This window comes from Bradyrhizobium sp. 138 (assembly GCF_023074075.1).
Taxonomy (GTDB): Bacteria; Pseudomonadota; Alphaproteobacteria; order Rhizobiales; family Xanthobacteraceae; genus Bradyrhizobium.
This window is the reverse complement of record NZ_JADPKT010000016.1, coordinates 165,881-219,198: the sequence shown is the minus strand read 5'-3', so window position 1 is coordinate 219,198 and position 53,318 is coordinate 165,881. Positions and strand designations below refer to the sequence as shown.

General features: G+C 64.9%; 60 protein-coding genes and 1 riboswitch (2 of these 61 running past the window's edge). Of the genes, 32 read left to right on the top strand and 28 right to left on the bottom strand.

Features of this window, described 5'->3' with window-relative positions:
* The 3 genes from IVA79_RS09980 to IVA79_RS09970 form a co-directional block, all read left to right on the top strand.
* Window positions 1-644 carry the 3' portion of a tetratricopeptide repeat protein gene (locus tag IVA79_RS09980; protein WP_247552372.1) on the top strand. Its footprint begins 217 nt before the window's first position, so only the last 644 of its 861 coding nucleotides appear in the window; the start codon falls outside the window, past its left edge; it ends in the stop codon at window positions 642-644.
* 225 nt (window positions 645-869) lie between these two features.
* The gene (locus IVA79_RS09975) at window positions 870-4,580 is read left to right on the top strand and encodes a tetratricopeptide repeat protein (protein ID WP_247552370.1); all 3,711 of its coding nucleotides are present in this window, start codon (window positions 870-872) and stop codon (window positions 4,578-4,580) included.
* Between the two features lie 420 nt (window positions 4,581-5,000).
* Window positions 5,001-5,288, top strand: a complete 288-nt coding sequence (locus IVA79_RS09970; protein ID WP_247552368.1) for a GIY-YIG nuclease family protein — start codon at window positions 5,001-5,003, stop codon at window positions 5,286-5,288.
* A gap of 232 nt (window positions 5,289-5,520) precedes the next feature.
* On the opposite strand, the gene fliP is transcribed toward IVA79_RS09970, so the two are convergent.
* Together fliP and IVA79_RS09960 are read right to left on the bottom strand one after the other, a co-directional pair.
* A complete protein-coding gene (fliP, locus tag IVA79_RS09965; RefSeq protein ID WP_247552366.1) occupies window positions 5,521-6,279 on the bottom strand; it encodes a flagellar type III secretion system pore protein FliP in 759 nt (252 codons plus the stop codon).
* The gene (locus IVA79_RS09960; RefSeq protein WP_247552364.1) at window positions 6,276-7,250 is read right to left on the bottom strand and encodes a flagellar biosynthetic protein FliO; all 975 of its coding nucleotides are present in this window, start codon (window positions 7,248-7,250) and stop codon (window positions 6,276-6,278) included. Before IVA79_RS09960 ends, fliP begins: the two co-directional genes overlap by 4 nt.
* Before the next feature lie 352 nt (window positions 7,251-7,602).
* On the opposite strand from IVA79_RS09960, the gene flgB reads away from it, so the two are divergent.
* The 10 genes from flgB to IVA79_RS09910 all read left to right on the top strand — a co-directional run bounded on the left by flgB (window position 7,603) and on the right by IVA79_RS09910 (window position 16,973).
* Entirely contained in the window at window positions 7,603-8,007 is a 405-nt protein-coding gene (gene flgB, locus IVA79_RS09955) for a flagellar basal body rod protein FlgB (RefSeq protein ID WP_247552362.1), read from the top strand.
* Window positions 8,008-8,046: 39 nt separating this feature from the next.
* Window positions 8,047-8,472, top strand: a complete 426-nt coding sequence (gene flgC / locus IVA79_RS09950) for a flagellar basal body rod protein FlgC (RefSeq protein ID WP_063195430.1) — start codon at window positions 8,047-8,049, stop codon at window positions 8,470-8,472.
* 16 nt (window positions 8,473-8,488) lie between these two features.
* Window positions 8,489-8,803: a flagellar hook-basal body complex protein FliE gene (gene fliE, locus IVA79_RS09945; RefSeq protein WP_247552360.1), complete on the top strand. Its 315-nt coding sequence runs from the start codon at window positions 8,489-8,491 to the stop codon at window positions 8,801-8,803.
* 168 nt (window positions 8,804-8,971) lie between these two features.
* Window positions 8,972-9,235 (top strand): flagellar biosynthesis protein FliQ, encoded by a 264-nt coding sequence (gene fliQ, locus IVA79_RS09940; protein ID WP_015684971.1) that lies wholly within the window; start codon window positions 8,972-8,974, stop codon window positions 9,233-9,235.
* Window positions 9,236-9,252: 17 nt separating this feature from the next.
* Window positions 9,253-10,029, top strand: a complete 777-nt coding sequence (gene fliR, locus IVA79_RS09935) for a flagellar biosynthetic protein FliR (protein ID WP_247552358.1) — start codon at window positions 9,253-9,255, stop codon at window positions 10,027-10,029.
* A 4-nt stretch (window positions 10,030-10,033) separates the two neighbouring features.
* Window positions 10,034-11,113, top strand: coding sequence for a flagellar biosynthesis protein FlhB (gene flhB, locus IVA79_RS09930; protein WP_247552356.1), 1,080 nt, complete (start codon window positions 10,034-10,036; stop codon window positions 11,111-11,113).
* A gap of 154 nt (window positions 11,114-11,267) precedes the next feature.
* The gene (locus IVA79_RS09925; RefSeq protein WP_247552354.1) at window positions 11,268-13,844 is read left to right on the top strand and encodes a PAS domain-containing protein; all 2,577 of its coding nucleotides are present in this window, start codon (window positions 11,268-11,270) and stop codon (window positions 13,842-13,844) included.
* Window positions 13,845-14,163: 319 nt separating this feature from the next.
* Window positions 14,164-15,171, top strand: coding sequence for a Tim44 domain-containing protein (locus IVA79_RS09920; RefSeq protein ID WP_247552352.1), 1,008 nt, complete (start codon window positions 14,164-14,166; stop codon window positions 15,169-15,171).
* Between the two features lie 144 nt (window positions 15,172-15,315).
* Window positions 15,316-16,011, top strand: a complete 696-nt coding sequence (locus IVA79_RS09915) for a lectin (RefSeq protein WP_247552350.1) — start codon at window positions 15,316-15,318, stop codon at window positions 16,009-16,011.
* Between the two features lie 254 nt (window positions 16,012-16,265).
* Window positions 16,266-16,973, top strand: coding sequence for a glutathione S-transferase (locus tag IVA79_RS09910; protein WP_247552348.1), 708 nt, complete (start codon window positions 16,266-16,268; stop codon window positions 16,971-16,973).
* A gap of 26 nt (window positions 16,974-16,999) precedes the next feature.
* Here IVA79_RS09910 and IVA79_RS09905 read toward each other — a convergent pair whose 3' ends face one another.
* The 3 genes from IVA79_RS09905 to IVA79_RS09895 form a co-directional block, all read right to left on the bottom strand.
* Complete coding sequence (locus tag IVA79_RS09905; RefSeq protein WP_247552346.1) at window positions 17,000-17,674, bottom strand: isoprenylcysteine carboxylmethyltransferase family protein; 675 nt, start codon at window positions 17,672-17,674, stop codon at window positions 17,000-17,002.
* Between the two features lie 118 nt (window positions 17,675-17,792).
* Window positions 17,793-17,966 carry a hypothetical protein gene (locus IVA79_RS09900; RefSeq protein WP_247552344.1) on the bottom strand — a complete coding sequence of 58 codons (174 nt, stop codon included), beginning with the start codon at window positions 17,964-17,966 and terminating at the stop codon, window positions 17,793-17,795.
* Window positions 17,967-18,295: 329 nt separating this feature from the next.
* Complete coding sequence (locus tag IVA79_RS09895) at window positions 18,296-18,769, bottom strand: hypothetical protein (RefSeq protein ID WP_247552342.1); 474 nt, start codon at window positions 18,767-18,769, stop codon at window positions 18,296-18,298.
* Between the two features lie 212 nt (window positions 18,770-18,981).
* Between IVA79_RS09895 and IVA79_RS09890 the strand changes: the two genes are divergently transcribed.
* Window positions 18,982-20,637 carry a fumarate hydratase gene (locus IVA79_RS09890; protein ID WP_247552340.1) on the top strand — a complete coding sequence of 552 codons (1,656 nt, stop codon included), beginning with the start codon at window positions 18,982-18,984 and terminating at the stop codon, window positions 20,635-20,637.
* A gap of 61 nt (window positions 20,638-20,698) precedes the next feature.
* Here IVA79_RS09890 and IVA79_RS09885 read toward each other — a convergent pair whose 3' ends face one another.
* The 6 genes from IVA79_RS09885 to IVA79_RS09860 form a co-directional block, all read right to left on the bottom strand.
* Entirely contained in the window at window positions 20,699-21,619 is a 921-nt protein-coding gene (locus tag IVA79_RS09885; RefSeq protein WP_247552338.1) for an SH3 domain-containing protein, read from the bottom strand.
* Between the two features lie 15 nt (window positions 21,620-21,634).
* A complete protein-coding gene (locus IVA79_RS09880; protein WP_247552336.1) occupies window positions 21,635-21,931 on the bottom strand; it encodes a hypothetical protein in 297 nt (98 codons plus the stop codon).
* Window positions 21,932-22,035: 104 nt separating this feature from the next.
* Window positions 22,036-22,590 carry a septation protein IspZ gene (locus IVA79_RS09875; RefSeq protein WP_247552334.1) on the bottom strand — a complete coding sequence of 185 codons (555 nt, stop codon included), beginning with the start codon at window positions 22,588-22,590 and terminating at the stop codon, window positions 22,036-22,038.
* A 12-nt stretch (window positions 22,591-22,602) separates the two neighbouring features.
* Window positions 22,603-23,178, bottom strand: a complete 576-nt coding sequence (locus IVA79_RS09870; RefSeq protein WP_247552332.1) for a hypothetical protein — start codon at window positions 23,176-23,178, stop codon at window positions 22,603-22,605.
* 76 nt (window positions 23,179-23,254) lie between these two features.
* On the bottom strand, window positions 23,255-23,515 hold the full coding sequence (locus IVA79_RS09865) for a hypothetical protein (protein WP_247552330.1): 261 nt from the start codon (window positions 23,513-23,515) through the stop codon (window positions 23,255-23,257).
* A 43-nt stretch (window positions 23,516-23,558) separates the two neighbouring features.
* Window positions 23,559-24,956 (bottom strand): carotenoid oxygenase family protein, encoded by a 1,398-nt coding sequence (locus IVA79_RS09860; RefSeq protein WP_247552328.1) that lies wholly within the window; start codon window positions 24,954-24,956, stop codon window positions 23,559-23,561.
* A 105-nt stretch (window positions 24,957-25,061) separates the two neighbouring features.
* Here IVA79_RS09860 and IVA79_RS09855 point away from each other — a divergent pair, with 105 nt between their 5' ends.
* The gene (locus IVA79_RS09855) at window positions 25,062-25,793 is read left to right on the top strand and encodes a TetR-like C-terminal domain-containing protein (protein WP_247552326.1); all 732 of its coding nucleotides are present in this window, start codon (window positions 25,062-25,064) and stop codon (window positions 25,791-25,793) included.
* A 15-nt stretch (window positions 25,794-25,808) separates the two neighbouring features.
* Here the strand turns inward: IVA79_RS09855 and IVA79_RS09850 are convergent, their stop codons facing one another.
* Window positions 25,809-26,450, bottom strand: coding sequence for a hypothetical protein (locus tag IVA79_RS09850; RefSeq protein WP_247552324.1), 642 nt, complete (start codon window positions 26,448-26,450; stop codon window positions 25,809-25,811).
* Between the two features lie 128 nt (window positions 26,451-26,578).
* Here IVA79_RS09850 and IVA79_RS09845 point away from each other — a divergent pair, with 128 nt between their 5' ends.
* The gene (locus tag IVA79_RS09845) at window positions 26,579-27,136 is read left to right on the top strand and encodes an SET domain-containing protein (protein WP_247552322.1); all 558 of its coding nucleotides are present in this window, start codon (window positions 26,579-26,581) and stop codon (window positions 27,134-27,136) included.
* A gap of 1,178 nt (window positions 27,137-28,314) precedes the next feature.
* Here IVA79_RS09845 and IVA79_RS09840 read toward each other — a convergent pair.
* Both IVA79_RS09840 and IVA79_RS09835 read right to left on the bottom strand, forming a co-directional pair.
* On the bottom strand, window positions 28,315-28,713 hold the full coding sequence (locus IVA79_RS09840) for a hypothetical protein (protein WP_247552320.1): 399 nt from the start codon (window positions 28,711-28,713) through the stop codon (window positions 28,315-28,317).
* A 32-nt stretch (window positions 28,714-28,745) separates the two neighbouring features.
* Window positions 28,746-28,976, bottom strand: a complete 231-nt coding sequence (locus IVA79_RS09835; RefSeq protein ID WP_247552318.1) for a hypothetical protein — start codon at window positions 28,974-28,976, stop codon at window positions 28,746-28,748.
* Window positions 28,977-29,077: 101 nt separating this feature from the next.
* Here IVA79_RS09835 and IVA79_RS09830 point away from each other — a divergent pair, with 101 nt between their 5' ends.
* Window positions 29,078-29,899, top strand: a complete 822-nt coding sequence (locus IVA79_RS09830) for a helix-turn-helix transcriptional regulator (RefSeq protein ID WP_247552316.1) — start codon at window positions 29,078-29,080, stop codon at window positions 29,897-29,899.
* 40 nt (window positions 29,900-29,939) lie between these two features.
* Window positions 29,940-30,764: a helix-turn-helix transcriptional regulator gene (locus tag IVA79_RS09825; RefSeq protein WP_247552314.1), complete on the top strand. Its 825-nt coding sequence runs from the start codon at window positions 29,940-29,942 to the stop codon at window positions 30,762-30,764.
* On the opposite strand, the gene IVA79_RS09820 is transcribed toward IVA79_RS09825, so the two are convergent.
* Entirely contained in the window at window positions 30,752-31,552 is an 801-nt protein-coding gene (locus tag IVA79_RS09820) for a thioesterase family protein (RefSeq protein ID WP_247552312.1), read from the bottom strand. The genes IVA79_RS09825 and IVA79_RS09820 overlap by 13 nt on opposite strands.
* A gap of 180 nt (window positions 31,553-31,732) precedes the next feature.
* On the opposite strand from IVA79_RS09820, the gene IVA79_RS09815 reads away from it, so the two are divergent.
* The 3 genes from IVA79_RS09815 to IVA79_RS09805 are packed head-to-tail and all read left to right on the top strand — an operon-like array spanning window position 31,733 to window position 32,862.
* Window positions 31,733-32,398 carry a DsbA family oxidoreductase gene (locus tag IVA79_RS09815; RefSeq protein ID WP_247552309.1) on the top strand — a complete coding sequence of 222 codons (666 nt, stop codon included), beginning with the start codon at window positions 31,733-31,735 and terminating at the stop codon, window positions 32,396-32,398.
* 57 nt (window positions 32,399-32,455) lie between these two features.
* Window positions 32,456-32,659, top strand: coding sequence for a type II toxin-antitoxin system HicB family antitoxin (locus tag IVA79_RS09810; RefSeq protein ID WP_247552307.1), 204 nt, complete (start codon window positions 32,456-32,458; stop codon window positions 32,657-32,659).
* Entirely contained in the window at window positions 32,656-32,862 is a 207-nt protein-coding gene (locus IVA79_RS09805; RefSeq protein ID WP_247552305.1) for a type II toxin-antitoxin system HicA family toxin, read from the top strand. The genes IVA79_RS09810 and IVA79_RS09805 overlap by 4 nt, the downstream gene beginning before the upstream one ends.
* Here IVA79_RS09805 and IVA79_RS09800 read toward each other — a convergent pair.
* A complete protein-coding gene (locus tag IVA79_RS09800; RefSeq protein WP_247552303.1) occupies window positions 32,828-34,036 on the bottom strand; it encodes a GNAT family N-acetyltransferase in 1,209 nt (402 codons plus the stop codon). The genes IVA79_RS09805 and IVA79_RS09800 overlap by 35 nt on opposite strands.
* Before the next feature lie 190 nt (window positions 34,037-34,226).
* On the opposite strand from IVA79_RS09800, the gene IVA79_RS09795 reads away from it, so the two are divergent.
* Both IVA79_RS09795 and IVA79_RS09790 read left to right on the top strand, forming a co-directional pair.
* On the top strand, window positions 34,227-34,655 hold the full coding sequence (locus IVA79_RS09795) for a YeeE/YedE family protein (protein ID WP_247552301.1): 429 nt from the start codon (window positions 34,227-34,229) through the stop codon (window positions 34,653-34,655).
* 5 nt (window positions 34,656-34,660) lie between these two features.
* Window positions 34,661-35,128, top strand: coding sequence for a DUF6691 family protein (locus IVA79_RS09790; protein ID WP_247552299.1), 468 nt, complete (start codon window positions 34,661-34,663; stop codon window positions 35,126-35,128).
* 135 nt (window positions 35,129-35,263) lie between these two features.
* On the opposite strand, the gene IVA79_RS09785 is transcribed toward IVA79_RS09790, so the two are convergent.
* Window positions 35,264-35,593, bottom strand: a complete 330-nt coding sequence (locus IVA79_RS09785; protein WP_247552297.1) for a hypothetical protein — start codon at window positions 35,591-35,593, stop codon at window positions 35,264-35,266.
* Window positions 35,594-35,700: 107 nt separating this feature from the next.
* A complete protein-coding gene (locus IVA79_RS09780; protein ID WP_247552295.1) occupies window positions 35,701-36,105 on the bottom strand; it encodes a hypothetical protein in 405 nt (134 codons plus the stop codon).
* 152 nt (window positions 36,106-36,257) lie between these two features.
* On the opposite strand from IVA79_RS09780, the gene IVA79_RS09775 reads away from it, so the two are divergent.
* On the top strand, window positions 36,258-36,482 hold the full coding sequence (locus tag IVA79_RS09775) for a hypothetical protein (RefSeq protein WP_247552293.1): 225 nt from the start codon (window positions 36,258-36,260) through the stop codon (window positions 36,480-36,482).
* 199 nt (window positions 36,483-36,681) lie between these two features.
* On the opposite strand, the gene IVA79_RS09770 is transcribed toward IVA79_RS09775, so the two are convergent.
* Window positions 36,682-36,924: a PilZ domain-containing protein gene (locus IVA79_RS09770; RefSeq protein WP_247552291.1), complete on the bottom strand. Its 243-nt coding sequence runs from the start codon at window positions 36,922-36,924 to the stop codon at window positions 36,682-36,684.
* Window positions 36,925-37,105: 181 nt separating this feature from the next.
* Here IVA79_RS09770 and IVA79_RS09765 point away from each other — a divergent pair, with 181 nt between their 5' ends.
* A complete protein-coding gene (locus IVA79_RS09765) occupies window positions 37,106-37,399 on the top strand; it encodes an HdeA family protein (protein WP_247552289.1) in 294 nt (97 codons plus the stop codon).
* Window positions 37,400-37,464: 65 nt separating this feature from the next.
* On the opposite strand, the gene IVA79_RS09760 is transcribed toward IVA79_RS09765, so the two are convergent.
* On the bottom strand, window positions 37,465-37,929 hold the full coding sequence (locus IVA79_RS09760; protein ID WP_247552287.1) for a PaaI family thioesterase: 465 nt from the start codon (window positions 37,927-37,929) through the stop codon (window positions 37,465-37,467).
* Between the two features lie 374 nt (window positions 37,930-38,303).
* Here IVA79_RS09760 and IVA79_RS09755 point away from each other — a divergent pair, with 374 nt between their 5' ends.
* A complete protein-coding gene (locus tag IVA79_RS09755) occupies window positions 38,304-38,600 on the top strand; it encodes a hypothetical protein (RefSeq protein WP_247552285.1) in 297 nt (98 codons plus the stop codon).
* Between the two features lie 104 nt (window positions 38,601-38,704).
* Window positions 38,705-38,947, top strand: coding sequence for a hypothetical protein (locus IVA79_RS09750; protein ID WP_247552283.1), 243 nt, complete (start codon window positions 38,705-38,707; stop codon window positions 38,945-38,947).
* A gap of 24 nt (window positions 38,948-38,971) precedes the next feature.
* Here the strand turns inward: IVA79_RS09750 and IVA79_RS09745 are convergent, their stop codons facing one another.
* Both IVA79_RS09745 and IVA79_RS09740 read right to left on the bottom strand, forming a co-directional pair.
* Window positions 38,972-39,205 (bottom strand): hypothetical protein, encoded by a 234-nt coding sequence (locus IVA79_RS09745; RefSeq protein WP_247552281.1) that lies wholly within the window; start codon window positions 39,203-39,205, stop codon window positions 38,972-38,974.
* Window positions 39,206-39,377: 172 nt separating this feature from the next.
* Window positions 39,378-39,578: a hypothetical protein gene (locus tag IVA79_RS09740; RefSeq protein ID WP_247552456.1), complete on the bottom strand. Its 201-nt coding sequence runs from the start codon at window positions 39,576-39,578 to the stop codon at window positions 39,378-39,380.
* 341 nt (window positions 39,579-39,919) lie between these two features.
* On the opposite strand from IVA79_RS09740, the gene IVA79_RS09735 reads away from it, so the two are divergent.
* Window positions 39,920-40,177 (top strand): DUF2798 domain-containing protein, encoded by a 258-nt coding sequence (locus IVA79_RS09735; protein WP_247552279.1) that lies wholly within the window; start codon window positions 39,920-39,922, stop codon window positions 40,175-40,177.
* A gap of 602 nt (window positions 40,178-40,779) precedes the next feature.
* Here IVA79_RS09735 and IVA79_RS09730 read toward each other — a convergent pair.
* Window positions 40,780-40,947, bottom strand: a complete 168-nt coding sequence (locus IVA79_RS09730) for a hypothetical protein (RefSeq protein WP_247552277.1) — start codon at window positions 40,945-40,947, stop codon at window positions 40,780-40,782.
* Between the two features lie 278 nt (window positions 40,948-41,225).
* Here IVA79_RS09730 and recA point away from each other — a divergent pair, with 278 nt between their 5' ends.
* The 3 genes from recA (at window position 41,226) to IVA79_RS09715 (ending at window position 44,439) form a co-directional block, all read left to right on the top strand.
* Complete coding sequence (recA, locus tag IVA79_RS09725; RefSeq protein ID WP_100176636.1) at window positions 41,226-42,314, top strand: recombinase RecA; 1,089 nt, start codon at window positions 41,226-41,228, stop codon at window positions 42,312-42,314.
* Between the two features lie 104 nt (window positions 42,315-42,418).
* Window positions 42,419-43,402 carry a hypothetical protein gene (locus IVA79_RS09720; RefSeq protein WP_247552275.1) on the top strand — a complete coding sequence of 328 codons (984 nt, stop codon included), beginning with the start codon at window positions 42,419-42,421 and terminating at the stop codon, window positions 43,400-43,402.
* A gap of 266 nt (window positions 43,403-43,668) precedes the next feature.
* Entirely contained in the window at window positions 43,669-44,439 is a 771-nt protein-coding gene (locus tag IVA79_RS09715) for a hypothetical protein (RefSeq protein WP_247552273.1), read from the top strand.
* A gap of 115 nt (window positions 44,440-44,554) precedes the next feature.
* Here the strand turns inward: IVA79_RS09715 and gcvP are convergent, their stop codons facing one another.
* Genes gcvP through gcvT form a run of 3 tightly spaced genes read right to left on the bottom strand, consistent with a single transcriptional unit; the run spans window position 44,555 to window position 48,963 of the window.
* Window positions 44,555-47,422 (bottom strand): aminomethyl-transferring glycine dehydrogenase, encoded by a 2,868-nt coding sequence (gcvP, locus tag IVA79_RS09710; protein ID WP_247552271.1) that lies wholly within the window; start codon window positions 47,420-47,422, stop codon window positions 44,555-44,557.
* A gap of 17 nt (window positions 47,423-47,439) precedes the next feature.
* Window positions 47,440-47,808 carry a glycine cleavage system protein GcvH gene (gene gcvH / locus IVA79_RS09705; protein ID WP_247552269.1) on the bottom strand — a complete coding sequence of 123 codons (369 nt, stop codon included), beginning with the start codon at window positions 47,806-47,808 and terminating at the stop codon, window positions 47,440-47,442.
* A 9-nt stretch (window positions 47,809-47,817) separates the two neighbouring features.
* Window positions 47,818-48,963 (bottom strand): glycine cleavage system aminomethyltransferase GcvT, encoded by a 1,146-nt coding sequence (gene gcvT, locus IVA79_RS09700; protein ID WP_247552267.1) that lies wholly within the window; start codon window positions 48,961-48,963, stop codon window positions 47,818-47,820.
* 144 nt (window positions 48,964-49,107) lie between these two features.
* Window positions 49,108-49,198, bottom strand: a riboswitch (glycine riboswitch).
* Window positions 49,199-49,419: 221 nt separating this feature from the next.
* Between gcvT and alaS the strand changes: the two genes are divergently transcribed.
* Window positions 49,420-52,101: an alanine--tRNA ligase gene (gene alaS / locus IVA79_RS09695; protein WP_247552265.1), complete on the top strand. Its 2,682-nt coding sequence runs from the start codon at window positions 49,420-49,422 to the stop codon at window positions 52,099-52,101.
* A 97-nt stretch (window positions 52,102-52,198) separates the two neighbouring features.
* Here alaS and IVA79_RS09690 read toward each other — a convergent pair whose 3' ends face one another.
* Together IVA79_RS09690 and IVA79_RS09685 are read right to left on the bottom strand one after the other, a co-directional pair.
* Entirely contained in the window at window positions 52,199-52,693 is a 495-nt protein-coding gene (locus IVA79_RS09690) for a DUF3455 domain-containing protein (protein WP_247552263.1), read from the bottom strand.
* Between the two features lie 98 nt (window positions 52,694-52,791).
* Window positions 52,792-53,318, bottom strand: the 3' portion of a protein-coding gene (locus IVA79_RS09685; RefSeq protein WP_247552261.1) for an NADP-dependent isocitrate dehydrogenase. Its footprint extends 688 nt past the window's final position; the window shows 527 of its 1,215 coding nt (coding positions 689-1,215); the start codon falls outside the window, past its right edge; it ends in the stop codon at window positions 52,792-52,794.

Here is a 53,318-nt window from a genome sequence, read left to right as displayed (position 1 = left end):
ACAACAACAGGGGCAACGCCTATAGCGCCAAAAGCGACTACGAACGCGCGGTCGAGGACTTCGCTGAAGCGACCAGGCTCAATCCAAATTATGCCAAGGCTTTCAACAATCTTGGCGTGGCTTATCTGAGGACAGGCGCGCACGATTTGGCCCTTGGCGCTTTTGGGGAGGCGCTCAAGCTGAATCCAAATTATGGCGCTGCTTTTGCCAACCGTGCGGCAGCCTATCTGAAGAGGAATGCGTACGAGCGTGCAGCTCAGGACTATGATGAGGCAATTCGTCTTGATCCAAATCTGGAGGCGGTGTGGAGCGGACGCTGTTGGGCCCGAGCCGTCCTCGGCGCTTTGCAGGCTGCGCTGGACGACTGCGACAGGGCGCTTCGATCGGAAGCAAACAAGGCCGCAACATATGATTCGCGAGCTCTGATAAATCTGAAAATGGGGCAACTTTCCGCGGCCATCGACGACTACAACTCAGCGCTGCGATACGCCCCCAAGCTTGCGAGCGCGCTCTACGGTCGCGGGGTTGCCAGACTTAAGCTCGGCGACAAAGGTGGCGGCGATAGCGATATTTCGGCTGCAAGAAGAATCGACGCTGGAATTCGCGAGGACTTTGCTCGCTATGGAGTTCCGTCGAACGATTGATCAATCGCGACAGCGCTGTCGTGCAGGTGTTAACAACTTCTTAACCGCCTGCCTCTCAAATCCAAACTTGACGGATCCGCCCACGCTCGATGCGGCCCGGCGTGCTGTCCCCAGAGCAAATCAAGATATAGCATTAACAAGTCCTTAATTGGCGAGTCCTACAGTCGACGGCACCGGCCGGCGCCATTGCCGGCGAGGACCGTCGAACCGGAAGACATGCCGCCAATGGCGCGAGAGGCTGCCGATGGATTGTGGTCGCGAGCCCGCGCTTTGGCGCCGGGGCTGTCGCGTCATGTCCGAAAAGCGAGCGTGTTGGCGGTCTGCCTGCTGATCGGCCTCGGTGCGCCCGCCCGGGCGGGCGATCCCGTCAGGGGCGAGGCGAGCTTTTCGGCCGGCGGCGGCTTTGCCCGTCTCGTCATCAAGCTCGGTGAGGACATTCCCTCCGAGGTGACGACTGCGGGCTCCATCCTCATCATCCGCTTCGACCGGCCCGTCGATGTCCCCGTCGACCGCGTGCCGGAAGGCGCCCCCGATTACGTCAACTCCGCGCGCCGCGACCCTGACGGCGGCGCCATCCGCCTGTCGCTGGCGCGGCGCGTCACCATCAACACCATGAACGCCGGCGAGCGCACCTTCGTCGATCTGTTGCCCGAGGGCTGGAAGGGACCGCCGCCGAGCCTGCCCATGGACGTGGTCAAGGAACTCGCCGAGCGGGCCCGCGTGGCCGAGCGCGCGCTGCGCGCCCAGCGCGCCGCGGCCGAGGCGAAGAAGCGTCCGCAGATCCGCGTGCGTGCCTCGGTGCAGCCGACCTTCGTGCGCTTCGTGTTCGAGATGCCCGACGGTGTCGGCGTCTCCTCCGTGCTCAACGAGCAGAAGTTCACGCTCGCTTTCAACGCCAACCTCAATTTCGATCTGGCGGACGCGGTCGTCGCAGCGCCGCCGAACGTCGCCTCGATCAAGCAGAAGGCCGATATCGACCAGACCAATGTCGAAATCGCGCTGATCGGCGATTCCGACGTGCATTCGTTCCGCGACGATAAGAACTACGTCGTCGACATCTCCTTCCAGCCCGACAAGGGCAAGATGGCCGCGACGCCCGAGGCGGCGATCGCGCAGATGAAGCCTTCCGGTCACGCACCGGCGGCGGCGCCCGACAAGCCTGCGGTCGAGAAGCCGAAGGATGCCCATCGCGAGATCGCCCCGCCGACGTCGGAGACGATCGCGCGCGAAGCCAAGATCGACGTCAAGCCCGAGGTGAAGCCGGAAGCGCCGGCCGCGATGCCGCCCGCCGAAGCGCCGAAACCGGCGCCTGAGGCAGCGCACGCGCCGGACGCGCCCAAGGAAACGGCGAAGGAAGCTTCGAAGGAAGCCTCGAAGCCGATGCCGCCTGTTGTCGAAGCTGCGGCTCCGCCAGCCAAACCTGCGCCCGAAGCACCGAAAGAGGCCGCGCAAGAGCCGGTCAAGGAAGCCACCAAGGCCGCGCCTCAGCCGGCTGTCGCCGGCGTCGATGCGCGCCGCGACAGCGACGGCCTGCGCGTGACGTTCCCGATTCCCGTCGCAACGCCAGCGGCGGCGTTCCGCCGTGGCGATACGGTGTGGCTGGTGTTCGACACACCGAAGCCGATCGATATCGAGGCGATCCGCACCAAGGGCGGGGTGATGATCGGCGAGGTCGGCCGCGTCCCGCTCGACAAGGGGCAGGCGCTGCGCATCCGTCTCACCCGCCCGCTGGTCTACTCGCTGGCCAGCGAAGAGGTCGGCAAGGAGACCAATTGGCTTTTGATCCTGGCCGACAAGATCCCGTCGACGCCGCTGCCGCTGATGATGTCGCGCAACATCACCGACCCCGCGCTCGCCAACATTGCGATCCCCTTCGCCAATCCGGGCGTCTTGCACAAGCTCACCGATCCCGATGCCGGCGACACGCTCTATGTCATCACCGCGCAGCGGCCGGTGCGCGGCTTCATCAAACGTCAGGACCTCGTCGATCTCTCGCTGCTGGAATCCGCGCACGGCATCGCGGTCCGGCCCAACTCCGACGAGGTCGGCGTCGAGGTCGGCTCCGACAAGGTGATCCTCGGCAAGAAGGGCGGATTGACGCTGTCGCCGGTCGACATCTCGGCCGAGCGGGCGCCGACCGCGGTGCGCCCGGTGTTCAGCCCCGAAGGCTGGCGCAAGGGCCAGTCGGAAAACTTCATGGCGCGCCAGAGCGAGCTGATGACGGCGATCTCGGCGGTCGAGCCGGCGCTGCGCTCACTGCCGCGGCTCGACCTTGCGCAGTTCTACATGTCGCGCGCGATGTATCACGAGGCCAAGGCCGTGACCGAACTGATGTTGAGCGATCCGCTCAACAAGGAGGAGAGCGCCGCGCTGATCATGCATGCGATCGCCAGCATCCTGATCGGCCGGCCGGCGCAGGGCCTGAAGGACCTCGCCAATCCCGTGATCGGCAACAGCCACGACTCCCAGCTCTGGAAGGCGCTCGCCTATGCGCGCCAAGGCAAATGGGCGGACGCGCGCGAGAAATTCAAGAACGTCGAATTCGCCATCGCCTCGCTGCCGCTCGACATCCAGCGCATCGTGACGATGGACGCGATGCGCGCCTCGCTCGAGGTCAAGGACTATGCCGGCGCCTCCAAGCGCCGCAGCGAGCTCGAAGTGGTCGGCGTTCCGCCCGAGGCGGCGCCCGGCTTCGCGGTGCTGCGCGGCCGGCTCGCCGAGGCGCTCGGCCACGACAAGGACGCGCTCGACGACTACAAGCTCGCGGCCGCCTCGGGCGATCGACCGGCTGCGGCCGAGGCCAAGCAGCTCGAGGTCGCGCTGCGGCAGAAGCGCGACGAGATCGGCAAGGAAGACGCGCTGCGCGAGCTCGAGACCCTGTCGATGACCTGGCGCGGTGACGCGATCGAAGTCAAGACGCTGCAGATGCTGTCGCGGCTATATGCCGAGAACGGACGCTACCGGGACGCGCTCACGGCCGCGCGCACCGCGACGAAACTGCAGCCGAACGCGGAAGCCTCGCGCCAGGCGCAGGATCTCGCCTCCGAGCTGTTCACGCAGATCTTCCTGGGACCGAAGGGTGACGAACTGCCGCCGGTCGAGGCGCTCGGGATGTTCTACGAGTTCCGCGAGCTGACGCCGATCGGCCGCCGCGGCGACGAGCTGATCCGCCGACTCGCCGACCGTCTCGCCTCGATCGATCTGCTCGACCAGGCCGCCGAGCTGTTGCAATACCAGGTCGATCACCGCCTCGAAGGCGCCGCGCGCGCCCAGGTCGCCGCGCGCCTTGCCATGATCTATCTCGCCAACCGCAAGCCCGACATGGCGATCACGGCGCTACGCGCGAGCCGCATCAGCGATCTCTCCGGCGAGCTCAGGCAGCAGCGCCTGCTCTTGGAAGCGCGCGCGCAGAGCGACGTCGGCCGTCACGATCTCGCGCTCGACATCGTCTCCAACGTCTCGGGGCGCGAAGTGCTGCGCCTGCGCTCCGACATCTTCTGGGCGGGACGGCGCTGGCGCGAATCCGCCGAGCAGATCGAGCTCTATTACGGCGAGCGTTTTCGCGATTTCAAGCCGCTCAACGCGGTGGAGAAGAGCGACATCATCCGCGCCGCCGTCGGCTATGCGCTCGCCGACGACTCGATCGGCCTGTCGCGCTTCCGCGAGAAATACGCGCCGCTGATGAGCGAGAGCGCCGACCGTCTCGCCTTCGACATCGCCAGCAAGCCGGCCGCCGCCTCCAGCGCCGAATTCGCCGAGATCGCCAAGCTCGCCGCCAGCGTCGATACCCTCGACGGCTTCCTGCGCGAGATGAAGCAGCGTTTCCCCGACGCCACCGCCCGCGGACCAGCCGCACCCCACGCCAAGGACGAAGCCGAGCACACCGGCTCGCTGCCGACGATCCCTGTGGTGCGGCAGATCAAGATGACACGGTAGGGCCGGCTGCCGCGCCAAGCGGCCCGGGACGGCGCCACATCTTCCGTCATTGCGAGCGCCGCGACTTGTCCGCCGAAGCCTTGGCGAAGGCGGAAGCAATCCAGGAATGTTTCTGCTGAGGCAGCCTGGATTGCTTCGTCGCAAGAGCTCCTCGCAATGACGGGGAGAGAGCGGAGGCCCGCTTGCGCTGTGGCCGCGGACGACCGCGTCGCTGAGTCCGCCGTTCCATCCGCCGTCATTGCGAGCGCAGCGAAGCAATCCAGGAATGTTTCGGCTGAGGCAGTCTGGATTGCTTCGTCGCAAGGGCTCCTCGCAATGACAAGGTGAGAGTTGCGCGAAAATTCCAGTGCGTCGTTGCTGCGCTGCTCGCGTTCATCTCTTGGTTGTGTTATCGTGAAAACTCTCCAGCCGAGCACGATCATGAAGCAGCCATGCGTCTACATGTTTGCCAATCGCCGCAACGGGACGATCTACACCGGCGTCACCTCCAATCCGCCGCGCCGTGCGTTCGAGCATCGTGAAGGGCTGGTGAAGGGGTTTTCTTCGAAATATGGTTGCAAGCTGCTTGTCTGGTACGAGCTGCACGCCACCATGATCGATGCCATCACGCGCGAGAAGCAGATCAAGGGCGGCAGCCGGGCAAACAAGCTGGCGCTGATCGAGAGCGTGAATCCCGAGTGGAAGGATTTGTACGACACGCTGATCTAACAGCGCTCGCCATCCGGCCCTGTGACGCGATCTGCTGCCCCATCCTCCGTCATTGCGAGCGCAGCGACTTGTCCGCCGAAGCCTTGGCGAAGGCGGAAGCAATCCAGCGTCTCTCCGCGGCGGCAGTCTGGATTGCTTCGTCGCAAGGGCTTCCCGCAATGACAGGGAGGGGCCGGAAATTAATCGCTGGAGGCGGAGAGGATGTGGCGGCGGCGCAGTCCCCTCGCTCGCCTCACCCTCCGTAACTCTGCACCAAACTTCCTGCCACCAGCGACCAGCCGTCGACCAGGACGAAGAAGATCAGCTTGAACGGCAGCGAGATCGTTGCCGGGGGCAGCATCATCATGCCCATCGACATCAGCACCGAGGCGACGACGAGGTCGATGATCAGGAAGGGCAGGAACAACAGGAAGCCGATCTCGAAGGCGCGCTTCAGCTCGGAGATCATGAAGGCGGGGACGAGGATGCGAAGGGCGAGATCATCCGGAGTCGCCGGTGGCGCCTCGCCCGAGAGATCCAGGAACAGCTTGAGGTCTTTCTCGCGTACATTCTTCTGCATGAAGCCGCGCAAGGGCACGGAGGCGCGCTGGAGCGCGTCCTCGACGCCGATCTGGTTGGCGACGAGCGGGCGGATGCCGTCGTCGTAGGATTTCTGCAGCACCGGTCCCATCACGAAGAAGGTGAGGAACATCGCGAGCGCGATGATCACCGAGTTCGGCGGCGCGGTCGCCGTGCCCATCGCGGTGCGCAGCAGCGACAGCACGACCACGATGCGCGTGAACGACGTCATCATGATCAGGATCGACGGCGCGATCGACAGCACGGTGAGCAGCGCGATGAGCTGGATCGCGCGCTCGGTGACGCCACCACCGCCGGCGCCGCCGCCGAGATTGATGCTGATGTCCTGCGCATGCGCAAGGCCTGCGAGCGAAGCCGCACTGAACAGGACAGAAAGGAAAAGAACTCTACGCGGGAGGGACGGCAGCCTCACGAAGACGGCTTCGGACGGCCGAGCAACGAGGCCATCTCGTCTTCGAGATTTTCAAAGCTGGTCTTCTCCGCGGCCGGCTTCGGAGGCGGGGCTGGGGGCGCCGCCGGCTCGCTGCGGGCCGCCCGCGGGGGCGCGGCCGGCGGCTCCGGCGCGACGGGCGGCGCGACCGTTTCGCCGGCGGGGCGGCGCAGCGCGGCCTCGAGCCGCTGCGCCATTTCGGCGAGGTTCTGCTCGGCGCTCGACGGGCTCGCGGCAGGCGCCGGCGGCGGAACGGGCGGCGCCGGCGGAACGGGGGGAGGCGGCGGCGGTGCAGCGGCGCGCTCGGTGCGCACGGGCGGCATCTTCATCGGCTCGCTCTGGCGCGGCGGACGTGGCATCAGTGGCGGCTCGCTGCGCGGGGCACGCGGCGGCAGCGGCTCGGGCCGCGGTTCGCGCTCGGGACGGGGCGCGATCGGCTCGGGCGGAAAGCCGCCCATTGGCGGTTCGCTGCGGCGCTCGGCCAGCGCGGGCGCGGGCCGGCGCATCTCGTCGGCGAAGGACGGGCGCGCGGGGCGCGGCGGCGGCTCGGGCATCTGCGGCTCGGGATGATCGAGCAGTTCGGGCCGCGGCGCTTCGTCGGCCCAGCCGCCGGCATCGGGCATGGGGGCAAGGCGCGGCGGCTCGGCGGCATTGGGACGCTGGGGGAGCTGGTCGCGGCCATGCATGGCGCGAACGATGTTGGGCTCGACGACGATGTCGGTGGGGCCGCCGATCATCAGGAGGTGCTCGACATTGTCGCGCCGGACCAGCACCAGGCGGCGCCTGCCGTCGACCGCGGCGGCGTCGATCACGGCGAGCCGGGGCATCCTGCCGCGCTGGGTGTTGGCGCCGAGCCGGCTGCTGGCGAATCGGCGAACCAGCCAGGCAGCGACACCGATCAACGCCAGAACGACGATGAACGCGACGATGAAGGTGATAGGGCTGCCTTGCATACTTGTCCCCGACAAATGGCGCTTTTCTCGTGCCCATGGTCAGATGTGCCAACCACCGGCCTACGATGCCCCAAACTGCGATTTCTTAACGTTCCACGGCAAGTTTTGCCGTCCCCAACTCTTAATAACCTATGAATCGCTCGATCCAAAACGACTTCTTGGCCTGTGCACGCGCCGCCAAACGGTTGGGTTAATGCCACTTTTGGGGGCGTCGAATCAGGGGGCGCAAAATCGTGTCCCATGCGGAGGCATGTGCCCGGAACATTCTTAACCAGCTGTTAACCATACACGCGGCAAATTCTGCCTAGCTTCGGACCTTGGAGGTCCGCAAGAGGTGGAAGGAGCCGCGACGATGTCCATCAACGACCTCCCGGTGCTGTCGGCGCTTCGCACCAAGATGCAGTGGCACCAGGAACGCCAGCGCGTCCTGTCTGAGAACGTCTCCAATTCCGACACGCCCAAATTCCGGCCGCGCGACCTGGTCGAGCCGAAACTCGACAAGACCGGGGCCGTCACGGGCTCGATGGGCCCCCTGGCGCTCGCCCGCACCAGTGGTTCGCACATGACGCCCTCGGGCGCGGCGTCCGGATTCGACCAGAACAAGAATGCGGGTTTCGAGACCCGCCCCGCGGGCAATGCCGTCAATCTCGAAGAGGAGATGATGAAGGCCGCCAGCAACCAGATGGACTACGCGGCGGCGACCTCGCTCTATTCGAAGAGCCTGCATCTGCTCAAGACCGCGATCGGCAAGGCTTAAGCCATGATCCGGAAACAGAACGGCTAGAGGAGGCGCATCATGGCCAATGACAGCAGCGACTTCGCCCGCTCGATGGCGATCGCGACCTCCGGCCTGCGGGCGCAAGCCGGCCGCATGCGGGTGATCTCGGAAAACATCGCGAACGCGGATTCGACCGCGCAGACATCAGGCGGCGATCCCTACCGCCGCAAGGTTCCGACCTTCTCCTCCGCGCTCGACCGCACGCTCGACGCGCAGGTCGTCACCCTCGGCAAGATCAAGCCCGACCAGTCCAACTTCCGCGTCAAATACGAGCCGAACAATCCGGTCGCGGATGCCAGCGGCAACGTCAAATATCCCAACGTGAACTCGGTGGTCGAGATGACCGACATGCGCGACGCGCAGCGGTCCTACGAGGCCAATCTCAACATCATCAGTGCGACGCGCCGGATGATCCAGCGCACGCTCGACATCCTCAAGAGCTGAACAGGACAATTGAGCCATGGCATCACCGACAATTGCCGCCAACGCTTATGCCAACCTTGCCCGCGTGCTGGAGAACAGCGGCGCCGGTGCCGGCAAGGGCACCGAGGCCGGCGGGCAATCCTTTGCTTCGCTGCTGAAGGACGCCGTCGGCAGCGTCATGGAGTCCGGCCGCAAATCGGATGCGCAGACGGTCGCGATGGCCTCCGGCAAGGCCAACGTGATGGACGTGGTGACCGCGGTCGCCGACACCGACGTCGCCGTGTCCACCTTGGTCTCGGTCCGCGACCGCGTGATCGCGGCGTATGAAGACATCATGAAGATGCCGATCTGATTTTGGGCACGGTGCCCGCTCCGAGCGTCATTGCGAGCGCAGCGAAGCAATCCAGAATGTTTCCGCGGCGGCAGCCTGGATTGCTTCGCTACGCTCGCAATGACGGGGAGGTAGCGCTACTTCCTCGCCGCGGCGGTGGGGATGACAGTTGAATAAGGAAATCTGCAAATGACCGGCCCCGAAACCCTCGACGTTGCGCGCGATGCGATCTGGACCATCGTGATCGTGTCCTCACCCCTGATGGTGGTGGGTCTGGTGGTCGGCGTCATCGTGTCGCTGTTCCAGGCGCTGACGCAGATCCAGGAGCAGACGCTGATCTACGTGCCGAAGATTCTAGCCATCTTTGCCACGATGCTGCTGGCGCTGCCGTTCATGGCCGACGCGCTTCATTCCCACATGCTGCGGATCTCGTCGCGAATCATCGGCGGCTGAGGCAAGATGCGTCGATTATGCGCATCGACGTCTCGCTGCTGCCGGCACTCGCCGCTTCCTTCATGCTCGCCTTCGCCCGGGTCGGCGCGATGGTGATGCTGCTGCCTGGCCTCGGCGAGACCAATATTCCGACGCGGATCAAGCTGTCGATCGCGCTGCTGCTCACGCTGATCATCCTGCCGCTGCACCGCAACGCCTATCAGGTCGACATGGGCTCGCTCGCGCCGCTCCTGGTTCTCATGCTGCATGAGATCGCGATCGGCATCGTGCTGGGCGCGACCGCGCGTGTGACGCTGTCGGCGCTCCAGGTCGCGGGCTCGGTGATCGCACAGCAGATGGGACTCGGCTTCGTCACCTCGGTCGATCCGACGCAGGGGCAGCAGGGCGTGCTGGTCGGCAACTTCCTGACCATGCTGGGGGTGACGCTGCTGTTCGCCACCGACAGCCATCATCTGGTCATCGCGGCGCTGAACGACAGCTATACGATCTTCTCGCCGGGCGAGACCGTGTCGAGCGGCGATGTCGCCGCGCTGGCAACGCGCGCCTTCGCCGCTGCGTTCCGCCTCGGCCTGCAGCTCTCCGGGCCGTTCCTGGTGTTCGGCCTCGTCTTCAATATCGGGCTCGGTGTGCTGGCGCGGCTGATGCCGCAGATGCAGGTCTATTTCGTCGGCGTGCCGCTGTCGATCTTCGCGGGCTTCCTGGTGCTCGCCGTGGTGCTCACGGCGATGATGGGCACCTATCTGGACTACTTCATCGGTGTCATGCACCAATTGATGCCGCTCAGGTCACGATAGATCGATGGCAGAAGACAACGATCCAGAGAGTCAAACAGAAGACCCGACGCAAAAGCGCCTGGACGACGCGCTCGAACGCGGCGACGTCGCCAAGAGCCAGGAGATCAATACCTGGTTCATGATGGCGGGCGGCACGCTCGTGGTCTCGACCTTCTCGGGCTCGGTGGGCAGCGGGCTGTTGACGCCGATGCGCAATTTGCTCGCCAATTCCTGGATGATCAAGACCGACGGCAAGGCTCTGCTCGCGCTGATGCAGCAGATCGAATTCGCCATGCTTGCGGCGATCGGCGTGCCCTTGTTGATGCTGGTACTGGCGGCGATTGCCGGCAACATGCTGCAGCACCGCCTGGTCTGGTCGACCGAATCCCTGACGCCGAAGTTCAGCAAGATCTCGCCCGGCGCCGGCTTCAAGCGCATCTTCGGCAAGCAGGCGGCAGCGAATTTCCTCAAAGGCATCGGCAAGCTGGTGCTGCTCGGCGTGGTCATGACCATGATCCTGTGGCCGGAACGGCATCGCATGGAGGCGATGGTCAGGCTCGATCCGGCCGCCATGCTCGGCGCCAGCACCACCATGACCATTCATCTGCTCGGCGCGGTGGTCGCAGCGCTCGCGGTCATCGCCATCGCCGATTATTTCTTCCAGTATCGCAGCTGGTTCCAGCGGCAGAAGATGTCGCTGCAGGAGATCAAGGAAGAGTTCAAGCAGTCCGAAGGCGATCCGCACATCAAGGGCAAGATCAGGCAGCTGCGGCAGCAGCGCGCCAAGAAGCGCATGATGACGGCGGTTCCCAAGGCCTCGGTGATCATCACCAACCCGACCCACTATTCGGTGGCGCTGTCCTACGAGCGCGGCATGACGGCTCCGATCTGCGTCGCCAAGGGCGTCGACAACCTCGCTTTCAAGATCCGGGAGATCGCGCGCGAGCACGACATCCCGATCGTGGAGAACGTGCCGCTCGCCCGCGCGCTCTACGCCACCGTCGAGATCGACCAGGAAATCCCGACCGAGCACTATCATGCGGTCGCCGAAGTCATCGGCTACGTCATGCGGCTGAAGCGTGGATTCGGCGCGGGGCGGGGATAAAACACCCGAAAAGTACCGGAAATGGCCGTAATCTGGGAATCAGCGTACCTTTCGCGTCTGCTGCCCTTGCACCTCAGGGTCCGATTCAGGCAGGGAGGACCCCACGCGCCCCGTGGCGCGTTGATTCTCTGCCGACAGGCCGCGCCAGCTTGAGATGACCGTCGAGACCGACCACGACCTCACACGCGAGCCCGTTGCGACGCACGAGCCGTCGCCGCGCTCGGGCAGCATTGCGCTGGTGCTGCTGGTGGCCGCCGGCCTCGTCGCCGTCGCCGTCGGCCTGATGACGCTCGGGCGCGCGCAGGCGCAGCCCTATATTCTCGGCATCCTCGCCGTGCTGGCGATGGTCGGCCTTTTCAACCTGTTCGCCTTCGCCGCCGGCATCATCCGCTTCGCCGACCGCAGTCTCGATGATCCGGTCGTGGGGCGGATCGCTGATCATGGCTTCGACGGGCTCGCGGTCACTGATAGCCGCGGCCACGTGGTCTATTCCAATGCCGCCTATCTGACGCTGACCGGCGCCACCGGCCCGCAGGACGTGCGCCCGGTGGAACGCGTCTTCATCGGCAACCCTGACGTCTCCGAAGCCGTGTTCCGGCTGCTGAAAGCCGCGCGCGAAGGCAAACGGCAGCAGGAAGAGGTGCGCATCTCCGGCCAGGACGGTAGCCAGGGCCGCTGGCTGCGCATGCGGGTGCGTCCGCTCGGGACCGGCAAGCGCGAGTCGAAATACGCGGTGTGGTCGATCGCCGACATCACCCGCGACCGCGAGCGCCAGGAGGACGTGTTCCAGGAACTCCAGCACGCGATCGAATATCTCGATCACGCGCCGTGCGGCTTCTTCTCGGTCAATCCCGCCGGCGAGCTCGCTTATGTCAACGCGACGCTGGCGAACTGGCTCGACTACGACCTCGCCGAGATCGGCTCGGGCGGGTTGAGGCTGACCGACATCGTCTCGGGCGACGGCGCCTCGCTGCTGACCTCGATCGTGGCGGTGCCGGGCGAGGTGAAGACGGAAGTCTTCGACATCGATCTGCGCATGCGCACCGGCAAGACCATGCCGGTGCGGCTCTATCACAAGCTCGCCTTCGGCGCCGACGGCGCGCCGGGCCCCTCGCGCACGCTCGTGATCAGCCGCGCCCGCGACGAGCGCAGCGACCCTGATCGTGCCGCCGAAGTGCGTTTCATGCGCTTCTTCGACCACACGCCGATGGCGATCGCGACCGTCGATCGCGGCGGCAATGTCGTACGCGCCAATGCGCGCTATGCCAAGCTCGGACAGGCTCTCGGGCTCGACAGCGCCTCGAAGTCGATCTTCCGCGCGGTCAATTCGCGCGACCGGCACCTGCTGATCGCGGCCATCAACCAGGCCGCCGAAGGCCAGGCCGACATCGCGCCGGTCGAGGTGGCGCTGGAAGGGACCAAGGAGCGCTGGGGCCAGTTCTTCGTCACGCCGGTCGATTCGGCCGAGAACGATGCGGAAGCCGCCATCGTGCACATGCTCGAGACCACCGAGCGGCGCGCGCTGGAGAACCAGATCAATCAGTCGCAGAAGATGGAGACCGTCGGTCAGCTCGCCGGCGGCATCGCCCACGACTTCAACAACGTGCTCTCTGCCATCATGATGGCGAACGACTTCCTGCTGAACGCGCACAAGCCGACCGATCCGTCGTTCCAGGACATCATGCAGATCAAGCAGAACGCGACGCGCGCTGCGACCTTGGTGCGGCAGCTGCTGGCGTTCTCGCGGCGGCAGACGCTGCGGCCGCAGGTGCTCGATCTCGGCGACGCCTTGAGCGATCTGGCCATGCTACTGCGCCGCCTGATCGGCGAGAAGGTCAAGCACGAGACCATCCACGGCCGCGATCTCTGGCCGGTCAAGGTCGACGTCTCCCAGTTCGAGCAGGTGATCGTCAATCTCGCGGTCAACGCCCGCGACGCCATGCCCGACGGCGGCAAGCTGATCATCCGCACCGCCAACGTCACCACTGAGGAAGCGGCCAAGCTCGCCTACAAGGGCATGCCGGCAGCGGATTATGTCCGGATCGAGGTTGCCGACACCGGCACCGGCATTCCCGCCGACATCCGCGACAAGATTTTCGAGCCGTTCTTCTCGACCAAGGAAGTGGGCAAAGGCACCGGCCTCGGCCTTTCGACGGTCTACGGCATCGTCAAGCAGACCGGCGGTTTCATCTACGTGGACTCCGAGCCGGGGAAGGGCACCTCGTTCCACATCTTCCTGCCGCGCCATCATGCCGAACCGGAGGTGCAGGTCGAGCAGCCAGCTGTCGCCAGCGCGACAAATGGCGCCGCGAAGGAAGCCGCTTCCATCGAGGCCAAGCCGCGCACCGATCTCACAGGGCAAGGCACCATCCTGCTGGTCGAGGACGAAGAGGGCCTGCGCGCGCTGAACGCACGTGGCCTGCGCTCGCGCGGCTACACCGTGGTCGAGGCCGAGAACGGCGTCGAAGCCATGGAAATGCTGGAGGAGCAGAGCGGGGCGATCGATCTCGTCGTCTCCGACGTGGTCATGCCCGAGATGGACGGCCCGACGCTGTTGAAGGCGATGCGGGAGAAGAACCCCGACATCAAGTTCATCTTCGTCTCCGGCTATGCCGAGGACGCCTTCGAGAAGAGCCTGCCCGAAGGCCAGCAATTCGACTTCCTGCCGAAACCGTTCACGCTCAGCCAGCTCGTGGCGGCGGTGAAGGAGACGATGACGAAGCAGGGGTGAGGGGCTGGCCCGCCGCACCCGCATTCTCCGTCATTGCGCTCAATTACTTCAACGCCGTCATTGCGAGGAGCGTTTGCGACGAAGCAATCCAGGCTGCCTCCGCGGAGGGATTTCTGGATTGCTTCGCTGCGCTCGCAATGACCGGGAAAAAGCGGAGTTCTCGCCGCCGGTACCCAGTGACCACGGTTCCGCCGGCACCCCGCCAAATCCCCGCCAAATATGGGCTTTTGCCACATCCCCGCGACTGAGGGCCGCAGCCATAGTTTCCGAAACCGGCTTCACTTTTCGACAAGTCTGCCCATCTTAAGCGCACATCCCCATGCCGGGGATTTGGGAAACGCACATGAAGTTCTCGCTACGCTCCCGCAATCTCTTCAAGACGATCGCCGTCGTGCTGGCGCTTGCGCTGCCGACTGCGCTGGCGATCTCGTCCGCCGACGCGCGCGTCGGTGGCGGCTCCTCGTCGGGTTCGCGCGGCTCGCGCACCTATTCGGCCCCACCCTCGACCACGACGGCGCCGGGCTCGGCCTCACAATTCAACCGCACCTATACCCAGCCGGGTGCAGGCATGAACTCGGCCGCAGCCGCGCCCGCGCGTGGCGGCCTGTTCGGCCGCGCTGGCGGCTTCATGGGCGGCCTTGCGGCCGGCTTCCTCGGCGCCGGCCTGCTCGGCATGCTGTTCGGCGGCGGCCTGTTCGGCGGCCTGGGCGGTCTGTCCTCGATCCTGGGCCTGATCATCCAGATCGTGCTCGTGGTGCTGGTGGTGCGGCTGGCGATGTCCTGGTGGCAGCGCCGTCACGCGCCGCAGGCGGCCTATGCCAACGCCGACGCGGGCGCAGCTTCCGGACCGCAACCGAACCAGCGCAGCGGCCTCGGTGGCGGACTTGGTGGCTTCGGCTTCGGCGCCAATGCCAACAACGCGCCGCTCGAGATCAAGCCGGACGATTACGAATCGTTCGAGCGCCTGCTCGGCGAGGTCCAGACCGCATGGTCGAACGAGGACGTGGCCAAGCTGCACACGCTCGCGACGCCGGAGATGGTCTCCTATTTCGAGCAGGACCTCGCCCAGAACCGCGCGCGCAACGTCGTCAACAAGGTGACCAACGTCAAGCTGCTGCAGGGTGACCTCGCCGAGGCCTGGCGCGAAGGCGAGACCGACTACGCCACGGTGGCGCTGCGCTTTGCGCTCACCGACAAGACGCTGGACCGCAACAGCGGCACCGTCGTCGCCGGCAGCGAGCAGCCCGGCGAAGTCACCGAGGTCTGGACGTTCGCCCGGCGGCCCGGCAGCGGCTGGGAATTGTCGGCGATCCAGCAGACCAACTGATCGCAAGCGATCGAACAAGAAAGGGCGTCGTGCTTCGGCACGGCGCCCTTTTTCGTTGGGCATGTCGCATCGCCGCATCGGAATAAGCAGGCGCGCCTCGGGTTGACATCAGGCGGCCAACGATAAGCACAACGGGAGGACAACATGATCCGCATCAAGAGAACCATGACGTTTTCAGGCCTCGCGCTCGCCAAGGTGGTATTCGTAGCGGCCTTGCTGGCGGCGCCATCGGCGCAAGCGCAGTCGGCCGACATGACGTTCTTCGTGACCTCCATCGGCCCGGGCAAGGGCGCCGATCTCGGGGGCCTGGAGGGCGCCGACGCGCAGTGCCAGAAGCTCGCTCAGGCCGCCGGCGCTGGAGCTAAGACCTGGCGTGCCTACCTCTCGACGCAGGCCGCCGACGGCAAGCCAGCCGTCAATGCCAAGGATCGCATCGGCAAGGGACCCTGGCAGAACGCCAAGGGTGCGGTGATCGCCAAGGATGTGGCCGACCTGCATGGGCCCGCCAACAACCTCACCAAGCAGACCGCGCTCAGTGAGAAGGGGGAGGTCATCAACGGCGCCGGCGATACGCCTAACCGGCACGACATCCTGACGGGAACGCAACCCGATGGCACCGCGTTCGCTGCCGGTGACGACAAGACCTGCAAGAACTGGACGTCAAGCACGCAAGGGGTCGCGATCGTCGGTCATGCCGATCGGCGAGGTCTGCGCGACGACGAGCCGTCGAAATCATGGAACAGCTCCCATCCCTCGCGCGGTTCCGAGGGCGGCTGCTCGCAGGCCGATCTGAAGAGCACCGGCGGCGACGGGCTGCTGTATTGTTTCGCAGAAAATTGAGGCGCTCTCCTCCGTCATTGCGAGGAGCTCGCGACAAAATTGCGTAGCAATTTTGCGCGGAAGCGACGAAGCAATCCAGAGTATCTCCGCAGAGGGATTTCTGGATTGCTTCCGCCTTCGCCAAGGCTTCGGCGGACAAGTCGCTACGCTCGCAATGACGGAGTATGTTGAACTGGTACTCCGTCCCATCCTGATGGAACCCTGAGCCACATGCTACATTGGTCCGTACGTGTTCACGCTCACGGACCTCTCCCATGAAATACGAGCTCTACTACTGGCCCGAGATCCAGGGCCGCGGCGAATATGTGCGGCTGGCGCTGGAGGAGGCAGGTGCGGCCTACGTCGATGTCGCCCGCGGAGCGCGCGGCACGGCTGCGATGATGAAGATGATGGACGCGCAGAAGGGCACGCCGCCCTTTGCGCCGCCGTTTTTGAAAGCGGGCAAGCTCGTCATCGGCCAGACCGCCAATATCCTGCTCTATCTCGGCACCCGCCATGGGCTTGCGCCCAAGACGGACGCCGGCCGGCTCTGGGTGCACCAGCTTCAGCTCACCATCGCCGACCTCGTGGTCGAGATCCATGACACGCATCATCCGCTCGGGCCCTCGCTCTATTACGAAGACCAGAAGCCGCCGGCGAAGAAGCGCACCGCCGATTTCTGGGACGAGCGCGTGCCGAAATATCTCAGCTATTTCGAGCGGCTTCTGAACGGGAATGGCGGCGCCTACGTCACAGGTCGCAGGCTGACCTATGTCGATCTGTCGTTGTTCCAGATCGTCGCGGGCCTGCGTTATGCCTTTCCCAAGCGCATGACGGCGTTCGAGACAGACATTCCGGGCCTCCTCGGCCTGCATGATCGGGTCGCCGCGCGGCCGAACATCAAGACCTATCTGGACAGCGACCGTCGCATTGCCTTCAACGAGCAGGGCATCTTCCGCCATTACCGTGAGCTGGATGGCTGATCGGTCCAGGCGGGGACTGATCTGCCTCACCAAACGCCGGGCATCAGGCGATAACGCACCCGCGCCGCATAGTCGGTATAGCCCGGCAGGCCCTCGCGCAGCGTGCGCTCTTCGATAGGGATGCGGACTGCGAACAAGCCGATGAACAGCGGCATCATCGCAAGTCCCCACCACGAGCCCAGCAGCAGCGGCATGCCGGTGAAGAACAGCACCATGCCGCTATACATGGGATGGCGCACATGGGCGTAGGGGCCGGTCGAGATCACGCGCTGCGCGCGCTCGGCTTGCAGCTTCACCACGGGGGCGGCGAACGAGTTCTCGCGGAAGACCCAGAGCGTGAACAGCGTCGAGAGCAGGAACAGCGCAAAGCCAACCACCTGCAACGCGACCGGCATGTCGGACCATTGCATGCGCCGATCGATGCCGATCAGCACCAGCCAGGCCAGCATCGCAACGATGAAGACGCTCATGAACACCTTGTCGGCGGCGGGCTGGTCCTTCTGCAGGACCGGCCGCAGACGCTCGGCGAGCAGCGCCGGATCGATCCGGTAGAGCCACCAGCCGCAGAGTGGGCCGAGCAGGGTGGAGGTGGCGAGGAACACCCAGGCCGAGGGCCAGCGCAACGTTCCGGCCGAGGCGAACAGCAGCGCGCCCATTCCGACGACGAAGATCGTGTTTTGCAACAGGAGGCGTACGATCATGCGCGGGATCCCGGGATGGCCGCGCACGGATCATGGTCCCGCTATCCGGCAAAGATGCGGCCGGACGCGCGAAAAGCCCGATCGACCGGATCGGGCCCTTCAGCTTCGACAGGCCTGATCAGGCGAGCTGATCGATCCGCGTGCCCTGACCCGGCGGCAGCGGCGCGGGCGGCTGCGGCTTAAAGGTCGGATCCTCGCCCTTGACCTTGGTCTGATCGTCCTGCGGCTTGGTCGTGTCGTAGTTCGGAACCACGATCGCGATCGGCGGGGGCGCAACGGTGGAAACCTTCATCCGCAAATCCTCACACATGGAAACAATTGAGCCTGCCCTGCGAGCAGCGAAATTTCCTTCAAGCCAATCGTTAAAATGCGAGGGATTGGGTGTGGTGGAGAGGCTGCTTTCGCGCATCATCCACGCTGGATGAGAGCGATGACAAATCTCACCTCGTCATTGCGAGGAGCCCTTGCGACGAAGCAATCCAGAATCCCCCCGGTGGAGAGATTTCTGGATTGCTTCCGCCTTCGAAGGCTTCGGCGGACAAGTCGCTGCGGTGTGGCAGGCGGCGTCGCGATGCGTTGCGTTGCCGAGCGTGTGACATGAGCGAAGGCGCAGTGCCCCGCCTATTCGTCCTTGCCGCGCGTGATCGCGATCGAGGCGTCCTTCTTGGTGCGGGTGCATTCCATGTTGAGCCGCCGATAGCGCATGCTGATCTTGTCGCCGCGCAGCAGCCCCATCCGTTTCAGGCAGCGTGTCGCGCCCGTCGTGGTGTCGTCCTTGGTCACGGTGAAGACGATCGCCGCCATCGACCCCACCAGCGCATAGAACTCCGGCGTGGGCTTGCGATCACCCTTGGCATAGAGCTCGATGGAATATTTGTCGCCGCGGCAGCCCACGGACAGCTCCTTGGCCGCGGGGTGCGTCAGGTAAACGACGTTGGCGGCGCGGAAATTCACCTTGAGGCGATCGACCTGGTTCGCCAGCTCCTTGGCGCTGTCGTCGCAACGGTCGGCGCGCGCAGGCGAGGCGAGGGTCACAAGGCCGGTGATGGCGGCGGCGACCAGGATCGCGCCGCGGACGTTCAGTTTCAATGTCATGATGAAAAGCCCCTTAGCGCGCGCATTCAACCGTCGTCGGCCGCGAAGCGCAAGTGTGGGCGGAGGCATTTCCACCAGCTGGACCAATGCCTTCCCGAGCCTGGGCCGCCCCTCCCATGCGCACCGCTCCCTTTCTTTTCCGCTCAAAATGCGCTTAGAACGCTTCTATGCTGAGAGGCCCGCCAGGGCTCCAAAACCCCGAGATTCGCCCCATGAACGCTCCTACTGCCTTTCCCGACCAGTCCAAGCCCGTTCCGCCCTACAAGCACACCCCGCTGTTCCCGCTGGGCAAGGACGAGACGCCCTACAAGAAGATCACGGCCGAGGGCGTGCGGGTCGAGAAGGTCCTGGGGAAGGACATGCTGGTGGTGTCGCGCGAGGCGCTGCGGGCGTTGTCGGAGGCGGCTTTCGGCGACATCAATCATTACCTGCGGCCGGGCCATCTGAAGCAGCTTCGCGCCATCCTGGAGGACGGCGAGGCCAGCCCCAACGACAAGTTCGTCGCGCTGGACTTTTTGAAGAACGCCAATATCGCCGCCGGCGGCGTGCTGCCGATGTGCCAGGACACCGGCACGGCGATCATCATGGGCAAGAAGGGCTGCAACATCATCACCGACGGCGACGACGAGGCGGCGCTGTCGGAAGGCGCGCGCGATGCGTACCTGCGCCGCAATCTGCGCTACTCGCAGGTCGCGCCGCTCTCGATGTACGAGGAGAAGAACACCGCCAACAACATGCCGGCGCAGTGCGAGATCTACGCCGAGGGTGACGATGCCTACAAGTTCATGTTCATGGCGAAGGGCGGCGGCAGCGCCAACAAGAGCTTTCTGTTCCAGGCCACGCCTTCGGTGCTGACCAAGGACCGGCTGCTCGCGTTTCTGAAGGAAAAGATCCTGACCCTCGGCACCGCCGCGTGCCCGCCCTATCACCTCGCCATCGTGATCGGCGGCACCTCGGCCGAGCTCTGCATGAAGACGGTGAAGCTCGCTTCCGCCCGCTATCTCGATGCGCTGCCGACCCACGGCTCGCCGGACGGCAATGCGTTCCGCGACGTCGAGATGGAGCAGGAAATCCACAAGATGACGCAAAGCCTCGGCGTCGGCGCTCAGTTCGGCGGAAAATATTTCTGCCACGACGTGCGTGTGATCCGCATGCCGCGTCACGGCGCCTCGCTCCCCATTGGGCTCGGCGTGTCCTGCTCGGCAGACCGCCAGGTGCTCGGCAAGATCACGAAGGACGGCGTCTATCTCGAGGAGCTCGAGCACAACCCGGCGCAATATCTGCCTGCGGTCGAAGAGGCGCTCGGCGGCGAGGTCGTCAAGATCGACCTCAACCAGCCGATGAAGGACATCCTGGCGACATTCTCCAAGCATCCGATCAAGACGCGGGTCTCGATGACCGGCACCATGATCGTCGCGCGCGACAGCGCCCATGCCAAGCTGCGCGAGCGGCTGGAGAGGGGCGAGCCGCTGCCGGATTATTTCAAGAATCATCCGGTCTACTACGCCGGCCCCGCCAAGACGCCCGAAGGCTACGCTTCCGGTGCGTTCGGTCCGACCACCGCCGGCCGCATGGACTCCTTCGTCGACCAGTTCCAGGCCGCCGGCGGCTCCATGGTGATGGTCGCCAAGGGCAATCGCGCCCCGGCCGTGCGCGAGGCCTGCAAGAAATATGGCGGCTTCTATCTCGGCTCGATCGGCGGCGCCGCGGCGAACCTCGCCGAGCACTGCATCAAGAAGGTCGAGGTGCTCGAATATCCCGAGCTCGGCATGGAAGCGATCTGGCGCATCGAAGTGGTCGACTTCCCGGCGTTCATCATCATCGACGACAAGGGCAACGACTTCTTCAAGGAGTTGAATTTGGGCTAGTTCACATCACCGCGCTCGCGCGCGGTGATGCTGCATGTATCTTCGCAGGAGCTTCAGCGGCCTAACTGCAATTCGTGACCTGGTTGGAGCACAGCGAGCGCCACCAGCCGCGGACGCCGTCGTGGCTCTCGACGAGACCCCAATATCCGCTGCAGGCGAGAAGCCGCTTCGGCCCGCCGTCGCCGTCGATCGGGCCGCCGAGCTCGTGTTGGGCGGGCATCCATTTGGCGTCGACGAAGGGCGCCTGAAACAGCCCACCCGCACGTGTGTAGCCATTGGCGTAGCTGGCGCCGACCTTGTTGGCCGCGACCCAGCCGCGCCCGGCATAGGGCTTTGGCGCGCTGCGCGGATATCTTTTCTCGTCCTCGTAGTCCTTGCCCGGTGGCCTCGCGCCTTCGATCAGGAACCAGCCGTCCTTGAAGCCGATGATGCGGAATTCGGTGAGCCAGCCGCCCTCGGGCGTGTTCTCGGCGCCGCCGAGCTTGAGCCGATAGGGCGGCGGCAGCGTGCCGAGCACGCGGGCCTTCACCGAGGGCTCGGCACGCACGTTGAGGCCATTGGAATCCTTGTCGATGGACCAGGCGCCGAGACTGCAGGGCTCGGTGCCCTCGGGCAGCGTTTTGCGCTTTGCCGCGAGATCGGCGTGCAGCTTGGCGAAATCTGTCTCGTCGTCGCCAGGGGCCGGCTCGGCGCGCGGCTTCAATTCGGCTGAGACCGCGCGCTTCTCATCCGGCGTCAGCGCGACTGCGAGGGATTGGCGCGGAGCAAACACGCTGGCCGGATTCTTCGGGTCATTCGACGCCGCCGGATAGACGGCGAGGTAACCGGTCAAGGCTTCGGTACGGTAGGCCGTGCCGGCGACATAACCCGCCGGCACCAAGGCAAGCGCGCTTGCGCGCCACGCCGGTTCAGCCTCGTCCGCGCGCGCCGCTTGTGTCGCGACGCACAGGATCGTCGCCGCGATGAGACGGAGCACGCGCATGATTGCTGTGCGGCCTTACGCGCGCGTGCCCGTGAACGGGAAGCTGCCCATCGGGCCGATGCCCATCTCGCCGCTGATGCTGTCGCCGGCGACGGTGCCGGCGAATTCGAGCGTGAGCGGCATCGGGTTGGTGATCGAGACCTTCCACGAAACGTTGTCGCCAGAGACGGTGCCGTCGAAGATCTCGGCGGTATTACCTTCTGCGCCCTGCGTGCCCGTGAGCGTGTCGCCGGCGGCCTTGAGGCTCAGCGTCGCCTGGCGCTCGCCCATCGGCGTCGTCATGGTCAGATTCCAGTTGCCGTCTACGGCCATTCCCGTCTCCCGAACAAATTTCGGCGGTCCGCGACGATCCGCGGCCGTCCTGAGCGAGCCTATAGCCCAAACCGCAGTTCCTGCCTAACCCTGCGACGGGGCAATTAAGCGCGGGCGGCGGCGCGCCGGCGGCTGGTGACGACGAGCCGGAGCACGACGTACTGCACGGCGAAGGCCAGGATCTTGGCGCCGCCGGCGACCACCGTGAGGTAGAACGCCCACAGCTTCAGGTCGCCTGTGGAGGCGACGGCGATCATGCCGATGCCGATCACGAACATCAGCGCCGCCCAGGCATAGCCTGCCGCCGTCACATATTCCGGAACGGTCTCGACGACGATCGGCGGCATGTAGCGCAGCATCCAGTCGCGCTTGAGCATGATGAGGCCGATCGCGAAATGCGCGATCGAAGGCTTTGCCATCATGAAGCGCGGATCATTGGTCAATAGCGTGACCGTGCCCAGGACCACGACGAGCGCGAGGCTCGCATAGGTCATGTAGTTGAGCTGCTGCCCCTTGATGCGGGCGTAGACCACTTGCACGATCGCGCCGGCGATCGCCACCGACGTGGCCAGGATGACGTTGTCGGTGGCGAGATAGACGACCAGGAAGACGATGGCGGAGAAGAGGTCGGAGGCGAGGCGGGCGAATACGTCCTTCATCGTCAATCCTGTTCAGCGAGCGTTGGGCAATGTGCGGGCGGGCGTACCGTACTTGATCTGGCGATACTCGGGATACCACTTTGTGAAGTAAAGCGCGCTGTTGCGTGCGGCGAAGGCGACCGCAAGGCTCGACCAGAGCGGCAGACCCGGGACATAGAGCAGCACGAGATTGGCGGCCGCCATCAGGAGTGTGGCCGCGGTCCAGGCGCCGGTGATGATGTAATTGGCCTGGAGAAAGCCCGGCATCGCCGCGGTCTCGGCCGGCACCGCTTCAAGCGCATATTGCAGCGTGAAGGGACGGCGGACCAGCATCGAGCCAAGCGAGACGGCGAAGATGCCGAGATCGACCGACAGCTTGACGCCGAGCGCGCCGAGCTCGGGATCGAGCAGCGCGAGGTAGAGGCCGATCGCGGCGAACACGACCGCCGAACCCGCGGCCAGGGTCTTCACCGAACGGCCGCACGTCACATCGATTGCGATGGTGGCGAGGCAGATCGCGGAGGCCGCGAACACGCTGACCGTTGCTGATGTCACCAGCATCAGGAGGGTGTAAGCGCCGTAGGGCGCGAGGATCAGGAAAATCGCCATTGCCCGCCTCGGTCAGGTCGATCTTTACGATGTAAAGATCTTTAGTTCGGGAGTGCCGCCGGGTCAAGCGAAATCTTTACAGTGTCAAAATAACGTAGGCGACCTCCAGAAAATGAAGGGCCGCAACGGCTTGATCGGACGCCTGGTCTGCCAAATCCGTCCAGGACAGGCGCGACAGGATCGGCAGCGCGGCGGCGATGAGAAGGCCGGCGGCGAGCAGGATGCCGCCGTTGAAGATGATGTGGTTGCTCCGCCGCCGGATCATCTGGAGCGTGAGCGCAACGCAAGCCAAAGCGAGGACAGCGAGACAGTTCACAGTGATCGAAGGTATGTGCATGAGATATCTCTTTGGTGACGCATCTGCTGTCATTCCAGGCGCGCTACGCCGCGCCCACCCAATTACCGTGAAAACCATCGGGCACGCGGTGGCCGAGCTGCACCAGCGCGACGGGGCCCGCCTCGACATCGGTGGCGTTGAACACGGCGAGGTCGCTGCGGTTCTCTCGCGCCCGCCAGACCACCGCGAGCAGCCAGCCATCGCCCTCAGTCGCATCCTTCGAGCGCTCGACGAAAACAGGTTCGGAGATGGTGTCGCCGGCCGGCAGCAGATAATGACCGAGCCGCCTCCCGTTGCCGTCGACATGGACGACGCCGGACAGCGCGCCGAACATCGGCAGTTTCGGATTGGCGCAGGCGTACCAACCGTGACGGTTCTTCAGCCCGGCGCGGCGGTCGTCGATGCGCGGGAATTCGCCGGTGAGATCGTCCAGGTAAGTCTGCTGGAAGCGGTCTGTGTTGCCTGAGAGGTCGAAGGTCCAGCGGCAGTGCCGGGCGCGCGACTTCTCCGGATCGGTCGGCCGGCCGTCGGGGTGCGGAAACAGCGGCGCTTCCTCGAACTGCATGACGTCGGCGATGATGCGGTTCTCGTCCTCCCACGCATTCATGACGTGGAAGACGTAGCAGGCCTCAGCGCGGAACCAGACGATGTCCTTGGCCGTGCTGCTGCGCTTCATGACGCCGACATAGGCGCCCTTGTCGGGCTCCCAGGCATAGGGCGGCCGTCCGCTCATGGCGCGCTCCATGCTGCCTGATATCGGCAGGATCGGAAACAGCACGTGGTTCGCGGTGACGATGAAGTCGTGCACCATGCTTGCATAGGGCGCTTCGAAGCGTTCGAAGCGCGTCGCCTTGCCGGAGGCATCGACCGAACCGTAGGAGAGGGCGGGCGTCAGCGGACCTGCCGCGTTGTAACCGAAGAACACGAGTTCGCCGGTGACGGGATCGATCTTCGGATGCGCGGTAAAACTGCCGGCGACGCGGCCCTGGTAGTTGTGATAGCCGCGCGTCGCCAGCGTGCCCGGCTCGATCTCGGTCGGCAGATGCGCTTCTTCAAGCGCGAGCAGCTTGCCGGCATGGAAGATGATGTTGGTGTTGGCGACGCCGCCATCGGTGAGATCGGTCGGCGCATCCGGCAGCTTGCGGCCGAAGCCGCCGAATAATGCGCGGCCGGCATCGTGCTCGGCCAGCCATTTCGGCGTGCGGACCCAGCGGTTGCGGTAGCTGGCGCGGCCGTTCTCGAGGTGGAAGGCGTGCAGCATGCCGTCGCCGACGAACCAGTGTGCATTGGGCGCCTCGAACTGCGGATTCGGACCGTTGCGATACAGCGTGCCGTTCAGCTCGCGCGGCAATTCGCCGATGATCTTGGGGAACGGCGCGTCCGCTTCGAACGGGATCGGCGCGATATTGTTGCGGCGCTCGGTGATGGAGTCGTGCTGCACGGCAGATCCTCCCTATCTTTACATCGTAAAGATGAGATAGCGCCGAATGCCGCATCGGTCAAGCGAAATCTTTACACTGTCAATATTGCGTCATATAGCTTGCAAATGACCAAGATCGACACCAAGAGCGCAACCGCGCGAAGCTCGCGTGCCCTGAAGAGAACGACCTCGACCGCGGCATCGCGTCCACCACGCCGCGCGGCAAGCGCGAAGACCGAGACGCCGTACCATCACGGCGCCCTGCGCGAGGCGCTGCTCCAGGCCGCCGAACGGGTGCTGGAACGTGATGGGCTTGCCGGTCTCACATTGCGCGCGGTGGCACGCGAGGCGGGCGTCTCGCACGCCGCACCCACGCATCATTTCGGCGACCTCACCGGGCTTCTGAGCGAGCTTGCGGCAGTCGGCTTCCGCCAGTTCAACGCGGCGATGGCGGCCTCGTCCAATGCCGCCTCCACGCCGCTCGAGCATGCCCTGGCGCGCCCGAAGGCCTATGTCGCCTACGCGCAGGCTCATCCCGGCATGTACGGCATCATGTTCCGCACCGAGCGGCTCGATTATTCGAGGCCCTCGCTGCACGAGGCGGCCGAAGCCTCCTTCGCCGGACTTGCGAATGCGGTCGGCATGATGCGGCAGGAGCAGATCAGCGAAGATGCGCTGACGCTGAACCAGGGCGCTGCGATCGCGCGTGCCTGGTCGCTGGTGCACGGCTTCACCACGCTGCTGCTCGACGGCAGGCTGAAGGATATTCTGGAGCGGCTGCCTGAGGGGACCACGGCCGAGCGGCTGCTGGAGGCGATGCTGACCGCGCCTATCACGGCGAAGCTGCCGACCTGCTGATCGCCCCGCGGAGCGCTAGCGCATCGTCGCAAGCTCGACCGCGCGGCCGCGCGCGCCGATGATCTTCACCTCGTCCTTGCCGCAAGCAAAGCTGCGGGCGAAATCGTCCGCGGCCTTGCGCGCAAGCTCATTGGCGGTGGGGTTGGCGACCGCATCGACATAGGCGACGTGACAGACCGGTCCCGGCGGCAGCCTCGTCACGACCAGTATAGCCTTGGTGTTCGGCCGTCCCTGCTTGTCGGGATCATTGCTGTCGGCGATGTGCCAGCGCTGGATGATGGCGAACGGCTTTGCGTCCGCGGCGCGCCATTCAATCGTGGTCTCGGACGAATTGAACGGGGCGAACCAGACCTTTGCCGCAGGTTCCTCGGCGGCTTGCTTGCGATTGTGGCCGACCGAGACGATTTCGCGCAGATCGTCCTCGGCAATCAGCACTGTCAGGCCATCCTTGCCCGGACATGCCCGCGTGGTGCTGCCGTCGAGCTCGCTGGCTTTGCCGATCTGGCGGCAATCCTTTGGTGCCGTCGAGGTGTAGGTGCTGCCCACGGTTTGGGCGTCGGCGCTGTTCAGGCCGATGCAACTGATCAAGGCGGCGAGGCCAATGCGGGTGATGCGGTTCATCATGACGGCTTTGATGGTCCGGGAACTCCGTACCATCAGACGTCTTCATTGTGGGCAAGGTTCAAACAGGCGTGGGATATACCTGACAGCGGCGCGGAATCGTTCTAGAAGAGCGGCTTCGCTTGGGCTTTTCCAGCCTCGTTCGCGTCCTCGTTTACTTGATCATGCCAGCCACATCGTCGAACAAACCCTATCGCGTCGGCCGCTCCAAGACCGGGCTCGGCCTCTTCGCCACCAAGCCGATCAAGAAGGGCACCCGGATCGTCCGCTATTTCGGACCGATCCTGGACTCGCGGATTCCGGCGCACGACGAGATCGAGAACAAATACCTGTTCGAGCTCAACGGCCGCTGGACCATCGACGGCTCGGTGCGCAAGAACCTTGCCCGGTACATCAACCATTCCTGCCGGCCCAACGCCGAGTCCGACGTCCGGCCGCGCGAGCGCAAGGTCTTCATCCGCGCCATCAGGAACATCGAGCCGGGCGACGAGATCAACTACGATTACGGCACCGACTATTTCAAAGCCTATCTGAAGCCGATCGGCTGCAAATGCGACTCCTGCGAGAAGAAGCGCAAGAAGTTGCGCGCCGAAGCGCGGGCGGAAACCGCCAAGGTGAAGGCGCGCAAGGCCAAGAAGGCGGGCGCGAAAACCACCGCCACGAAAAAGAAGAAGCTGAACGGCAAGCACTTCGCCGGCAAGGCCGGCCGCGCCAAGGCATAAGCGTGGCGGGGGGACGTGCGCCGTTCTGCCGCCTGAGTTGACAGCTTTCGCGCACGGCCAAATCCATCCGCTGGGCCCATCCTCTGGGGCTCAGCCCACCGCCTGTGGACGGCATTCTCTCCTCCTCTCCGTCATTGCGAGCGCAGCGAAGCAATCCAGAGTCTTTCCACGGTGGCAGTCTGGATTGCTTCCCTGCGCTCGCAATGACGGCGCGGCAAGAGTCCCGTGGGCTGACCACGCAACCAGCAAGACGGGTGAGCCTCGAAGGATGGGCGGAGCGCAGGCTCACCCCATCCTGCAGCTCAGGCTGGCGCGGCGCGAGGCGACGGGCAAAACACCCCAAAACCCGTCAAGCCCTTCCCGCGAAAATATATCGCTTTTCCGAATTTCGGATTTATGGCATGTACGTGCCATCCCGGCCCTGCCAGAGGGGCGCTTCGCGATCGTCACGAGATGCGGGCCGGGGTGCGGTGGACGCGGTAGCGCCGGCGCGATGTGCGTGAGGACAGGGCGGGCAACCGTGAGTCCTCAAGCAGCGCGACACGACACGGTGCGGTCACAGCGGTTTGGTCGATGGTCTGGGGTGCGCACACCAAGCCCCGGACGCTGAGGCCAGGCCGTCCGCGGACGGAGAAGTCGTGTGGTCCTGGCGCCCGGGGTTCTGGCGTCAAGTCAGGCGGTGATGCGGCGGCCCGACCGGGTACGCGCATCGATCGGCCGCAAGGCGACGGGGGCAATAGTGCAACGCTCCCCGAGGAGAGCACGAAGGACACCGTTAAAACCATCCGCGCAGGGAAGGCCGGGCGACCGGCATCACCTGTAGTCCACCCCGTGTGCATTTCCTTGTACACGGACTCGGGTGCCGCCGGCGCCCGGCCTTCCCTGCGCCCTTTGGCCATCAAGGGGCGCGATCGATCGGGCAAGCTCGGGCGAACCGCGCCGCGAGAACGGAATGCGTCTGCAGTGCTAATTCAGCGGAGAGGCGATGCCAATGCATACTCATGCCCAGCGCCGCGAAGACAAGCGCCGCTCTCGTGCCCCGGACGCGGCGCAGCGCTTCTTCAGCGATGCGCTGCAGAGCCGGGGCCCATCTATCCGCGAGCGATCCGTTTGGACGTGGGTCCCGGCTCTGCGCCGCAACGCCGAGAGCGTTGCAGCGCGTCCGGGACACGAGAGGCTCACGCCGCGACCACACGCCCACTTCTGCGCAATCCCACATATTGCAGCTCGGCGAACACGCCGGTGGCGATGGCCTGCGCCACGACCATCAGCTCGCCTGCGAGGTTCGGGGACACTGCGCCAGACAGCAGCAGCGCGATGCTGCCGACGGTCCATGCGGCGTTGCCGATCACGACCAGCAGCACGAGCGCCCTGGACACGGATGGGCGCGAGGCGAGCCAGCCGACCAGCGCGGTGTAGGCGATCAGGAACAGGCCGGTCTCAAGCAACAGCGCTTCCGGCAGGTTGAACAGCCTCGCGAAGGTGCCTGCACCAAAGGTGAAGCCGAGGGCCGCGACGCCGCTGAAGATTGCGTCGGCGAGCAGGGCACGGCGGAGGAAGGTGGATGCGTCGATCATCGTGGTTCTCCTTGATTGGGCTGGGGTGGAATTCAGCGCCATCCGCGCCACCAGGCGCGGACGAGGCGGGCGAGGCGGAACGGGCAGAGGCTCCTGCCGACGCCGTGCTCGAAGGCGATGACCTGTGCGACCACATAGTCGCCGGTCGAATGCACCAGCGGCTCCGGCATGTTGAGGCTGCGCGCCAGGATGCGGGTCGCGAGCGTCATGGCCCACGGAAGAAGGTGGTCTGCGACGGTCCGATAGAGCAGCAGCGCGATCATGGTCATCTCCTGTTGCAACCGAAGATGCGACGCCGCGTGGCCTAATTCGATTACCTCGCGGGTAATGGAACGGCCGAAATCCGCATGATAGGTTTCTGGTCATGAACGCACATGCATCCACGGCCCAGGCCGAACGCAGCCAGCCGATCCATATCGGCGATCATTTGCGCGAATGGCGGCAGCGCCGCCGCATGAGCCAGCTCGATCTCGCGGGCGAGGCCGAGATCTCGGCGCGGCACTTAAGCTTCGTCGAGACCGGGCGCGCCGCGCCCTCGCGCGACATGGTGCTCAGGCTCGCCGAGCGTCTCGACGTGCCCTTGCGCGAACGCAACGTGCTGCTGGTCGCCGCCGGCTACGCGCCGGCCTTCCCGCAGCGCCAGCTGGAGGATCCCGCCTTGAAATCAGCGCGCCAGGCGATCGACCTCGTCCTCAAGGCGCATGAGCCCAATCCCGCGCTTGCGGTGGACAGGCACTGGAACCTGGTCTCAGCCAATCGCATGGTGGCGCCGCTGCTCGACGGCATCCCGCAGCATCTGCTCGGCCAGCCCTTCAACGTGCTGCGGCTCGCCTTCCATCCCGAGGCGCTGGCATCGCGCACCGTCAATCTCGCCGAATGGTGCGGGCACCTGTTGGAGCGGCTGCACCGGCAATGCGAGGCGACCGCCGACCCTGAATTGATCAAGCTCTATAACGACCTGAAGCGCTATCCCATTCCGGCGCGCGCGGCCCCGCTATCGAGCGACAGTGTCGCGATCCCGTTCAAGCTGCGACATGGGGGCGAGATCCTCAGTTTCTTCTCCACCACCATGGTGTTCGGCACGCCCGTGGACATCACGCTGTCGGAGCTGGCGCTGGAGACCTTCTTTCCAGCGGACGAGCGCACCGCCGAACGGTTGAAGCAGATGGCGGCCGGCTTGCCATAGCGGCGTTTACAGGCAGGAGCGGCCCCCGCATAATCTGCCGATGGACACGCGCGCGTTCCGGCGATTGCGGCCGGCCAATCCCGTCGGTGATCTCCTGCGCGGCTGGCGCATGCGCCGAGCCTCGAGCCAGGCGGAGCTGGCGTTCGAGGCCGGCATCTCGGTCAAGCATCTCAGCCATGTCGAGACCGGCAAGGCGGCGGCAAGCCGGGACATTCTGCTGCAACTCGCGTCCGCGCTCGATCTGTCGCTGCGCGACCGCAACGCGCTGCTCGAGGCCGGCGGCTTCGCGCGGCAATATGGCGAGCGCGACCTCGCCGCGCCCGAGCTTGCCGATGCGCGCCGCGCCATCGATCTTCTGCTGCAACGGCACGAGCCGTTTCCCGCGATCGTGACCGACCGGCGCTGGAACGTGAAGCAGGCCAACCGCGCCGCCTCGCGCCTGATGACCATGCTGCTCGGCACTGAGCGCATGCAGCGGCCGCTCAATCACATGCGCATGTTCCTCGCGTCGAACGAGCTCAAGCCGTTCGTCGAGAACTGGCCCGCCGTCGCGGCTGCGCTGCTGGCGCGGGCGCGCCATGAAGCGATGGCCGCACCGCTCGACGAGGCCCTGCAATCGACCTGGCGCGAATTGATGCGGCTGCCGGAGCTTCCCATGCTTGGCATCGAGGACAACGCCGTGCCGGGGCCGCTCTGCGAGGTGCGCCTGCGCAAGGGCGAGGTCGGCATCGGCCTGATCGGCGCGGTGCTGACGCTCGGCACGCCGCAGGACGTGACGCTGCAGGAGCTTCGCGTCGAGATGTTCATGCCTGTTGATGCCGCATCCGAGGCCGCGCTGATCGCGCTCGCGGCTCAGGACGCCTGAGCTTGCACGGCGTCGCGCCGCTCGAAGCTCATGGCCTGCATCACCTCCGCGAACGGTCCCTTGCGGTCGCTCAGCGTCGCCGTGGTGAGGCCCGCGCCATTGGCGCCGACGCGTGTCGCGGCGCGGATCAGGATACATTCGTCCTCCGGCGGACGGAAGAAATAGAGGCTGATCTCCGGATTGATGAAGGTCCAGTCGCGCATGTCGACGATCTGCGCGACGCCGCTGGAAAAGTCCGCGGCCTGCACCGCCTGCAGCAGTGGCGTGTTCGGCTCACCCTCGACCAGGGCCGCGTCGAGCCGCATCCAGGCCGCCGCGGGGCCCGGCTTCTCCAACGCGCCCTCGATCAGCCGCACCGAGACGTTCTGGAAATAGCGGCTCCATTTCTGCGCGAAGGCCGGCGGCGGAGCGCCCGCCTCGGGCGCCTTGTCGATCGCCGCGGGCCTCGCAAAGGGATCGACCGGCGAGTCTGCACTCGGCGCCGTCAGCAGCGCCGTGCAACGGCCGATCTCGGTCTCGCCGTCCATCAGCCGCACCTGCATGGTCTTGGCCTTGCGGCCGTCGCGCAGCAATTCGCTGACGGTCCTGAAGGTGCGCAGGCCCGCCGGCCGCCACAGATCGAAGGTCAGGCGCCGCACCGCGAAGCCGGATTCGGTGGCGAGACGCTCGACCTCGCGGGTCATGAGCGCAGTGGTGGCGCTTCCCTGCAACATGTCCGGCGACCACGGACCGCCGGCATGCTCCGTGGCCCGGGACAGATGGCCTTCCGGCCTGAAAATGGCGCTCATCGCGGTCTTCCCTCCTTGATCCCCTGGGCTTGATCGTGGCCGCGAGTATCGGGGCAGGCGGGACCTGCCACAATAACCGCAGAGGTGAAGTCGTGAGCCATGCGGGAGGGTGCCTTGCGCCGCCCCCGCTTCGGCTTATGTTCCGACGAACCCGGTATCCGCCCGAAGGAGGCGCCTGACATGAGCACGCTGAAACCGCTCCAGATCGACGTCGTCTCCGACGTGGTGTGCCCCTGGTGCTATATCGGCAAGCATCGCATCGAGAGCGCGCTGGCGCTCGTTCCTGACGTTCCGGTCAAGCTCAATTTCCGCCCGTTCTTCCTCAATCCCTGGGTGCCGCGCGAGGGCATCAGCCGCGAGGCCTATCTCACCCAGAAGTTCGGCTCGGTCGAGGCTTACAAGGGCATTGCCGGGCGCGTGGTTGCGGCCGCAAGCGAGGAGGGCCTCGTCTACAAGCCCGAGCTCGTGGCGCGTCAGCCCAACACGACCGACTGTCATCGCCTCATCCTGTGGGCTGAAGCGATCGGCAAGGCGCCCGAGATGAAGCAGCGCCTGATGGAGCTGTATTTCCGCGACGGCGGCGATCTCACCGACGTGAACGTGCTGGTGCAGGCGGCCGCCGACATCGGCCTCGACGCCGACGACGTGCGCAAGCGCCTTGCCACCGACGAGGACGTCGCGCGCGTCTCGGCGGACGCGCAGGAAGCCGCCGAGAAGGGCATCTCCGGCGTGCCGACCTACGTCTTTGCGCAGAAATACGCCGTCTCCGGCGCGCAGGATCCGAACCTGCTCGCGCGCGCGATCCGTCAGGTCTCGGCGGAGATCAACGCGCAGGCAGCGGAGTAGCTCACGAAGGTTGAATAAGTGGGCAGCTTGGGCAACTATCCTGATTGCGAGGCCGTCATGAAGATCAAGATAGTTGTGCACGAAGCTGAAGAGGGGGGCTTTTGGGCCGAGGTCCCGGCGATTCCTGGCTGTGCCACCGAAGGCGACAGCATGGATGAGCTGATGGCCAATCTCCGCGATGCGATCGAGGGATGTCTATCCGTCGAAGTCGCGCCGCCCGAACCGGGCGGCGTTGAGCGAATTCTGGAATTGCCTGCGTGAAGACAGTATCTGGTCGGGAGTTCGCGAGAATTGTCGAACGTCACGGCTGGAGTTTGCTTCGGGTGAGCGGTAGTCACCACATTTACGGCAAGCAGGGCAGCATCGTCAGGCTCTCCGTTCCGATTCATGGCAACAAGCCCTTGAAGGTCGGACTGCTGCGTCATCTCATCAAGATGGCCGAGCTGTCTGAGGCTGATTTCTAGTCCGCCATTTTCTGAGCGAGCGCACCGTCGATCGCGCTGTTTCGCGTGCGACGTAGCACGCGGCAAGCGCTCCATGAATGAGCGCTACGACCGGATCATTCCGCCGCAGCGGGACCACTACGTCACCGATCGCAAAACGTCCGCGCCAGATCGGATTGATCATAGGGTGATCGGCGCCCGCCGTCGAATCGGCGCTGGCGATGGCGGGATCGGCGCAGAGATGGCGGGTGAGGTCGAGCGTAAGCTGCACGCCAGGCGAATATCTGGCAAAGCGCTCGTCGATGCCGAGCTTGAAGAAGAAGGCGCGATCCTGATGGCGCAGCACGATGCCGGCGGCAACCGGCGTCGTGCCGGCGCGAAGCGTGATGATCTCGCACTGCGCGGTCTCCGCCAGCGCCGGGACGGCGCGGCGAATGAAGGCCGCATCGCCCGCATGCTGGACCAGTGCGGTGCCGCGCTTGCCCTTCCAGCCGCTGGCTTCGAGCTGCAAGAATGTTTCGAGCGCGGGCCCGATCTCGTCAGGCCGGCGCGCGACGTCGCACGTAACAGGGCCGTGCTCTTCGAGGCGATGGCGCAGGCGGCGCAGCTCCTTGAGCTTTTTGGTGCCGAGTGCGTCGCGCAGCAGCGTTTCGGCATCCTGCGTCGCATCGAGGCTGGCGCGGATGTAGGAGGAAAGGACGCGCGGCTTCAGGCCGTCGCGGCTCAGAACCTGATTGAGTGCGCTCATCGCCCCGCCGTCGAGCGCGACGTCGTTCAGCACGAGCGCATGCGCGCCGGCCGCGCGCGCCTGCTGCAACAGGGACGCGGCCGCCTCGATCGGCGCGTCGCGATCGATCAGCGGACTGCACAGCGTGCCATAGGGATGCGCGCTCACCAGCGCAGGCAGGGGGATCTTTAGGGCGCGCCACAGCGAGATCACCGGCATCAGCCCGATCAGCCGCGTCGACGAACCGTCGAATGCGGCTAATGCCGAGGCTTTGGTGCGGCCGCGCGCGGTTGCGCTGACGGCGAATTCCCAGGCGGGCAGGTAATATCCGTTCGGCTCGACCGCGCGCTGCGCGAGTGCGCGCCAATGGCCGGGATCGATCGTCGTGAGCGGGACGCGCGCGCGCGCGGCTCCGGCATGCCTTGCCGATGCCGGATTGATCGCCGCCTGCTGCGCGATGTCGACCACGTTCCGTCGTCCCCAATCACGCGGGCTGAGCCCGTGTTACGCAGGGTCATCCTTAGCGCAAAGAATGGAAAATACCGTTGGGACGCCGCTTCAATTTTAATGATAGGATTAACGTCTCGTTGAGCATCCGGTACCGATCGCGATCGTGTTCGATGGATGCGCAAATTGCTCCGACCCTGGAGGACCATGCATGGTTGCGACGTCTTTCACGCCAATGGCTTCGCTTGCGGGCGGCGCGCTGATCGGTCTTGCCGCGGTGCTGCTAATGTGGGCGAAGGGACGGATCGCGGGCGTCAGCGGCATCGCGGCGCGGCTGTTTCCGCCCTTTGAGGACGGTGAATTATTCGGCCGGCTCGCCTTCGTCGCCGGTCTTGTCGCTGCACCCGTGCTGGTGCGGCTCGCCACGGGAAGCCTGCAGCAGCAGACGATCGAGGCGGGAACGGCAATCCTGATCATCGGGGGCCTGCTCACCGGCTTCGGCTCGGTGTGGGGCAGCGGCTGCACCTCCGGCCACGGCGTCTGCGGCCTGTCGCGGCTCTCGCCGCGCTCATTGGTTGCGACCGTTGTCTTCATGGCGGCCGGCATGGCGACCGTCTTCGTGATGCGGCACGGGAGCTGACGCCGATGCACATTCTCGTTCAATTCGTGATCGGGCTGATCTTTGGTCTCGGTCTCATCGTCTCCGGCATGTCCGACCCCGCGAAAGTTCTGAACTTCCTCGACGTTGGCGGCATTCCGGCCGGGACATGGGATGCGAGCCTTGCCTTCGTGATGGCCGGTGCGGTGGCCGTGACCTTCTTCGGCTTTGGCCGCGTCCTGCGGCGCGCGCGTCCGTTTTTCGCCGAACGATTCTATCTGCCCACGCGAAGAGACATCGATTCCAGAATCGTCGCAGGTCCCGCGATCTTCGGTATCGGCTGGGGATTGGTGGGGTTCTGCCCGGGGCCGGCGCTGACGGCGCTCGGGTTCGGATCTTCTTCCGCCTTCGTCTTCGTCGCGGCGATGTGTGCCGGCATGGTGCTCGCGCGCTATGTCGCCCACCTGCCGTCCCTGACGCGCTTCGTCACGCCGGCCGATCCGCTCGAAACCTGAAGTCACTGACGGCGCGCTGGACAAGAAGACCAACGAGCTGATCGCGCTGGCGCCTGACGGCGGCGATCTCATTCAATCATACGAATGGGACCGGGCGAGTCGTCTCGTCCGGTCCCGCCCTTCATGCTTTATCGATTACCAGCGGTCGCCGACACCAACGCCCACGCTGACGCCGGGCGTGCGAATGCCGACGCCGGCGCGCGGGCCGTCGTCCCAGTCGCGATAGGTGCGGCGCTCGTAATAGCGGTCGCGCGGCATGGTCGCATAGGAGTCGCGCACGATCACGCGCGAACCGCCGCGGGTGCGATAGCAATTGCCGGCATCATCGCAGACGAGCCGGACTTCCTGAATGAGATCGGGGTTCACGTATTCGCTGGTCGAGTAGATATCCGCAGCCTTGACGCCGGTTGCTGCGGCCAACGCGCCGACACCCGCCAGCAGCGCAATCGATAACTTCTTCATCATGGCCTCCTCCGAAACTGCCCTCGGCGGTAACAAGAAGGGGAGGCGGGGATCGTTCCCGGCCGCGATGCTGGTTTTTCCCGGGAACTGTCCGTTCTTTGGGGCGGTTCCTAGATCGGCTCGTAAGTCTCGGTCCCGCAGATGTCGTCGGCTTCCGCTCGCCGGCGATCGACGACCTTTCCGCCATTGATCGTCACGATGTAGGTCTGGGCGCCGAGCGAAGTGCCTGTCGCGGAGGTGAGCTGCGCGCGGACGCAGGAGGTCCAGCCCTGTCCGCGCACCTCGCGATGGGGCGGGGCGACGTGCACCTCGCGCGGATAGGACGTGGTCAGGAAGACGACATCGATCTGCTCGCGGACCACGCGCTTGACGTCGGGAGGCGCTTCGGGCGGCGGCTGCTCGGCCTCCTTCATGCGCATGAACTCAGGCACCGGCGCACGGCTGTCGGCAAAGCCGCAGGCACCGAGCGCGAGCGCGCCGGCGAGCAGCGCCGCATGAGCAATAGTCCGCAACATCCGTGAAGGTCCCCCTGCGGGCCAACAGATAGACACGAATGCGATCCGGCGAAGACCCTGCCGATCAAGATTTGCTGAAGCCTTGGAACCCGCAGCATTGCTATTCCGCGATTGCCGGCTAGTTTGTATCCCAGAGGCAGGGGATTGCGCCAATGAGGATTTTGGTCATAGCGGCCGCCGTGTTGGCACTGACGGCCGGCTCGGCGCAGGCACAGGGCCGGCGGCAACCCCTTGATCCGGCCAAGCCGGCGGACAACAAGCCCAAGGTCGACGAGAAGGCCTACAAGTCCGCGCTCGAGCGCATTCCCGAACCCAAGGACAAGTACGACCCGTGGGGCGGGGCTCGCCCGAGCGAACCCGCCAAGACGCCGAAATAGCGTAGGCGGATCTCATCAGGATCTTTCGAATTACGCACCGGCGATCTCGCAGGGCGCTCGCTCGTTACGGACTCGCCCGTTACGGAATCGACGACGAGGTGCCCGCGATCGCCGTGCTTGCAAGGCGTCGCCGTTATCGCATCACGCAATCATCATCGTGTTGTGGATGCGATGCGAACACTCGTTCACATCGCGCGCGCTATTGCACAAAGGCGAGGCCGACGCGCTTGTCACTGCGCCAAACTGTGCGACAATTCCGTACGAAGTGGTCGCACCTGATCGAGAGCGTGAACGATTGCGGCAACGTGACGGGAGCGTCGAGGTCGATCGCCGCGCCGCCCGCCGACATGTTTCGCACAGTGCAAGCGATGCCGTTGTTTTCGAAGGTGATCGTTCCGCCCTTGAAAACACGGTGACGTTGCGCTGTACGCTTCTCGATCATCGGCGTCGATCCATCACGATGATTATGGAGTACTGCATAGAAATTACGTTGAACTAAAGTCAATGCCGGCGCTACTCGCGCGGCGCTTCAGACTTCGTTTACGACGTTCGAGCGGAGCATTTATCCGCCGATATTCCCGCAAGCCTTCTTTTATGGCGTTACGGCGCCGATGGAGATTCCGATGAAGACCACCCTTTCGCTTCTGTTCGCCGCAGCGTTCTCGCTGTCGTCGATGCCCGCCCACGCCGTCAAGTGGGACCTGTCGACCATGAGCTGCAAGCAGTTTCTCGAGAGCGGCGAAGACAACATCCAGGTCGTGCTGACCTGGATGGACGGCTGGTACAAGGGCGACGAGGACAACGCGATCATCGACACCGACGTGTTCATCGAGAACGCCAAGAAATTCGGTGCCTATTGCGGAAAGAATCCGACCGCCAGTATCGTCACCGCGGCCGACGAAGTGCTCGGCAAGTAATTCGAGGTGATGGAGAGCCGCGGTGCGCCTTGCGCTCACGCGGCTCTCTTCTTTCGAGCTGGTGCTCAGCCCGGCAGCATTGCGAACGCGCTCGACACCATCGCCACCGGTTTGTTGTCGGCAGCCGAGAGCAGCGTGACGCGGCCAAAGCTCATGGTGCGGCCGAGCCGCACCACGCGCGCGTCCGCCAGCACGTCCATTGAGGAGACCGCGCGCATGAAATGCGTGGTCTGGTCGACCGTGGTCATGGGACGATAGCCGCGATTGGCAGCGAGGATCGCGATCACCATCGCGGTGTCGGCGAGCGCCATCAGGGCCTGGCCGCAGACCACGCCGCCGTTCCGGCACAGCCGCTCGGAAAACGGCATGCGCAGCAGCGCGCCCGGCTGCCAGTCCGGTCGATCTGCGGGCTGCGTGTGCTCGATGCGCTCGACCGCGAGGTTGAGATCCTGGACCCAGGGCGCAAAAACCTCGCCGAGAATGCGTCTGGCGTCGGGGAGGCCAAATTCGGCGTCTGGCTGCATTTGCATTGCTGTCGCACTCTCCTGTATTGCCTGATGTTTCGCCCCATTGTGCGCGCATCGACGCGGCAAAGTCACCCGGTCTCGCGCCAGTCCGGTCGGCTTGAAAATGCCTGACTTGGGCCGATATGATGCCTCGCTTGGGTAGGGATGGATGATGTTGCGTCGGTGTGTCCTCGTTTTCTCGATGGTCGCGCTCGGCCTCGCGCTGAGCGGGTGCACCAAATGCGGCCCGATCTGGGACGACTGGCTGCATGGGCCCAAATCGTGCCGATCGGATCGGCTCTAGCGGGCCCCGAACGGCCCCGGCAGTCGCGACCGGCCCCGACAAGGATGACAAGGCGCGGGCGATCCGTGCCTCATGGATGATCAAGGAGTAGACGATGAAGCTTTTCCGTTTGGCCGCGGTGCTGGCCGTGCTGGCGGGACCTGCCTATGCGCAACTGCCCAATATCAATTTGATGCAGGACGGTCCGGCCAAGTCTCCCGAGGAGAGGGCCGCGGAGGTCGAGCGTGACAAGGCCTATAAGGAAACGCTGAAGAAAATTCCGGATTCCAAGGCTTCCAGCGATCCCTGGGGCGGCATGCGCTCCGATCCGCCGAAGCAGCCGGCGGCGCCGAAGGCCTCGGCCGCGACCAGCGCGCCCAAGAAGACCAAGAGCGGCACGGCTGCCAACTGACAGGTGCTCGTTCGGCGCGGCAAGGGCGCCTTCGAACAGGACTCCTCATCATTCGGCCCGCGCCCTACATTGTCTCCGAGTGTAGCGCGTAGAGGAGGGAGGGCATGGCCGATCGTCCGCGGGATCTTGCCGAGCGGATGGCGCGGCGGCGCAAGCCGGGCCAAACGGTCGGCGACGGCTATCTGCGCGAGACCTTCACGCTGCCGCGCGCGGCGGCGCGGGAACGGGCGCAAGCTTTCTTCGCCCGCTACCCCAAGGCCGGCTATATGAGCGCGGTCGAGACCTGGCGCGAACTGCCCGGCGGCGAGATCGAATTCACCATGCGGCGGCTGCCCAGCGCGGACTGAAGCGGGCCTGATCCGGAGGCCTTGCTAGTCAAGGGTTTCGGCAACGATGCGGATCCGGAACACGGGCTCCTTGGCCTCGTCCAGCAGCTCCATGTGCCATTCGGAATTTTCCTGGAGCTTGCGGGCAATGCCGGCGGTCATGTCGGCGCAGACGCTGGTCATCTCTTTCCAGGCCGAATCGCGATCGGCAAATTCCGTCGCCTGGTCGGCGCAGCCGGAATAGCGGCCGTTCCGGATACGAAAGAAATAGAGCGGCATGGCTGGCACCGAATCGCGCGCGTGATGGCCTCGTCCCCAAGGCCATGGGCGCGAGCAGTCCAATCCCAAACCAGCGTCAGATCAATTCCGGGCGGCTACGGATGATGCCGCCGCAGCGGCCCTGCCAAGCCGTGGCGCCGCGTCTCACTAAGCGCCGTGCGACCGCCGATTTTCATCGGGGCGGTTCAGGCGGCCTTCTCGCCGATCGCTTCAGCTCCCGATCGATGCGCAGCTGCACCCGCCGGATCGCCAGCAGGTCGATTTTCGTCTCGGTCCTGCCGGTCTTGATCTGCTCGCCGATCCGGAACTGCCACTGCCAGATCCCGGGAGTCGCCGTCTTGGCGACGGTGAACTCGATGCCCCTGTGATTCATGGTGACCTCCACGATTCACGTCCATGATTGCAAACATGCTGGTCGGCATAATATTCCCGGGACAAGCAAAATCTGACGGTAAGCCTCGGATAGTTCGGGGATATCTCGAAAGCCCACGCCCCGAACAAGCGAAGCCGACTTTCGATAGACGCCGGTCCGTCAGTGAGACTGTCGGACCCCCGTGGTTCTCCGACCATGAACAGAGTTCCTGGGCTTACGTCCCGGTTGCGTTCACGTCCCGACCGAGACCAGCTCGCGGGGTGGTTCCCGTCAGGGACCCGATTCCATGCTGCGGCATGTGCTTTGCTTGGCGTGATGACGGCAAGCAATATGGGTCCGTCATGCTCGGCATTCCCCGCCGCTACAGTCATTTCGTCTTCGGAATCATCCAGTCCGGACTGACCTCGCTGATCGCGGCGGGAATCGCCAGCTTTCCCGCAGGCAGTGCGATGATCTTCGTTGAGCATTGGATGGTGTCGTGGCTGATCGCCTGGGCCGCGATGCTGCCGATCGTGCTCCTGGCGGCGCCCGCGATCCGCGCCTTCGCGCTGCGTCTGACTGAGGAGGAGAGGGAACCGCAAGCCGGCGGTCAGGCATGAAAAAGCCCCGCCTGGGGAGAGCCAAGCGGGGCAGAAAGTTATTGGAGGCTGAGGTGCTGGGCTGCAACACCATAGCCGCATCACCCTAGCGGGCTCCGCTTACGGCAGCCTGACAGGCGACAGATTTCCGGACCCCGATCTCAGGCCGCAGACTGGCCCCGCACCGGTCCCATTTTCGACATCCGTTCGCACAACTGCCGACACACCCGTCGGCAAGATTCCGAACCGTTCGGCGCAGCCATGGGGGAAACGTGGCACGCCGGCAACGGGGTGGCATCATGGACAATGTAGAGCGGTCATTCGCCGCCGCGACAGCGGCTGGCTTCGTGGTGCTGGTGATCGGCCTCGTGCTGCTGGCACTGCTGTAGGACGGGCGTGCGGGCGGCAGCCGGGCCCTGCGATGATCGGGGCAGGGGTGTGCCGACATTCTCAAAACTGGAAAACAACCCCATGCACAGTAGGCTGCATGGGATTTCGTTGTTCTGTCAGCGACTTACGGGTAGTGTTTAGATACCGTTGTGCGCGGAGCGCGCCCCGTGTGTCTCCGGGTGCGCGCCGTCAGCTACGTCGCCGGCGTTTGTCGGTTTCGAAGCCGCGCGGGCTTAGTGCACCTTGATCTCGTTGAGCGGAAGATGGAGCTCGCTGGCGCGCTCTTCGCGGTCCTTCTTGCGGAACTCGTTTTCCTTGCGCTCGAACTTGATCAGCTCTTCATGCGCCGCCTCCAGCAGCGGATTGCGCCTGATCGTTTCGCGGTGCTTGTTTTCCGTCATGACTGAGGTCCCCAGAGTTGCGGTCCCATTCCGGAGAAGGCCTAAGACCACGAAAAGGTTCGGTGCCGTAGGATTGCGGAATTATGACGGCGTCAGCTTCGGCACTGCTATTTCGGCGCCCCCGAATTCAACTTTAGGGGGCAAATACGCACGGCGCCTAATTCCGCAAAAGAACATATTGCGAACCTGGAACAAATGGGGTACATTGCTTTTATCGCCGCGCCGCCTCGCAACCGTTTGTCCCTCACGCGAATCCTCGCCATAAGGAGCACGACCCAATGTCCGCCACTGCCCTGCGTATCGTCGAAGGATCTTCCATGGACAAGAGTAAAGCTCTGGCCGCCGCGCTCTCTCAGATCGAGCGTCAGTTTGGCAAGGGCTCGGTGATGAAGCTCGGCAAGAACGACCGCTCAATGGACATCGAGGCGGTGTCCTCCGGCTCGCTCGGGCTCGATATCGCGCTCGGCATCGGCGGCCTACCCAAGGGGCGCATCGTCGAGATCTACGGGCCGGAATCCTCGGGCAAGACGACGCTGGCGCTGCATACGGTGGCGGAAGCACAGAAGAAGGGCGGCATCTGCGCCTTCATCGACGCCGAGCACGCGCTCGACCCGGTCTATGCCAGGAAGCTCGGGGTCAACATCGACGAGCTCCTGATCTCGCAGCCCGACACCGGCGAGCAGGCGCTGGAAATTTGCGACACCTTGGTGCGCTCGGGCGCGGTCGACGTGCTGGTGATCGATTCGGTTGCGGCCTTGGTGCCGAAGGCCGAGCTCGAGGGCGAGATGGGCGATGCGCTGCCGGGACTTCAAGCGCGGTTGATGAGCCAGGCGCTGCGCAAGCTGACGGCCTCGATCAACAAGTCCAACACCATGGTGATCTTCATCAACCAGATCCGCATGAAGATCGGTGTGATGTACGGCTCGCCCGAGACCACCACCGGCGGCAACGCGCTGAAATTTTACGCCTCCGTCCGCCTCGACATCCGCCGCATCGGCGCGATCAAGGAGCGCGACGAGGTGGTCGGCAACACCACGCGCGTCAAGGTGGTGAAGAACAAGCTGGCGCCGCCCTTCAAGCAGGTCGAGTTCGACATCATGTACGGCGAGGGCGTCTCCAAGATGGGCGAGATCCTCGATCTCGGCGTCAAGGCCGGCATCGTCGAGAAATCAGGCGCCTGGTTCTCCTATGACAGCCAGCGCCTCGGCCAGGGCCGCGAGAACTCGAAAGCCTTCCTGAAGGCCAACCCCGACATCACCGCCAAGATCGAGACCTCGATCCGCCAGAACTCCGGCCTGATCGCCGAGCAGATTTTGGCCGGCACGCCGGAGCGCGACGCCGACGGCGAGGAGCCGGCGGAAGAGTAAGCCTTAACGCGAAAAGTTTCGCGAGGAGCGGGCGCTGAGGACGTTGAGTTGCCGACGTCTTCGGTGCCCGTTTCGTTTTGAGCGGGGGACGTGAGTTGAAGCGTATGATCCTGACCAGCCCGTCAGGCGTCGGTCTTACCTATGCCGATCGCGCCGACATGGTCGTCCCTTTGATCTTTCGGTTCGTTTCGGGACCGCTGCCGACGTCGCACCATCTCGAAGAGTACCTCGCGGGGGGAAGAGGCGATCCGGAGGTGCGTTGGTCCGATCTTGTTGCCCGGTCTCCCGAGACCGGTCTCGCGCACAAGGAGTTCCCGCTTGGCTGGTTCTGTAAGGCCTATGGATTCGATCTCATCGAGCTGTGGTTTGATCCGCGTCCGAACGATCAATTGCAGCTGATCTGGATCCTGGATTATCTCCGCTCCGAGCCCTACATGGCCGAGCGCCTGAAATTGCGCTTCGTCGATTTCGATCTGCCCGGCGCAGACGCTGCAGAGCTTCGGCATCGCAACGTTCGCGAATTCGAACTTGCGGACAGCGACTTTGAGATGGCGCGCCTGGCCTGGGAGGCCTACCGGGCACCGACGCCGGAACTCTGTTTCGGGTTGCTCGGCAGGGACATTCCCAGGCTGCCCTTCCTGAAGCCGGCAATCGAAGAATTGCTGGCAGAACTTCCGTCACCGATCACCGGACTTGGTGCGACGGAAGCGCAGCTTCTCCGGCTGATCGCGAATGGCCACAACCGTACCAAGGAGCTGTTTCAGCCGGGCGGGCTGCTCGAAACACGTGTCTTCGACCAGTGGGAGCTGGGCCCGTTGCTCGAAGGGCTCGGGTCTGGCCCGATGCCGGCGATCACCGGTCTCGATCCGAAACTTGCGACTCTCGCCCCGCACGATGCGCGTGGTCGCAACGCCGCCTATCGCCGGAGCCGGCTGTCGCTGACCGAATTTGGCAAAGCGGTCCTTGACGGCCGGGAGGAGTTCCGCCGTCACAATGCCATTCGGCGTTGGTGGGGCGGCACGCTTCTCACCAACGAACGGCTGTGGCGATGGGACCACGAAAGCCGGTTGTTGATTGCGCCTGACTAAGGCCTGCGTATTGCTCAGTGTGCTCCCGTATTGCGTATCGATTTTGAGAGCCGATGATGTCACATCTGATCCTGGCGACGAACGATGGAGCAGCCGCCGTGCTCGGCCGCTCTAACCTGGCGAACATCGCCCTCAGCTTTTCCCTTCGGTACGTCCGGGGCCCATTGCCATCCGAAGAGGAGCTCGCGATGGGGCTGGAGCCACGTTCCGCGAAGCATTCCAGAAGGGGCGATCATTGACTCGACGGCGTGGAACGAAATCGGCTGATGGGCTTCGGCTCGCCGGACATTGGTTTCCTTCAGCTCTGCGAGAAGTTCGACTCGATCGAAGTGTGGTCCGATCCTCGACCGAACGATCAACTCGTGCTCGTCTGGCTGCTGGACTTGCTTCGTCCCTACAAGGAGATCACGACCAAGCTGAGCCTTGTGCATGCGGACGACATTATTGCGAACTATGCTCCGGAGTCCGTCGCAAAATGGAAGCTGCCGGCCTTCAAGGTGACCGAGAACCATTTCGTGACGGCAAGCCGCGCCTGGCGGGCCTATCGGGCTGAAACGCCCGAATCCTGTTTCGATCTGCTGATGACGGATTTGATGATTCTGCCGAGACTTCGATCGGCGCTGATTGCCGTGCTCGAGGAGCTTCCGGACAGCGTGACGGGACTCGGTGCCACTGAAATGGATTTGCTGTTCTATGTGAACGAGGGGCACACCGACCCGCGAATCGTCGAAGACGGGAGGTTTCTTCGCGATGTATTCGACGAAAACGACGCCTTCGATGCCTTGCTCGAACTGGGGGGATATTCGACGCCCCCGCTCTTGTTGGGCGATCCGGCGTTCAACAATGATGACCGCTACTTCGGCAGGAGCGAGTGGAAGGTCACGTTGACTGAACTCGGGCGTTCACTTTTCGCGCGCGAAGACGACATGTGGCGTCACAACCCGATCAAACGCTGGTGGGGCGGGACCGAACTCACCAACGAACGGCTCTGGCGCTGGGATCGCGAGACGCGCTTGCTGATTGCACCTAGGCCGTAGGGTGGATTAGCCGAAGGCGTAATCCACCATCGTTCATGTCCGCGGAAGCGGAAGTGGTGGGTTACGCAGGCCACTGCGCTTCGCGCCGCCGCCTGCTAACCCACCCTACGAAACCTTACTCCGCGGCTTGCGCGTAATCGCTCACCGGCGGGCAGGAGCATACCAGATTGCGATCGCCGTAGACGTTGTCGACGCGTCCCACCGGGCTCCAGTATTTGTCGGCGCGCGAGCTGCCTGCGGGGAAGCAGCCCTCGGCGCGGGTGTAGGCGCGCTTCCAATCGTCGTCCGCGATGTCGTGCACGGTGTGCGGGGCGTGGCGCAAGGGCGAGGCCTCGATCTTGAAGCGGCCGGCTTCGACCTCGGCGATTTCTTTCCGGATCGCGATCATGGCGTCGCAGAAGCGGTCGAGCTCGGCCTTGGATTCCGATTCGGTCGGCTCGATCATCAGCGTGCCCGGCACCGGGAAGCTCATGGTGGGCGCGTGGAAGCCGTAATCGATCAGGCGTTTTGCGATGTCGTCGACGGTGACGCCGGAGGTCGTCTTCAGCGGACGGGGATCGACGATGCACTCATGCGCGACCCGGCCCTTTGCGTTCCTGTAGAGCACCGGGAAATGCGGATCGAGCCTTGCTGCAATGTAGTTGGCGTTGAGGATCGCGATCTCGGTGGCACGCTTCAGGCCCTCGCCGCCCATCATCAGAATGTAGATGTAGGAGATGGTCAGGATCGAGGCCGAGCCGAACGGTGCGGCCGAGACCGCGCCGACCGCGGCATCCGCCTTCGTCGCGGGATGACCGGGGAGGAACCGCGCGAGATGCGCTTTCACGCCGATCGGGCCCATGCCGGGACCGCCGCCACCATGCGGGATGCAGAAGGTCTTGTGCAGATTGAGATGGCTGACATCGGCGCCGTAATCGCCGGGCCTGGAGAGGCCGACCTGCGCGTTGAGGTTGGCGCCGTCGAGATACACCTGGCCGCCATGGCCGTGCACGATGTCGCAGATCTCGCGAATGTGCTCCTCGAACACGCCGTGGGTGGAGGGATAGGTGATCATGACCGCGGCGAGATCCTTCGAATGCTTCTCGGCCTTGGCGCGGAGATCATTGACGTCGACGTCGCCATTCTTCTCGCAAGCGACCACCACCACGTCCATGCCGACCATCGCGGCGGAGGCCGGGTTGGTGCCGTGGGCGGAGGAGGGGATCAGGCAGATCCTGCGGTGTGTCTCGCCGCGCGAGGCGTGATAGCCACGGATAGCCAAAAGCCCGGCATATTCGCCCTGCGCGCCGGAATTCGGCTGCAGCGAGATCGCGTCATAACCGGTGATGTCGCACAGCCATTTTTCCAGCCGCGCGAACAGCGCGTGATAGCCCATGGCCTGCTCGCGCGGCACGAACGGATGCAAGCTGCCGAACTCCGGCCAGGTCAGCGGCATCATCTCGGTGGTTGCGTTCAGCTTCATGGTGCATGAGCCCAGCGGGATCATCGCACGGTCAAGCGCGAGGTCGCGGTCGCTGAGCTTGCGCATGTAGCGTAGCATCTCGGTCTCGGAGCGATGCGCGTGGAAGACGGGATGGGTGAGGAAGGAGGTCGCGCGCTTCAAGTCCTCCGGCAGCGCCTCGCGCGTCTCCGCGTCGATCTCGGCATAGGCGAGCTTGCCGCCGAAGGCGCGCCAGACCGCCTCCACCGTCGCCGGCGTGGTGGTCTCGTCGAGCGCGATGCGCAAGCTGGTCTCGCTGATACCGAGATTGATCTTCTCGGCGGCCGCGCGCGCGACGATCTCGGCGCGCTTGGCGCCGGCATCGACGCTCAGCGTGTCGAAGAAATTATCGGACTGCAACGCAAAGCCGAGCTTGCGCAGGCCGGCCGCGAGCACGGCGGTGCGCCGATGGACGTTGCGTGCGATTTGCGTCAGGCCCTCGGGGCCATGATAGACCGCATACATCGAGGCGATCACGGCGAGCAGCACCTGCGCGGTGCAGATGTTGGAGGTCGCCTTCTCGCGGCGGATGTGTTGCTCGCGGGTCTGCAGTGCGAGGCGATAGGCCGGCATGCCGCGCGAGTCCACGGAGAGGCCGACGATGCGGCCGGGCAGCGAGCGCTTCAGTGCATCGCGCACCGCCATATAGGCCGCGTGCGGTCCGCCATAACCCATCGGCACGCCGAACCGCTGCGCCGAACCGATCGCGATGTCGGCACCCAGCTCGCCGGGCGAGGCGATCAGCGTCAGTGCCAGGAGATCGGCGGCGACGATCGCGAGCGCGCCCTTGGCCTTCAGTGCGGCGATCGCGGGCCGGAGATCGCGCACTGCGCCTGATGAACCCGGGTATTGCAGCAGCGCGCCGAGCACGTCCGATTTGTCGAGATCGGTGAGGGGATCGCCGACGATCAGCTCCCAGCCCAGCGGCTCGGCGCGGGTGCGCATTACAGCCAGCGTCTGCGGATGCACGTCCTTGTCGACGAAGAAGGCCTTAGCCTTCACCTGCGAGTGCCGCTCGGCGAGTGCCATGGCTTCGGCGGCGGCGGTGGCTTCATCGAGCAGCGAAGCGTTGGCGACGTCGAGCCCGGTGAGATCGCAGATCATGGTCTGGAAGTTGAGCAGCGCCTCCAGCCGGCCCTGGCTGATCTCGGGCTGGTAGGGCGTGTAGGCCGTGTACCAGGCCGGGTTCTCCAGGATGTTGCGCTGGATCACCGTGGGCAGGATGGTGCCGGAATAGCCCTGGCCGATCAGCGAGGTGAAGACCTGGTTCTGACGCCCCAGCTCGGCCATGTGCGCGATCGCCTCGGTCTCGCTGAGCGGCTTGCCGAGATCGAGCGGGGCGGCCTGCCGGATCGAGGCCGGCAGCGTCTCCGCCATCAGCGCATCGACGCTTTTTGCGCTGACGGCCTCTAACATTGCGGTGACGTCGCGCGCCGACGGGCCGATGTGGCGGCGAACGAAACTGGCGGCGGTGTCGCCGTTGGTCTTGCGGTGCGCGGTCATCGCTTGCTCCATCGTCCTTAAGCCGTATGCGCCTTGTAGGCGGCTTCATCCATGAGGCCGCCGAGCTCGCTCTTGTCGGCAATCTTGATCTTGAAGAACCAGGCCTTGCCTTGCGCGTCAGAGTTCACCAGCGCCGGCTCGGCGGCGAGCTCGGCATTGGTCTCGAGCACTTCGCCGGTCACGGGCGCATAGACATCGGAGGCAGCCTTGACCGATTCCACGACCGCGGCGGCTTCCGCCTTCTTCAGCGCACGGCCGACCTTGGGCAGTTCGACGAACACGACGTCGCCGAGCTGCTGCTGGGCGTAGTCGGTGATGCCGACGGTAGCGACATCGCCGTCGATCGCGAGCCATTCATGGTCGGAGGTGTACAGCGTCGTGGTCATTTCGAATCCTCAGCGTTTGTAGGTGTTTTTCACGAAAGGCATGGCGGCGACCACGAGCGGCAGTCGCTGGCCGCGCACCTCGGCGAAGAGTTTGGTGCCTAGCGCGGCGAGGCTCACAGGCACGTAGCCCATCGCCACCGGCGCATTCAGGCTCGGGCCGAAGCCGCCCGATGTGACTTGTCCGATCGGCTCGCCGCCCGCGTCATTCGCAAACAGCAGCGCGCCTTCGCGCACGGGCGCGCGGCCTTCGGCGCGCAGACCGACGCGGCGGCGGGATGCGCCGTTATCGAAATGAGCGAGGATTTTTTCCGCGCCGGGAAAGCCGCCGGCGCGCGCGCCGCCGCTGCGGCGGCTCTTCTGCACCGACCATTCCAGCGCGGCCTCGACCGGCGTGGTGGCGGTGTCGATATCGTGGCCATAGAGGCAGAGCCCGGCTTCCAGGCGCAGGCTGTCGCGGGCGCCCAAGCCGATCGGCAGCACGTCGGTGTTTTCAAGGAGCATCTTGGCGAGACGTTCGGCATCGCCTGCGGGAACCGAAATCTCAAAACCGTCCTCGCCGGTGTAGCCGGAGCGCGAGACGAAGCAGTCGATGCCGGCAACCTTGCGCGGGCCGGCGTCCATGAATGTCATGGACGGCGCCTCTGCACATAATTTCGCCAGCACCGCTTCCGCCCTCGGTCCCTGCAGCGCGATCAGCGCGCGGTCCGTAAGGGACTCGATGACGCAATCGTCCGAGAGATTCGCGCGCAGATGCGCCTCGTCTTCGGCCTTGCAGGCGGCGTTGACGACCAGGAACAGGTGATCGCCGAAATTCGCGACCATGAGATCGTCGAGAATGCCGCCGTCCGCATTGGTGAACTGGGCATAGCGCTGCCGCCCCTCGGCAATCGCCACGATGTCCTGCGGCACTAACCGTTCCAGCGCGCGGGCGGCGTCCTCAACCTTGCCGGATTTCGGCCGGAGCGCGAGCTGGCCCATGTGGGAGACGTCGAACAGGCCGGCGGAGGCTCGGGTATGGAGGTGCTCCTTCAGCACGCCCGCGGGGTATTGCACGGGCAGGTCATAGCCCGCGAACGGCACCATCTTGCCGCCCAGGGAGACATGAAGCCCGTGAAGGGGCGTACGTTTCAGGGAGTCTTGGTCGTTCGCTAGCATCACAGGGGCCCTCGGCGGTTCCCCCGGGACGATTCCCGGAGGACACCAGTCGAAGCCCCATCTGTCGCTGTGCCTGAGAGTATTATCCCGTCGGCGGGTGCCATCCGGGTCTAGACCCGTCGGCGCCTCTTTCCAGATGCTGTCAAAGCCACGCGGTCCTTTTGCCTGAGAGTTTCCGGGGCGGTTGCTCCTTCGGCGCCGGCTGCCTAAAGCCGGTCTCTCCCGACGTGGCCGTACGATACAGATGGGTAAAGACCACAGGCTGGCCAAGCCTGTCAACGCGACTTCAGCGCCTTTCAACCGGATTGCGCTGCTGCGGCAAGCCTCTGATCTCTCTGCACAGTTTCTGGACAGCGAAGCTGGCCTTGTCTAAAAGCGCTTTGGTCCGCAGATATCAGCCTTAACCTCCGGTTCGGACGGCGAGAAGCGGGCCCAAGCACACCCGATTGGATGAACATGAGCGGCGTCAACGAGATCAGGTCGACCTTTCTGAACTTCTTTGCCGAGAACGGCCACGAGATCGTGTCCTCCTCGCCATTGGTGCCGCGCAACGACCCGACGTTGATGTTCACCAATGCCGGCATGGTGCAGTTCAAGAACGTCTTCACCGGCGTCGAGAAGCGGCCCTATCAGCGCGCCACCACGTCGCAGAAATGCGTGCGCGCCGGCGGCAAGCACAACGACCTCGACAATGTCGGCTATACCGCGCGCCATCTCACCTTCTTCGAGATGCTCGGCAACTTCTCCTTCGGCGACTACTTCAAGGAGCGCGCGATCGAGCTCGCCTGGACGCTGATCACCAAGGAGTTCGGGCTCAAGAAGGACAAGCTGCTGGTCACCGTCTACCACACCGACGACGAGGCGGCGGGCCTTTGGAAGAAGATCGCCGGCTTCTCCGAGGACCGCATCATCCGCATTCCGACCTCGGACAATTTCTGGGCGATGGGCGACACCGGCCCGTGCGGCCCGTGCTCGGAGATCTTCATCGACCGCGGCGAGCACATCTGGGGCGGGCCTCCGGGCTCGCCGGAAGAGGACGGCGACCGCTTCCTCGAATTCTGGAACCTGGTGTTCATGCAGTTCGAGCAGGTGACGAAGGAGGAGCGCCAGCCGCTGCCGCGTCCCTCGATCGACACCGGCATGGGCCTGGAGCGCATGGCCTGCATTCTGCAGGGCGTCGAGAGTGTGTTCGAGACCGATCTGTTCCGCCATTTGATCGATGCGACGTCGTCCGCGCTCGGCAGCGGGCCGAACGAGAAGACCGTGGCCTCGTTCCGCGTCATCGCAGACCATCTGCGCTCCTCGGCCTTCCTGGTCGCGGATGGCGTGCTGCCCTCGAACGAGGGCCGCGGCTACGTGCTGCGCCGGATCATGCGCCGTGCGATGCGCCATGCGCAGTTGTTAGGGGCCAAGGAGCCGCTGATGCATCGGCTGGTCTGGGCGCTGGTGCGCGAGATGGGCCAGGCCTATCCCGATTTGATGCGCGCGGAGAATCTGATCGAGGAAACGCTGCGGCTGGAAGAGACCCGCTTCCGCAAGACTCTTTCGCGCGGCCTCGCCATCCTCGACGAGAAGAGCGCGTCCTTGAAGAAGGGCGACATGTTCGACGGCGACGTCGCCTTCACGCTGTACGACACCTACGGCTTCCCGCTCGATCTGACGCAGGACGCGCTGAAGTCGCGCGGCATCGGCGTGGATCAGGCCGCGTTCACCGATGCGATGGAGCGCCAGAAGGCCAAGGCGCGCGAGTCCTGGAAGGGCTCGGGCGAGGCGGCGTCCGAGGCGATCTGGTTTCCGTTGCGCGAGAAGCTCGGCGCCACCGAATTTTTGGGCTACGAGACCGAGAGCGCCGAAGGCGTCGTTTCCGCACTGGTCAAGGATGGCGCTGAAGTCGCCAGCCTCAAGGCCGGCGACACCGGCGCGATCGTGCTGAACCAGACGCCGTTCTATGCGGAATCAGGCGGTCAGGTCGGCGACACCGGCGTGCTCAGCGGTGAGGGCGGCATCAAGTTCCGGGTCACCGACACGCAGAAGAAGCTCGGCGATTTCTTCGTTCACGTCGGCACGGTCGAGAGCGGCGAAGTGAAGCTCGGCACCGCGCTGCAGCTCGAGGTCGATCATTCCAGGCGCTCCTCGATCCGCGCCCATCATTCGGCGACGCATCTCATTCATGAAGCGCTGCGCCAGGTGCTCGGCGACCACATCGCCCAGCGCGGCTCGATGGTCGCGCCGGATCGTTTGCGCTTCGACTTCGTGCATCCCAAGCCGATCACGGCGGAAGAACTCGCGCGCGTCGAGGACATCGCCAACGACGTGGTGCTGGAGAACGACGAGGTCACCACGCGCGTGATGGGCGTGGACGAGGCGCGCGAGGCCGGGGCGCGTGCGCTGTTCGGCGAGAAGTACGGCGACGAGGTCCGCGTCGTCTCGATGGGCAGGACCGCGCGCGAGCGCGGCGCCAATGCGCTCGGCTGGTCGGTCGAGCTCTGCGGCGGCACCCATGTGCGGCGCACCGGCGATATCGGCCTGATCACGCTCACGAGCGAGAGCGCGGTCGCCTCGGGCGTGCGCCGCATCGAGGCGCTGACCGGCAATTATGCGCGCAGGCATGCCAACGACACCATGGCGCTGGCGAAGACCGCGGCAAACGAGCTGCGCACCTCGCTCGACGACGTGCCGGCGCGCATTGCCGCGCTGATGGAGGAGCGCAAGAAGCTCGAGCGCGAACTCTCCGACGCCCGCAAGAAGCTGGCGATGGGTGGCGGCGCTGCCGCCGGAAGCAATGGCGCGGCGTCAGGCGTGCGCGAGGTCGGCGACGTCAAGCTGATGGCGCGTGCGGTCGAAGGCATCGAGATGAAGGATCTCAAGAGCCTTGCCGACGACGGCAAGAAGCAGATCGGATCCGGCGTCGTCGCCATCGTCGGCGTCACCGAAGACGGCAAGGCCGGCGTCGTGGTCGGCGTCACCCAAGACCTCACCGCGCGCTTCAATGCCGTGAATTTGGTGCGCATTGCCTCCGAAGCGCTCGGCGGCAAGGGCGGCGGCGGCCGGCCCGACATGGCGCAGGCCGGCGGCCCTGACGGGGCCAAGGCATCCGAGGCGTTGAGCGCGATCGAAAAAGCGATGGCAGGCGCTTAAAGGGCGCGCGTCATTCAGTCGTCTCACAGATCATCACATTGGCTTCAATGTCATCGGCGTGGCGCCGGATCGCGCCTCGCCATGCACCGCTGAGCCGTCAGCCCTTCCTGAGAAAAACGTAGTCAGCCGCGTAGGGCGCGCTTCTGAACTCGCCGGACTTCTCACATGAGCCATCGAGCTTGCCGCCATGGGTGTTGATGCGCTGGACCGTGGTGACCGGCGTGAGGGTGCCGCTGCCGCGGCGAGCGGTCACTTCCAGCTTCAGCCAGGGGATATCGGCCGTCGTCGCGCCAGGCGCGTTGCCGGCAGCCTTGCCGACGACGGCGCTGCCGTCGGCGAGCTCCCAGTTCGGGCCGGCATAGTGCCGGCCGATGGTCTTGCCGTCTGAGAGCAGCGTCGCGATCGGCTCGCGGAAAGCCCAGGCGAGCTTGCCGTCGGGACCCGCCTTGCACTCATAGACCTGCGCGCCCTCGGCGTGGACGCTGAGCACGTTGCTCTCGCCCGGTGCTGCGATGGCGGCGGGAAGCGGGTCGGCGGCCGCAGCTGGTCCGGCGAGCAGCAACAGGCACGGCACGGCAAGCTTGATCGACATGGTCGCATCTCCGCAAGAGCTCTCAAAAAGAAACGGGCCGCGCTTCAAGGCGCGGCCCGTGATGATGTCTGGCCCAGTCGGGCGAAATTGCGGACGGCTTACGCCGCCAGCTCCTTGGTCAGGTTCTCGGCGACCTTGTCGAGGAAGCCGGTGGTCGAGAGCCAGCGCTGGTCGGCGCCGACCAGCAGCGCGAGGTCCTTGGTCATGTAGCCGGCCTCGACGGTGTCGACGCAGACCTTCTCCAGCGTGCTCGCGAACTTGGCGAGCTCGGCATTGTTGTCGAGCTTGGCGCGGTGGGCGAGGCCTCGCGTCCAGGCGAAGATCGAGGCGATCGAGTTCGTCGAGGTCTCCTTGCCCTTCTGGTGCTCGCGGTAGTGGCGGGTCACCGTGCCGTGGGCGGCTTCCGCTTCCACGGTCTTGCCGTCGGGGGTGAGGAGGACCGAGGTCATCAGGCCGAGCGAGCCGTAGCCCTGCGCCACCGTGTCGGACTGCACGTCGCCGTCGTAGTTCTTGCAGGCCCAGACATAGCCGCCGGACCATTTCAGCGCCGAGGCCACCATGTCGTCGATCAGGCGGTGCTCGTAGGTCAGGCCCTTGGCCTCGAATTCCTTCTTGAACTCGCGGT

Excerpts from the sequence above, each read along its gene's own strand:
- fliE (WP_247552360.1), top strand. The coding sequence starts at position 8,489 with ATGGCATCACCGACAATTGCCGCCAACGCTTATGCCAACCTTGCCCGC.
- IVA79_RS09715 (WP_247552273.1), top strand. The coding sequence starts at position 43,669 with ATGGGCTTCGGCTCGCCGGACATTGGTTTCCTTCAGCTCTGCGAGAAG.
- IVA79_RS09780 (WP_247552295.1), bottom strand. The coding sequence starts at position 36,105 with ATGTTGCGGACTATTGCTCATGCGGCGCTGCTCGCCGGCGCGCTCGCG.
- IVA79_RS09850 (WP_247552324.1), bottom strand. The coding sequence starts at position 26,450 with ATGGTACGGAGTTCCCGGACCATCAAAGCCGTCATGATGAACCGCATC.
- IVA79_RS09795 (WP_247552301.1), top strand. The coding sequence starts at position 34,227 with ATGGTTGCGACGTCTTTCACGCCAATGGCTTCGCTTGCGGGCGGCGCG.
- gcvH (WP_247552269.1), bottom strand. The coding sequence starts at position 47,808 with ATGACCACGACGCTGTACACCTCCGACCATGAATGGCTCGCGATCGAC.
- IVA79_RS09785 (WP_247552297.1), bottom strand. The coding sequence starts at position 35,593 with ATGATGAAGAAGTTATCGATTGCGCTGCTGGCGGGTGTCGGCGCGTTG.
- IVA79_RS09895 (WP_247552342.1), bottom strand. The coding sequence starts at position 18,769 with ATGACATTGAAACTGAACGTCCGCGGCGCGATCCTGGTCGCCGCCGCC.
- IVA79_RS09975 (WP_247552370.1), top strand. The coding sequence starts at position 870 with ATGGCGCGAGAGGCTGCCGATGGATTGTGGTCGCGAGCCCGCGCTTTG.
- recA (WP_100176636.1), top strand. The coding sequence starts at position 41,226 with ATGTCCGCCACTGCCCTGCGTATCGTCGAAGGATCTTCCATGGACAAG.
- IVA79_RS09775 (WP_247552293.1), top strand. The coding sequence starts at position 36,258 with ATGAGGATTTTGGTCATAGCGGCCGCCGTGTTGGCACTGACGGCCGGC.
- flhB (WP_247552356.1), top strand. The coding sequence starts at position 10,034 with ATGGCAGAAGACAACGATCCAGAGAGTCAAACAGAAGACCCGACGCAA.
- gcvT (WP_247552267.1), bottom strand. The coding sequence starts at position 48,963 with ATGCTAGCGAACGACCAAGACTCCCTGAAACGTACGCCCCTTCACGGG.
- IVA79_RS09770 (WP_247552291.1), bottom strand. The coding sequence starts at position 36,924 with ATGATCGAGAAGCGTACAGCGCAACGTCACCGTGTTTTCAAGGGCGGA.
- IVA79_RS09835 (WP_247552318.1), bottom strand. The coding sequence starts at position 28,976 with ATGATCGCGCTGCTGCTCTATCGGACCGTCGCAGACCACCTTCTTCCG.
- IVA79_RS09735 (WP_247552279.1), top strand. The coding sequence starts at position 39,920 with ATGCTCGGCATTCCCCGCCGCTACAGTCATTTCGTCTTCGGAATCATC.
- IVA79_RS09840 (WP_247552320.1), bottom strand. The coding sequence starts at position 28,713 with ATGATCGACGCATCCACCTTCCTCCGCCGTGCCCTGCTCGCCGACGCA.
- IVA79_RS09900 (WP_247552344.1), bottom strand. The coding sequence starts at position 17,966 with ATGAAGGTTTCCACCGTTGCGCCCCCGCCGATCGCGATCGTGGTTCCG.
- IVA79_RS09765 (WP_247552289.1), top strand. The coding sequence starts at position 37,106 with ATGAAGACCACCCTTTCGCTTCTGTTCGCCGCAGCGTTCTCGCTGTCG.
- IVA79_RS09875 (WP_247552334.1), bottom strand. The coding sequence starts at position 22,590 with ATGAAGGACGTATTCGCCCGCCTCGCCTCCGACCTCTTCTCCGCCATC.
- IVA79_RS09960 (WP_247552364.1), bottom strand. The coding sequence starts at position 7,250 with ATGCAAGGCAGCCCTATCACCTTCATCGTCGCGTTCATCGTCGTTCTG.
- IVA79_RS09690 (WP_247552263.1), bottom strand. The coding sequence starts at position 52,693 with ATGTCGATCAAGCTTGCCGTGCCGTGCCTGTTGCTGCTCGCCGGACCA.
- IVA79_RS09825 (WP_247552314.1), top strand. The coding sequence starts at position 29,940 with ATGGACACGCGCGCGTTCCGGCGATTGCGGCCGGCCAATCCCGTCGGT.
- IVA79_RS09820 (WP_247552312.1), bottom strand. The coding sequence starts at position 31,552 with ATGAGCGCCATTTTCAGGCCGGAAGGCCATCTGTCCCGGGCCACGGAG.
- IVA79_RS09970 (WP_247552368.1), top strand. The coding sequence starts at position 5,001 with ATGAAGCAGCCATGCGTCTACATGTTTGCCAATCGCCGCAACGGGACG.
- IVA79_RS09920 (WP_247552352.1), top strand. The coding sequence starts at position 14,164 with ATGCCGGGGATTTGGGAAACGCACATGAAGTTCTCGCTACGCTCCCGC.
- IVA79_RS09910 (WP_247552348.1), top strand. The coding sequence starts at position 16,266 with ATGAAATACGAGCTCTACTACTGGCCCGAGATCCAGGGCCGCGGCGAA.
- IVA79_RS09925 (WP_247552354.1), top strand. The coding sequence starts at position 11,268 with ATGACCGTCGAGACCGACCACGACCTCACACGCGAGCCCGTTGCGACG.
- IVA79_RS09790 (WP_247552299.1), top strand. The coding sequence starts at position 34,661 with ATGCACATTCTCGTTCAATTCGTGATCGGGCTGATCTTTGGTCTCGGT.
- alaS (WP_247552265.1), top strand. The coding sequence starts at position 49,420 with ATGAGCGGCGTCAACGAGATCAGGTCGACCTTTCTGAACTTCTTTGCC.
- IVA79_RS09865 (WP_247552330.1), bottom strand. The coding sequence starts at position 23,515 with ATGCACATACCTTCGATCACTGTGAACTGTCTCGCTGTCCTCGCTTTG.
- IVA79_RS09830 (WP_247552316.1), top strand. The coding sequence starts at position 29,078 with ATGAACGCACATGCATCCACGGCCCAGGCCGAACGCAGCCAGCCGATC.
- IVA79_RS09815 (WP_247552309.1), top strand. The coding sequence starts at position 31,733 with ATGAGCACGCTGAAACCGCTCCAGATCGACGTCGTCTCCGACGTGGTG.
- fliQ (WP_015684971.1), top strand. The coding sequence starts at position 8,972 with ATGACCGGCCCCGAAACCCTCGACGTTGCGCGCGATGCGATCTGGACC.
- fliR (WP_247552358.1), top strand. The coding sequence starts at position 9,253 with ATGCGCATCGACGTCTCGCTGCTGCCGGCACTCGCCGCTTCCTTCATG.
- gcvP (WP_247552271.1), bottom strand. The coding sequence starts at position 47,422 with ATGACCGCGCACCGCAAGACCAACGGCGACACCGCCGCCAGTTTCGTT.
- IVA79_RS09890 (WP_247552340.1), top strand. The coding sequence starts at position 18,982 with ATGAACGCTCCTACTGCCTTTCCCGACCAGTCCAAGCCCGTTCCGCCC.
- IVA79_RS09810 (WP_247552307.1), top strand. The coding sequence starts at position 32,456 with ATGAAGATCAAGATAGTTGTGCACGAAGCTGAAGAGGGGGGCTTTTGG.
- IVA79_RS09755 (WP_247552285.1), top strand. The coding sequence starts at position 38,304 with ATGAAGCTTTTCCGTTTGGCCGCGGTGCTGGCCGTGCTGGCGGGACCT.
- IVA79_RS09760 (WP_247552287.1), bottom strand. The coding sequence starts at position 37,929 with ATGCAAATGCAGCCAGACGCCGAATTTGGCCTCCCCGACGCCAGACGC.
- flgB (WP_247552362.1), top strand. The coding sequence starts at position 7,603 with ATGTCCATCAACGACCTCCCGGTGCTGTCGGCGCTTCGCACCAAGATG.
- IVA79_RS09870 (WP_247552332.1), bottom strand. The coding sequence starts at position 23,178 with ATGGCGATTTTCCTGATCCTCGCGCCCTACGGCGCTTACACCCTCCTG.
- IVA79_RS09855 (WP_247552326.1), top strand. The coding sequence starts at position 25,062 with ATGACCAAGATCGACACCAAGAGCGCAACCGCGCGAAGCTCGCGTGCC.
- IVA79_RS09880 (WP_247552336.1), bottom strand. The coding sequence starts at position 21,931 with ATGGCCGTAGACGGCAACTGGAATCTGACCATGACGACGCCGATGGGC.
- IVA79_RS09730 (WP_247552277.1), bottom strand. The coding sequence starts at position 40,947 with ATGACGGAAAACAAGCACCGCGAAACGATCAGGCGCAATCCGCTGCTG.
- IVA79_RS09915 (WP_247552350.1), top strand. The coding sequence starts at position 15,316 with ATGATCCGCATCAAGAGAACCATGACGTTTTCAGGCCTCGCGCTCGCC.
- IVA79_RS09845 (WP_247552322.1), top strand. The coding sequence starts at position 26,579 with ATGCCAGCCACATCGTCGAACAAACCCTATCGCGTCGGCCGCTCCAAG.
- IVA79_RS09750 (WP_247552283.1), top strand. The coding sequence starts at position 38,705 with ATGGCCGATCGTCCGCGGGATCTTGCCGAGCGGATGGCGCGGCGGCGC.
- flgC (WP_063195430.1), top strand. The coding sequence starts at position 8,047 with ATGGCCAATGACAGCAGCGACTTCGCCCGCTCGATGGCGATCGCGACC.
- IVA79_RS09905 (WP_247552346.1), bottom strand. The coding sequence starts at position 17,674 with ATGATCGTACGCCTCCTGTTGCAAAACACGATCTTCGTCGTCGGAATG.
- IVA79_RS09740 (WP_247552456.1), bottom strand. The coding sequence starts at position 39,578 with ATGAATCACAGGGGCATCGAGTTCACCGTCGCCAAGACGGCGACTCCC.
- IVA79_RS09885 (WP_247552338.1), bottom strand. The coding sequence starts at position 21,619 with ATGCGCGTGCTCCGTCTCATCGCGGCGACGATCCTGTGCGTCGCGACA.
- IVA79_RS09745 (WP_247552281.1), bottom strand. The coding sequence starts at position 39,205 with ATGCCGCTCTATTTCTTTCGTATCCGGAACGGCCGCTATTCCGGCTGC.
- IVA79_RS09720 (WP_247552275.1), top strand. The coding sequence starts at position 42,419 with ATGATCCTGACCAGCCCGTCAGGCGTCGGTCTTACCTATGCCGATCGC.